General features: G+C 36.6%; 58 protein-coding genes, 1 tRNA gene and 1 riboswitch. Of the genes, 6 read left to right on the top strand and 53 right to left on the bottom strand.

Translation table 11 applies throughout. From position 1 onward, the window contains the following. Window positions 1–30 precede the first annotated feature (30 nt). The 6 genes from EUI_RS0107510 to EUI_RS0107480 form a co-directional block, all read right to left on the bottom strand. Entirely contained in the window at window positions 31–687 is a 657-nt protein-coding gene (locus tag EUI_RS0107510; RefSeq protein WP_010017197.1) for a histidine phosphatase family protein, read from the bottom strand. Between the two features lie 229 nt (window positions 688–916). Next, window positions 917–3,133, bottom strand: a complete 2,217-nt coding sequence (locus EUI_RS0107500) for an alpha-galactosidase (protein ID WP_010017193.1) — start codon at window positions 3,131–3,133, stop codon at window positions 917–919. A gap of 207 nt (window positions 3,134–3,340) precedes the next feature. After that, the gene (locus EUI_RS0107495) at window positions 3,341–4,339 is read right to left on the bottom strand and encodes a LacI family DNA-binding transcriptional regulator (protein WP_010017192.1); all 999 of its coding nucleotides are present in this window, start codon (window positions 4,337–4,339) and stop codon (window positions 3,341–3,343) included. 71 nt (window positions 4,340–4,410) lie between these two features. Next, entirely contained in the window at window positions 4,411–5,658 is a 1,248-nt protein-coding gene (locus EUI_RS0107490; RefSeq protein WP_010017191.1) for a glutamate-5-semialdehyde dehydrogenase, read from the bottom strand. A 1-nt stretch (window position 5,659) separates the two neighbouring features. After that, window positions 5,660–6,475 carry a glutamate 5-kinase gene (gene proB / locus EUI_RS0107485; RefSeq protein WP_010017190.1) on the bottom strand — a complete coding sequence of 272 codons (816 nt, stop codon included), beginning with the start codon at window positions 6,473–6,475 and terminating at the stop codon, window positions 5,660–5,662. A gap of 165 nt (window positions 6,476–6,640) precedes the next feature. Next, a complete protein-coding gene (locus EUI_RS0107480; protein ID WP_010017189.1) occupies window positions 6,641–7,570 on the bottom strand; it encodes an alpha/beta hydrolase in 930 nt (309 codons plus the stop codon). A 154-nt stretch (window positions 7,571–7,724) separates the two neighbouring features. Between EUI_RS0107480 and EUI_RS0107475 the strand changes: the two genes are divergently transcribed. Next, complete coding sequence (locus tag EUI_RS0107475) at window positions 7,725–9,524, top strand: M3 family oligoendopeptidase (protein ID WP_010017188.1); 1,800 nt, start codon at window positions 7,725–7,727, stop codon at window positions 9,522–9,524. Window positions 9,525–9,608: 84 nt separating this feature from the next. On the opposite strand, the gene EUI_RS0107470 is transcribed toward EUI_RS0107475, so the two are convergent. The 11 genes from EUI_RS0107470 to EUI_RS0107420 all read right to left on the bottom strand — a co-directional run bounded on the left by EUI_RS0107470 (window position 9,609) and on the right by EUI_RS0107420 (window position 18,125). Further along, the gene (locus EUI_RS0107470) at window positions 9,609–10,445 is read right to left on the bottom strand and encodes a DUF368 domain-containing protein (RefSeq protein ID WP_010017187.1); all 837 of its coding nucleotides are present in this window, start codon (window positions 10,443–10,445) and stop codon (window positions 9,609–9,611) included. A 187-nt stretch (window positions 10,446–10,632) separates the two neighbouring features. Next, complete coding sequence (locus tag EUI_RS0107465; protein ID WP_010017185.1) at window positions 10,633–11,520, bottom strand: DUF4097 family beta strand repeat-containing protein; 888 nt, start codon at window positions 11,518–11,520, stop codon at window positions 10,633–10,635. Then, window positions 11,510–12,100, bottom strand: coding sequence for a DUF1700 domain-containing protein (locus tag EUI_RS0107460; protein WP_010017183.1), 591 nt, complete (start codon window positions 12,098–12,100; stop codon window positions 11,510–11,512). Before EUI_RS0107460 ends, EUI_RS0107465 begins: the two co-directional genes overlap by 11 nt. Continuing rightward, a complete protein-coding gene (locus EUI_RS0107455) occupies window positions 12,097–12,408 on the bottom strand; it encodes a PadR family transcriptional regulator (RefSeq protein WP_010017182.1) in 312 nt (103 codons plus the stop codon). Before EUI_RS0107455 ends, EUI_RS0107460 begins: the two co-directional genes overlap by 4 nt. An 82-nt stretch (window positions 12,409–12,490) precedes the next feature. Next, window positions 12,491–13,126 carry a thiamine phosphate synthase gene (thiE, locus tag EUI_RS0107450; RefSeq protein ID WP_010017180.1) on the bottom strand — a complete coding sequence of 212 codons (636 nt, stop codon included), beginning with the start codon at window positions 13,124–13,126 and terminating at the stop codon, window positions 12,491–12,493. Continuing rightward, window positions 13,116–13,949, bottom strand: coding sequence for a bifunctional hydroxymethylpyrimidine kinase/phosphomethylpyrimidine kinase (gene thiD / locus EUI_RS0107445; protein ID WP_010017178.1), 834 nt, complete (start codon window positions 13,947–13,949; stop codon window positions 13,116–13,118). Before thiD ends, thiE begins: the two co-directional genes overlap by 11 nt. Next, complete coding sequence (gene thiM / locus EUI_RS0107440; RefSeq protein WP_010017177.1) at window positions 13,942–14,718, bottom strand: hydroxyethylthiazole kinase; 777 nt, start codon at window positions 14,716–14,718, stop codon at window positions 13,942–13,944. The genes thiD and thiM overlap by 8 nt, the downstream gene beginning before the upstream one ends. A gap of 122 nt (window positions 14,719–14,840) precedes the next feature. Next, window positions 14,841–14,929: riboswitch (TPP riboswitch) on the bottom strand. A 53-nt stretch (window positions 14,930–14,982) separates the two neighbouring features. Continuing rightward, the gene (locus tag EUI_RS0107435) at window positions 14,983–15,492 is read right to left on the bottom strand and encodes a hypothetical protein (protein ID WP_010017176.1); all 510 of its coding nucleotides are present in this window, start codon (window positions 15,490–15,492) and stop codon (window positions 14,983–14,985) included. Then, entirely contained in the window at window positions 15,489–15,785 is a 297-nt protein-coding gene (locus EUI_RS0107430; protein ID WP_010017174.1) for a hypothetical protein, read from the bottom strand. Before EUI_RS0107430 ends, EUI_RS0107435 begins: the two co-directional genes overlap by 4 nt. Window positions 15,786–15,819: 34 nt before the next feature. Further along, window positions 15,820–16,974 carry a vWA domain-containing protein gene (locus tag EUI_RS0107425; protein WP_010017173.1) on the bottom strand — a complete coding sequence of 385 codons (1,155 nt, stop codon included), beginning with the start codon at window positions 16,972–16,974 and terminating at the stop codon, window positions 15,820–15,822. Then, the gene (locus EUI_RS0107420; RefSeq protein ID WP_010017171.1) at window positions 16,971–18,125 is read right to left on the bottom strand and encodes an ATP-binding protein; all 1,155 of its coding nucleotides are present in this window, start codon (window positions 18,123–18,125) and stop codon (window positions 16,971–16,973) included. The genes EUI_RS0107425 and EUI_RS0107420 overlap by 4 nt, the downstream gene beginning before the upstream one ends. A gap of 65 nt (window positions 18,126–18,190) precedes the next feature. Here EUI_RS0107420 and EUI_RS0107415 point away from each other — a divergent pair, with 65 nt between their 5' ends. Next, entirely contained in the window at window positions 18,191–18,811 is a 621-nt protein-coding gene (locus EUI_RS0107415) for an NAD(P)H-binding protein (RefSeq protein WP_010017170.1), read from the top strand. A gap of 27 nt (window positions 18,812–18,838) precedes the next feature. On the opposite strand, the gene EUI_RS0107410 is transcribed toward EUI_RS0107415, so the two are convergent. Further along, window positions 18,839–20,893 carry a penicillin-binding transpeptidase domain-containing protein gene (locus EUI_RS0107410; protein WP_029508542.1) on the bottom strand — a complete coding sequence of 685 codons (2,055 nt, stop codon included), beginning with the start codon at window positions 20,891–20,893 and terminating at the stop codon, window positions 18,839–18,841. Between the two features lie 96 nt (window positions 20,894–20,989). Between EUI_RS0107410 and EUI_RS0107405 the strand changes: the two genes are divergently transcribed. Together EUI_RS0107405 and greA are read left to right on the top strand one after the other, a co-directional pair. Further along, window positions 20,990–23,602, top strand: a complete 2,613-nt coding sequence (locus EUI_RS0107405; protein WP_010017168.1) for a YfhO family protein — start codon at window positions 20,990–20,992, stop codon at window positions 23,600–23,602. Window positions 23,603–23,659: 57 nt separating this feature from the next. Beyond that, on the top strand, window positions 23,660–24,142 hold the full coding sequence (gene greA / locus EUI_RS0107400; protein ID WP_010017166.1) for a transcription elongation factor GreA: 483 nt from the start codon (window positions 23,660–23,662) through the stop codon (window positions 24,140–24,142). A gap of 162 nt (window positions 24,143–24,304) precedes the next feature. Here greA and EUI_RS0107395 read toward each other — a convergent pair whose 3' ends face one another. From EUI_RS0107395 to rsmG, 22 genes are all read right to left on the bottom strand, one after another. After that, complete coding sequence (locus tag EUI_RS0107395) at window positions 24,305–25,267, bottom strand: GRP family sugar transporter (RefSeq protein ID WP_010017165.1); 963 nt, start codon at window positions 25,265–25,267, stop codon at window positions 24,305–24,307. Window positions 25,268–25,490: 223 nt separating this feature from the next. Then, the gene (locus EUI_RS0107390; RefSeq protein WP_010017164.1) at window positions 25,491–26,783 is read right to left on the bottom strand and encodes an endolytic transglycosylase MltG; all 1,293 of its coding nucleotides are present in this window, start codon (window positions 26,781–26,783) and stop codon (window positions 25,491–25,493) included. A gap of 106 nt (window positions 26,784–26,889) precedes the next feature. Further along, window positions 26,890–28,140 (bottom strand): acetate/propionate family kinase, encoded by a 1,251-nt coding sequence (locus EUI_RS0107385; RefSeq protein WP_010017163.1) that lies wholly within the window; start codon window positions 28,138–28,140, stop codon window positions 26,890–26,892. A gap of 109 nt (window positions 28,141–28,249) precedes the next feature. After that, window positions 28,250–29,260: a class I SAM-dependent methyltransferase gene (locus EUI_RS0107380; protein WP_010017162.1), complete on the bottom strand. Its 1,011-nt coding sequence runs from the start codon at window positions 29,258–29,260 to the stop codon at window positions 28,250–28,252. A gap of 40 nt (window positions 29,261–29,300) precedes the next feature. Next, on the bottom strand, window positions 29,301–29,588 hold the full coding sequence (locus EUI_RS0107375; protein WP_010017160.1) for a hypothetical protein: 288 nt from the start codon (window positions 29,586–29,588) through the stop codon (window positions 29,301–29,303). Continuing rightward, entirely contained in the window at window positions 29,581–29,931 is a 351-nt protein-coding gene (locus EUI_RS0107370) for a hypothetical protein (protein ID WP_224154412.1), read from the bottom strand. Before EUI_RS0107370 ends, EUI_RS0107375 begins: the two co-directional genes overlap by 8 nt. A 58-nt stretch (window positions 29,932–29,989) precedes the next feature. Then, complete coding sequence (locus EUI_RS0107365; protein ID WP_010017158.1) at window positions 29,990–30,193, bottom strand: hypothetical protein; 204 nt, start codon at window positions 30,191–30,193, stop codon at window positions 29,990–29,992. Continuing rightward, a complete protein-coding gene (locus EUI_RS0107360; RefSeq protein WP_014947691.1) occupies window positions 30,177–30,569 on the bottom strand; it encodes a prepilin-type N-terminal cleavage/methylation domain-containing protein in 393 nt (130 codons plus the stop codon). The genes EUI_RS0107365 and EUI_RS0107360 overlap by 17 nt, the downstream gene beginning before the upstream one ends. Continuing rightward, window positions 30,553–30,864 carry a competence type IV pilus major pilin ComGC gene (gene comGC, locus EUI_RS0107355; RefSeq protein WP_010017156.1) on the bottom strand — a complete coding sequence of 104 codons (312 nt, stop codon included), beginning with the start codon at window positions 30,862–30,864 and terminating at the stop codon, window positions 30,553–30,555. Before comGC ends, EUI_RS0107360 begins: the two co-directional genes overlap by 17 nt. Then, a complete protein-coding gene (locus tag EUI_RS0107350) occupies window positions 30,861–31,895 on the bottom strand; it encodes a type II secretion system F family protein (protein ID WP_010017155.1) in 1,035 nt (344 codons plus the stop codon). Before EUI_RS0107350 ends, comGC begins: the two co-directional genes overlap by 4 nt. Then, window positions 31,846–32,793, bottom strand: coding sequence for a competence type IV pilus ATPase ComGA (comGA, locus tag EUI_RS0107345; RefSeq protein WP_010017153.1), 948 nt, complete (start codon window positions 32,791–32,793; stop codon window positions 31,846–31,848). Before comGA ends, EUI_RS0107350 begins: the two co-directional genes overlap by 50 nt. Window positions 32,794–32,904: 111 nt before the next feature. Next, entirely contained in the window at window positions 32,905–34,257 is a 1,353-nt protein-coding gene (locus tag EUI_RS0107340) for a glucose-6-phosphate isomerase (RefSeq protein WP_010017151.1), read from the bottom strand. An 87-nt stretch (window positions 34,258–34,344) separates the two neighbouring features. Further along, complete coding sequence (locus EUI_RS0107335; protein ID WP_010017150.1) at window positions 34,345–35,046, bottom strand: glucosamine-6-phosphate deaminase; 702 nt, start codon at window positions 35,044–35,046, stop codon at window positions 34,345–34,347. A 116-nt stretch (window positions 35,047–35,162) separates the two neighbouring features. After that, window positions 35,163–36,425, bottom strand: coding sequence for a D-alanyl-D-alanine carboxypeptidase family protein (locus tag EUI_RS0107330; RefSeq protein WP_010017149.1), 1,263 nt, complete (start codon window positions 36,423–36,425; stop codon window positions 35,163–35,165). A gap of 14 nt (window positions 36,426–36,439) precedes the next feature. Next, window positions 36,440–37,525, bottom strand: a complete 1,086-nt coding sequence (locus EUI_RS0107325) for a sensor histidine kinase (protein ID WP_010017148.1) — start codon at window positions 37,523–37,525, stop codon at window positions 36,440–36,442. After that, complete coding sequence (locus EUI_RS0107320) at window positions 37,525–38,214, bottom strand: response regulator transcription factor (protein ID WP_010017147.1); 690 nt, start codon at window positions 38,212–38,214, stop codon at window positions 37,525–37,527. The genes EUI_RS0107325 and EUI_RS0107320 overlap by 1 nt, the downstream gene beginning before the upstream one ends. A 12-nt stretch (window positions 38,215–38,226) precedes the next feature. Beyond that, complete coding sequence (locus tag EUI_RS0107315; protein WP_010017145.1) at window positions 38,227–38,931, bottom strand: DUF1129 domain-containing protein; 705 nt, start codon at window positions 38,929–38,931, stop codon at window positions 38,227–38,229. Window positions 38,932–39,019: 88 nt separating this feature from the next. Next, complete coding sequence (gene ychF, locus EUI_RS0107310; protein WP_010017143.1) at window positions 39,020–40,120, bottom strand: redox-regulated ATPase YchF; 1,101 nt, start codon at window positions 40,118–40,120, stop codon at window positions 39,020–39,022. A 129-nt stretch (window positions 40,121–40,249) separates the two neighbouring features. Next, window positions 40,250–40,453, bottom strand: a complete 204-nt coding sequence (locus EUI_RS0107305) for a DUF951 domain-containing protein (RefSeq protein WP_010017142.1) — start codon at window positions 40,451–40,453, stop codon at window positions 40,250–40,252. 1 nt (window position 40,454) lies between these two features. After that, the gene (locus EUI_RS0107300; protein ID WP_010017141.1) at window positions 40,455–41,354 is read right to left on the bottom strand and encodes a ParB/RepB/Spo0J family partition protein; all 900 of its coding nucleotides are present in this window, start codon (window positions 41,352–41,354) and stop codon (window positions 40,455–40,457) included. Next, window positions 41,344–42,105: a ParA family protein gene (locus EUI_RS0107295; RefSeq protein ID WP_010017140.1), complete on the bottom strand. Its 762-nt coding sequence runs from the start codon at window positions 42,103–42,105 to the stop codon at window positions 41,344–41,346. Before EUI_RS0107295 ends, EUI_RS0107300 begins: the two co-directional genes overlap by 11 nt. 52 nt (window positions 42,106–42,157) lie before the next feature. Then, a complete protein-coding gene (rsmG, locus tag EUI_RS0107290; protein WP_010017139.1) occupies window positions 42,158–42,877 on the bottom strand; it encodes a 16S rRNA (guanine(527)-N(7))-methyltransferase RsmG in 720 nt (239 codons plus the stop codon). A gap of 794 nt (window positions 42,878–43,671) precedes the next feature. Here rsmG and EUI_RS0107285 point away from each other — a divergent pair. Next, window positions 43,672–43,881, top strand: a complete 210-nt coding sequence (locus EUI_RS0107285) for a hypothetical protein (RefSeq protein WP_010017138.1) — start codon at window positions 43,672–43,674, stop codon at window positions 43,879–43,881. Window positions 43,882–44,075: 194 nt separating this feature from the next. Here the strand turns inward: EUI_RS0107285 and EUI_RS0107280 are convergent. The 9 genes from EUI_RS0107280 to EUI_RS0107240 form a co-directional block, all read right to left on the bottom strand. Continuing rightward, window positions 44,076–44,159: transfer RNA gene (locus EUI_RS0107280), tRNA-Leu, on the bottom strand. A gap of 84 nt (window positions 44,160–44,243) precedes the next feature. Next, window positions 44,244–44,546, bottom strand: coding sequence for an ArsR/SmtB family transcription factor (locus EUI_RS0107275; protein ID WP_010017136.1), 303 nt, complete (start codon window positions 44,544–44,546; stop codon window positions 44,244–44,246). A 411-nt stretch (window positions 44,547–44,957) separates the two neighbouring features. Beyond that, window positions 44,958–45,425 (bottom strand): universal stress protein, encoded by a 468-nt coding sequence (locus EUI_RS0107270; protein ID WP_010017135.1) that lies wholly within the window; start codon window positions 45,423–45,425, stop codon window positions 44,958–44,960. Window positions 45,426–45,445: 20 nt separating this feature from the next. Beyond that, window positions 45,446–46,837, bottom strand: coding sequence for an Nramp family divalent metal transporter (locus tag EUI_RS0107265; RefSeq protein ID WP_010017134.1), 1,392 nt, complete (start codon window positions 46,835–46,837; stop codon window positions 45,446–45,448). Between the two features lie 365 nt (window positions 46,838–47,202). Then, complete coding sequence (locus tag EUI_RS0107260; protein WP_010017132.1) at window positions 47,203–48,108, bottom strand: cation diffusion facilitator family transporter; 906 nt, start codon at window positions 48,106–48,108, stop codon at window positions 47,203–47,205. A gap of 469 nt (window positions 48,109–48,577) precedes the next feature. Beyond that, window positions 48,578–49,282, bottom strand: coding sequence for an NAD-dependent protein deacylase (locus tag EUI_RS0107255; protein ID WP_010017131.1), 705 nt, complete (start codon window positions 49,280–49,282; stop codon window positions 48,578–48,580). Window positions 49,283–49,296: 14 nt separating this feature from the next. After that, a complete protein-coding gene (locus EUI_RS0107250; RefSeq protein WP_010017130.1) occupies window positions 49,297–50,238 on the bottom strand; it encodes a patatin-like phospholipase domain-containing protein in 942 nt (313 codons plus the stop codon). After that, window positions 50,235–51,449: a hydroxymethylglutaryl-CoA reductase, degradative gene (locus EUI_RS0107245; protein WP_010017129.1), complete on the bottom strand. Its 1,215-nt coding sequence runs from the start codon at window positions 51,447–51,449 to the stop codon at window positions 50,235–50,237. The genes EUI_RS0107250 and EUI_RS0107245 overlap by 4 nt, the downstream gene beginning before the upstream one ends. Beyond that, window positions 51,442–52,362 carry a Ppx/GppA phosphatase family protein gene (locus EUI_RS0107240; RefSeq protein WP_010017127.1) on the bottom strand — a complete coding sequence of 307 codons (921 nt, stop codon included), beginning with the start codon at window positions 52,360–52,362 and terminating at the stop codon, window positions 51,442–51,444. Before EUI_RS0107240 ends, EUI_RS0107245 begins: the two co-directional genes overlap by 8 nt. A gap of 85 nt (window positions 52,363–52,447) precedes the next feature. Here EUI_RS0107240 and EUI_RS0107235 point away from each other — a divergent pair, with 85 nt between their 5' ends. Continuing rightward, window positions 52,448–52,861, top strand: a complete 414-nt coding sequence (locus EUI_RS0107235; RefSeq protein ID WP_029508541.1) for a YbaN family protein — start codon at window positions 52,448–52,450, stop codon at window positions 52,859–52,861. 21 nt (window positions 52,862–52,882) lie between these two features. On the opposite strand, the gene EUI_RS0107230 is transcribed toward EUI_RS0107235, so the two are convergent. The 4 genes from EUI_RS0107230 to EUI_RS0107215 form a co-directional block, all read right to left on the bottom strand. Beyond that, on the bottom strand, window positions 52,883–53,884 hold the full coding sequence (locus tag EUI_RS0107230) for a phosphatase PAP2 family protein (protein ID WP_010017124.1): 1,002 nt from the start codon (window positions 53,882–53,884) through the stop codon (window positions 52,883–52,885). Between the two features lie 131 nt (window positions 53,885–54,015). Further along, window positions 54,016–55,200, bottom strand: a complete 1,185-nt coding sequence (locus EUI_RS0107225) for an LCP family glycopolymer transferase (protein ID WP_010017123.1) — start codon at window positions 55,198–55,200, stop codon at window positions 54,016–54,018. An 87-nt stretch (window positions 55,201–55,287) separates the two neighbouring features. Then, window positions 55,288–56,541, bottom strand: coding sequence for a peptidoglycan bridge formation glycyltransferase FemA/FemB family protein (locus EUI_RS0107220; protein ID WP_010017122.1), 1,254 nt, complete (start codon window positions 56,539–56,541; stop codon window positions 55,288–55,290). A gap of 66 nt (window positions 56,542–56,607) precedes the next feature. Next, window positions 56,608–57,023: CAP domain-containing protein (locus EUI_RS0107215; protein WP_010017120.1), on the bottom strand; the 416-nt coding region annotated here is incomplete at its 5' end.

Genomic DNA, 57,023 nt, shown 5'->3' with positions numbered 1-57,023 from the left:
TTATTATGTTGTNCATTTTATGATTGTTCTTTAAAAAATTGTTGTCACGTCATTAAAATCGTCAACACTAAAATTACCATCTTTATCCAGGTTAAATACTGCTACTGCACCATTTTTTGGTCGATCAGCTGTTTTTAAATGGCCATATTGTTGTGCCAAGTTCCAAATTAATTGCCCGTGTGTGACTAATAAAACAGTCGCATTTTCATCATAATCTTGTTGTAATTTTGCCAATGATTGTCTCATTCTCTGCCAAAAATCAGTTGCATTTTCACCAAGATGATCCGGATCCACAGCATAAATTGTATCCATAATTTGAGTCATATCAACTTGACGTGCCACGTCATCTGGTGTTTCTGAGTCAATACCCAACGCCTTAGCCGTTGCGCCCCACATGACTGTATTTTTTCCACCTTCAAAACTACCAAAAAAGAATTCACGCCAATCCGGAGTATAGGTCAAATGTGGTTTTTTGTGACTATTTTCAGATAAAATAAACTCCGCAGTATGGATTGCCCGTGATGTGTCTGATGATAGCGCGACATCAAAAGAAATATTTTTTAAACGTTTTCCAGCTGCCGTACCGTCTTGTTCCCCTTTTTTAGTTAACGGGGTATCTGCCCAACCTTGAACCTTATCAAGCATATTAAAAATTGTTTGTCCGTGACGAACTGCATAAATTTTCATGGTTTCTTCTCCCATACTTTAACCAATTGTAACACAACCTGATCATACCTTTTTAAAATTGCAGACCTCCAACTATATAAAAAAATTGCACGTGCTAATGCCCTCCAAAAATAATCTTGGACGAACATGGTCACCTGCAAATTTTATAGTTTAAACATAGTAACGCCGTTCAACTAGCTTACCTAGGACTTGGTTTAAGTACCCATCACGGTGCTTCTTATTAACTTCACTAAATTCTTGTGCACGGTGCAATTGCCTTAAATACAGTCACTTCACTCGTAAAGTCACCCTTTTGCAATGTGTCGTATAGCCCAATGTTCATGAGTTCATCACCACCAAAAACGTCACCAGTTGCGACATCTTCATATTTTTTTTCTGGATCTAAATTAGCCAACTGCGTCGTCGTAAACTCAGGCTGTGCTTCTGCTAAGCCGGCATAACGGAATAGCATGACATCATTTTTATCTTCTGAGGTAAACTGCCACGCTGTGAAGTTACCTTCATATGGACTCTTCAACCGTGTGAAATCACCATACTGTAGCAGTTGACGATGTGCTTTATAAAATTTAATTTGCTCAGTAACTGTTACTTTTTCGTCATCTGTCATTTCAGTCAAGTTCAATTCATAACCGAACACGCCAGCCATTGCGACATCGCCACGCATTTTCAAACTCGTTGACCGGCCAGTTTGATGATTAGGTGCTGCAGAAACATGAGCTGTCATACTTGAAATTGGAAATGCCAAACTTGTACCATATTGAATCTTCAACCGTGCAAAAGCATCTGTGTTATCGGAGGTCCATGATTGTGGCATATAGTACAAGATGCCAGCATCAAATCTACCGCCACCACCTGAACAACCTTCAAATAAAATTTCTGGGTAACGCGTTGTCAAGCGATTCATTAGATTATATAATCCCAAAATATAACGATGTGAAATTTCACCTTGCTGGGCAGCTGGATAAGCAGCTGAATAAATTTCGGTCATGTTACGATTCATGTCCCATTTAATATAATCCACATCAACTTTATCCAAAATTTTCACCATTTGATCGTAAACGTTATCGACTATTTCTTCACGACTAAAATCGAGTACAAATTGGTTACGTGATGGTGTCTTTCCACGATTTGGTACTTGCAACACATAATCAGGGTGTTGACGATATAAGTCTGAATCTTCTGAAATCATTTCCGGTTCAAACCATAAACCAAATTGCATCTTATTATTATGCACACGATTAGCCAAATCATGTAAACCGCCTTTTAGCTTATTAGCATATTCAAACCAATCACCTAAACTTGAATTATCATCATCTCGGTGACCAAACCAGCCATCATCAAGAACAAACATTTCTACACCAAGCGGTGCTGCACTATCAAGAATTGTTTGAATTTTCTTTTCATCGAATTCAAAATATGTTGCTTCCCAATTGTTAATCACAATTGGCCGTTGTGAATATTGATGTTGACCACGTGCAACACGTTCGCGTAATAATTTCGCAAATGTATCAGACATAGCGTTCAAACCATTACTTGAATAGACCATCAAAACTTCTGGTGTTTCAAAAGCTTTTTGTGGCTGTAACTGCCAATCGAAGTTGTACTCATTAATGCCGATAACCACACGTGTTTGATCTTGATAATCACGTTCCAATGTAAATTGATGATTACCAGAATAAACCAATTGTAACCCAATTGCATCGCCTTGAAACTCTGTCGTGTGACTATCGACTAAAGCAATAAATGGATTCATAAAATGTGAGCTTGAACCACGGCGGCTTTCAAATTGTGTTACACCATGTGCCACGCTTTGACGCTCAATTTGACGTTCACGCACATGAGCACCTGGTAAACTAATCACTTCAAGATCTTGTTTTGGTAGGTCCATTTGCATGGAGGCTAACTTTTCGATATTAAAAATGGCTTCTGAGCGATTTATAATACGTGAATGACGAGCAATAACCGGACGGTCTCGATAAATTGTATATGATAATTCAATTTCTGCATTGAGTGTTTCATCAGCCAACGTAATAATTAATGTTTGTGATTCATCATCAGCTAATACATACGCATGTGGTAAATTTTCATCTGCGGGTTTACCCGCAACAATTTTATAATCCACATATCGAAAATCTGTTGTACGCGCACCATTTTCAGATTTCACGATGACTGCTGGCACACGATAATCCCCCGTGTTATTACCAGAAAATTCTTGTGGCAATGTATCTTTCGAATATTCACGATCTAACGATCCAGGTAAATTACCTGAAAAACCACGATCTAAACGAGGGTATTTAAAATAACCAGTATAGTTTTTTACGCTCTTACCAAAATACACATGACTTAAGATCTTACCCTCTTCAATTGCCAAAATATATGATATATCGTTGTTTTTCAGATGAAACGACTGCGTGGTTTCATCAAATATAATGAGTTTCTCAACCATGTTTTCTCCTCTAGTAAAATAATATAAGTAAACTACAAATTAAGTTTACTTCTTTGTTTTTAAAATTGCAAGCGCTTTCATTTATAAACTACATTATCTATATGTCGTGATGCTGACATAAAAAGCCAATCCCCGAAAAACTACCGATGATTGACTATTTTTTGGTTGCTGTTATTTAAAATTACAATTCACTAAATCAAAATTGCCTTAATTAACAAACGTGTCTCTGTAAACAATATAGCTAGGAATAACCAACCATATTGGCCAATTTCGTGTATTTGTGGAACGTTCTACAGCTTGTACTAATGCTGTTTGTCCGATTTCTTCTGCTGGAATATGAACAGTTGTCAGAGATGGTGTCAAGTATTTCCCAATTTCAACGTCATTAAAACTAGCAACCGCAATGTGATCCTCATTTTCTGACAATACTTTCAATACACCAACAGCTAAAGGATCACTGGCAACCAAAATAGCATCTATCTTTTCTTCTGAATTTAACAATTCGTTAGTTGCAGTAACCGCATCTGCTGTCCGCCACCCTGCCAAAACAGCACGCGGCGTTAAATGCTTAGATTGCATCCAACTCATATAAGCCGCATAACGTGTGTCGTCATCAACTGATACATAATGACCACCCAAATCCATCGATTCACGTTTGCCACCGACAAATGCGATATCTCGATATCCAGATGTCCAAAAGGCATTTAATAGCTCAAACACTTTTTCCTTTAAATCAGTGGTTACCGCATCCACACCATCAACATGAACAAGCCGATCATCAATTAAAACTAAGTTTGGATTTTTTAAGTAAAGTTCATGGATAGCATATTTTTCGATTGCACCAACAAAAATAACAGCTGCAAATTTAGAGACATCCAACGGTTCAGATAAATTTTGCAATCGAAAAATGTGACTTACTTTGACACCCTTTTTTTCAGATGCTTCATAAATACCACGCCAAATTTTACGATAGTACTCGTCTACTTGCTCTTGTTCTGCCGATAATGTGGTTACTACTGCAATTGACTTTGTCCACCTGCGATTGGTTTGCAATTTTTCAGCGTTATATGCTAATTCATCAGCAAGTTGAACAACACGTTGTCGCGTTGAAGCTGCCACAGATAGTGTATCATCCTCGTTCAATATGCGGGAAACTGTCCCTGCTGAAACACCAGCCTTTTGAGCAATGTCTCTAATAGTCGTCATATCTTATCTCCCAATTTTATATTAAAAACTGGCACCCTGATATCTGTGGTTTGATGTACCTGTAAAAATTATCATGACCTGATTTGACCGTCACCAAAAACTTCATATTTAATGGTAGTCAACGCTGGTAATCCCATTGGCCCACGTGCATGTAACTTTTGTGTTGAAATACCAATTTCAGCCCCAAATCCAAATTCAAACCCATCTGTGAAACGACTGGATGCATTTTGATAAACAACCGCCGCATCAACATCATTCATAAATTTGACAACATGTTCGGTTGTCTCACTAATAATTGTCTCAGAATGATGTGTGGTATGCGTATTAATCCAATCGATTGCCGCGTCAGTATCTGCAACTATTTTGATACTCATAATGAGATCATTATATTCTGTATCCCAATCCAAGTCTGTAGCAGGTAAAATACGTGGTTCAATCTGGCGACTGGCTTCATCGCCACGCAGTTCAACATGAGAAGCCATTAATTTTGCCCCGATTTTGGGTAAAAATTCCATAGCAATGCTTTCATGGATAAGTAATTTTTCAGCTGAGTTACATACTGAAGGTTTTTGCGTCTTCGCATTATGAATAATACGGATAGCTTCCTCTTGATCCGCAGATGCATCAACAAAAATATGTGTATTTCCTGCACCAGTTTCAATCACTGGTACTGTCGCGTTAGCCACAACAAAATCAATAAACTTGGCCGAACCGCGTGGAATCAAAACATCAATAAACGCTCTCATATGCAGCAAAGTACTAACCGATTCATGAGAAGTATCCGTTATCAGTTGAATAATGTCAGGGTTGAGTTGATTGTCAGTTAAAACTTGTCGTAAAATTTTTGCCAAAATAGCATTACTATGACTTGCTTCTTTGCCACCACGTAAAATAACCGCATTACCTGATTTTAATGTCAATGCTGCCGCATCAACCGTAACATTCGGACGTGCCTCAAACACCATCGCTACAACACCAAGTGGCACAATTTTTTTAATAATTTTCAAATCCACATGCGTGCGCCACTCATCATAAGGCCCAGCTAGTGGATCAGGCAGTTCAGCTACCGCTCGCAAGGAATTTGCAATATCTTGAATGGCATCCGCATCCAACTTCAAACGTTTTTGCATTGGACCACTCAACGTTTGTTCATGTTCTGACAAATCCTTTTGATTCGCTATTATAATATCTTTTTGTTGATTTAATAATGCCTGTGCCATTTCTTGCAATAAGGCATTACGCTTTTCAAGTGATAACATCGCCACTTGACTCGTGACATTTTTCGCGCGTTGGCCCATTTCTTGTACACTTAATACCATATTACACTCCTTTAAATAATGTACCGATTTTTTTGCCAGCTACAACATCTAGAATCGTAGCAGGATTTTTACCATTAATTAATATCATTTGGCGTTGCTTTGAAATCAAATATTCAGCAGCATAAAGTTTTGTCGCCATACCACCGGTTCCTAAATCTGATGAACCACTGGCACTAGCCATTAATTCTGGCGTTACTTGCGTAACAAGTGGTATTTTTTTAGCAGTTGGATTCACATAAGGGTTGTCAGTATATAACGCGTCAATATCACTTAATACAATGAGGCCATCAGCATTTGTTTCATGTGTGACAATAGCTGCTAGGCGATCATTATCACCAAATGAATGTTGATGGTCCAACTCGTCAACTGCAATCACATCATTTTCGTTAATAATTGGAATCACATGTTGTGCTAACATAGCTTCAATCGCATCAATCGTATGTTGTAGCATCTGCTTATTATTAAAAACATCATACGTTAATAATACTTGCCCAACATGCTGTTGATAGAAAGCAAAGCTTTGATTATAAATCGCCATCAAATAACTTTGACCAATAGCTGCTAATGCTTGTTGGGACGGAATATCTGTTGGTCTTTTCAGCATTTTCATTTGTTGCAAAGCGACACCAATTGCCCCTGAAGTGACGAGAATAATGTCATATCCAGATTTTTGTAATTGTGTCAGTGTTTGTGACAAACGATTAATCACTGGATATTTAATCTCACCTGATGCATCAACAATCGTGCTAGTACCAACCTTAATCACTATACGGCGCCAATCATTGGCAGAGCTACTTTTTTCTGACACTACCTGCATAATTTTTTCTTCCAAATTCTCTACGAGATTATGTCAATTATTATTCAAAATACATAACATAAACTGGTGTTTAATGATTCCCTCATTTAATATCCATTATTATATCATGAAAAGCACGCTTACAAGCAAGGGACTATTTCATTTAAATCATTACTGTTATTGCAACTATTTATCATATTGGTTCAAAAAAGATTGAATTTTATGACGGTATTCAATGGGATGATCGTGGAAAGTCTGCACATGTTCTGACCCCTTACCAATCCATAATTGTTTCGGAGCGTTTAAGGCATGGTATAAAGAATAGACCATTTTAGTCGGCACGAAGGTATCTGCGCTACCATGTATAAAGAATGTTGGTCGCGTACTTTTAGCCACTTGTTTTAGCGGACTCGCCTCCCCATAAAAATAACCTGCACGAACTTTTGAAATACCTGAAGTAATATTAACAAGTGGGAACCAAGGTAATTTATACATATTACCTGCTTCATGTTTTGTTTCTTCTAATAGACTGGTATATGACGAGTCGGCAATAACTGCCTTAACTTGTGACGGCAAGTCTGATTCACCTGAAACTGACAAGACAGTCGCAGCACCCATGCTCATACCATACATGATAATATCTGAATTATTACCATTAGTGTCAATAATTTGGTTTAACCATTGACTATAATCACGTCGATCAAGCCAGCCATAACCGATGATTTTTCCCTGTGACTTACCATGTGCGCGATTATCTGGTATGAGAACATTATAGCCAAGATCATGAAAAAGTTCACCATAAATAGCCATAGTTGTTTTATTGTTATGCCAACCATGTGCCAAAATGGCCGTTTTATTTGTTTTCTTGTCAGCGGCCACATACCATGCGTCTAACTTTAACCCATCCTTGGTTGTTTCATGCCACGTTTGTTTGTCTCGTGCTAAAAATTTATGCTCATATTGGTAGAGCGGATTAGTTTTTGTGCGCAAGACGTCTGGTTGATTAGCTTTTGGATCACGTACTTGAGCAACATGAAAAAAATACATGCCTGCCACAAGTAAAATCATAGCAATAACTATAATAAAGCAAATCAACCATTTGACTAAGTTGTGCATATTCATTTACCCCTTAAAATAATAATTTTACACCACCTCAAGAGTTGTAGCAACAAAACCGGCTGTCGGTCATCATTATAAAAATTTCATTTAATTGCAATTGTTAAACCATGAAGAATGGTATACTTAAAAGAAAAATAAAAAAGGATAACTTATGACTTATTCACAAAACTGGGATTTAGATAGTATTTACCCTGGCGGTATCAACTCACCTCAACTGGCACAAAAATATCAGTTAGTTGACGACCAGATTAAAAATTTTGACCAACAAGTTATGTCATCTGAACCAACATCTGAAAAAATTGCTGATTTAGCTGATTTAGCGCAAACTATTGGCTCAGGTTTAGGCACTATAAGTATTTTTATCAACGGTTTAGCATCTGTCGACTATGGTAACAGCATCTATGGCCCGCAGTTTAATAAACTCGGTAAACTATTTGTTGCCTTTTCAGTACCCTTGAATAAATTTCAAAAATTACTCTTGTCCCTAGATGAGTCGTCATTCGCGCAAGCACTCACATCACCTCGTCTTGAACAAATTGCTTTTTACCTCACAGAATTACGAACAGATGCCAAACGACTACGCGATGATGCAACTGAAGCTTTAATTAATCAATTTGACTTAGACGGTCAGCAAGCATGGTCACAACATTATGACACCATTTCCGCCTCTCTATCAATGAATTACACCGATTCTGAAGACAGTAAAACCCGTCATATTTCCGCTGGACAAGCCCTAAATATGCTTGATGGTGAACCCAATAACGACACGCGCGCTAATATCATGAGCAATTATGAAAAAATGTGGGGAAATGCTGAAAATTTAACGGCAGACACCCTCAACCATTTAGCTGGTTTTCGTTTAACAAATCAAAATGCCCATGGTCGGCAATCCCATTTGGAACAACCGCTTGAAATGAATCGTATGTCTCAAGCTACTTTAGACACAATGTGGCGTGTTGTTGACGCTAATAAGTCTATGTTTAAACCTTACTTTGATCGTAAAAAACAGTTACTTGGTTTAAAAGAAATGGGTTGGCAAGATCAGGTTGCTCCGTTAACACATATTGGTGATTATCAACCAAAAGAAGTATCATACGATGATGCCGCAGCCTTCATCATTGAACAATTTGGTAAATTTTCACCAAAAATGGCCAAATTTGCTAGAAAGGCCTTTGAAAATAACTGGATTGAATCAGAAAATCGACCAGGTAAGCAACCTGGTGGTTATATGGAATCTGTCCCTGATTTGCATGAATCTCGTATTTTCTTGACTTACACAGGTTCTGTTAACGACGCTGCGACTATTGCACATGAACTTGGTCACGCTTTCCATTCAGCACAATTAACTGATTTACCACTATGGCGAGACGCTTATGCAATGAACGTTGCGGAAACTGCTTCAACATTTGCCGAACTCATTGTCAATGATGCTAATGTTTCCGGTGCCAAATCTGACGCCGAAAAATTAGTATTGCTTGATGCCAAAATGACAAATCCTATTGCCATGTTTTTAAATATACACGCACGCTTTTTGTTTGAGGATGCTTTTTACAGTGAACGTAAAAATGGTATTGTGACACCACAACGATTAAACGAACTCATGGACGAAGCACAAAAAAATGCGTTTGACGGTATTCTTGATGTGCGTCATCCACATTTTTGGTCCTCTAAACTTCACTTCTTCATTGACTCTGTGCCTTTCTATAACTTTCCATACACATTTGGTTATTTATTTTCAGCGGGCATATATGCCCAAGCACAAAAAGATGGCGCAGGCTTTGAAGATAAATATATTGCTTTGCTTCGCGATACAGCCAATATGAAATCTGAGGCACTGGCTCACAAACATCTCAATGTTGACCTCACGCAACCCGACTTTTGGCAAGCCGGCGCTGATCTCATTCAATCAGATATCAATGAATTTTTAAAGTTATCCGAGCAATTTATTTAATTTTCCAAACACATCATAAAACGAGCTGTACAGTACACAATCATATATTGTGTGTTGCACAGCTCGTTTTTTAAAGTTTATTTTTTATTTATACTTTTGTTCTAAATGACTCATCCAATAACCTAACCACACACCAATTGCAAATAAAAACGTACTAATCAACATGCTCACAATCGTAAAGCCCGAATAGTCAGCCACTGGTGGGATAACAATCAATAGTGTTGATACAACAACAATACCGAGAATGAAATGGTAAACTTTCGCATGAAAATTTTGTAGTAAGTAATGCATAATTTTTGAAAAAAGCACGAGCGTAATTAGGCCACCAATCGCCATTGGTATAAAAACATCGAGATCAGCACTTTTAAATCCTTTAATCATCGGATCAAATAAGCCCAGATAAAGTAATAAATTCGAGGGACTCAACCCAGGTACGATAATACCTAGTGCAATTAAGCCACCCGCCAATAACCATGAGAAAAAATTCACTGGCATCTCCCCAAAAATTGCTGTCATATTATACAAGAACAGGCCACCAAAAACTACCGTACCAGCAAAAATATACCAATCGGATCGTTGACGCCCTTCTTTTGCACTCTCTCTAAATAATGACGGTAATGTACCGACAATTGCACCTGCAAACCCCCACAGTATAATCGCTTTGTAGGTCGTTAATAGATACTCTAATGGATTACTTAATAAAATAATACCTACAATGCCGCCTAATCCTACTGGAACGAAATACCAGAAGTCGCGTTTAAAATTTTGACGGATATGTGCCATAAAATTAAGCATACGTTCATAAAGACCAAGTATGGCTGCTAAAACACCACCGGATACACCAGGTAAAATAAATCCCAAGGCAATAAAAACACCCTTGAAAAAACGCGTCAACCAATTTTTAATACTATCATTTTTCATAATTTCCTACATTCCAATTAGTTCAGGAGCCCAACAGAATTTCTATATAATTATAAACTAATTCTAGCCAAGTTCCAAAATTTTAATACTTAAGCAACTTTTATGCATCCTTAACTGTTGCCCGCGCTTCAGGTTTAGTCACCGATAACTTTTAATTTTTTGATTATACTAGATGACGATTTTGGTATCATTTAATTTCAATATCGCCATGTTGATTCTGAATCACGAAAGTAGGATTCCCCCGCTGTTGCCCAGTTAAAGTAGATGACACTTCAACATCACCATTATTATTGTGCGTTGAAAATGTGGGTAACTGTGTTGTTTCTATTGAGATATCACCATTTTGATTGCGTATGTGCCCGCCAGTTTCAATTTTGCTATGTTCAACATCTGCATCGCCATTTTTCAAATCAGCTTCAAGTATTTTCACAGAACTGCCAGCTAACTTGAAATCATCATTATTTGATTTGACCCGTAACTTATCAATTGTTACATTGTGCAAATTAGCCGCTGCATTTTGCACGTCAACCATCGTGTTTTGTGATGTCACACGAATGAGATTCACATCATCATTATTTGACCTGATATTAATTGTATTAGCATTAACATCTGCCACTGTCACCTCAGAGTTTTCTTGTGTAATACCAATTGTATTAAGGCGTACATGGGTGGGTACAGTAATCGTCAATCTTGGCGAATTGTCATGATACAATTCACGCCAATCAAAGTTCAAAATAGAATGATCCCCTGTTGGCTTTTCTATTTTCAACTCACCATTTGAAAAACTAATTTTTGCTTTATTTTTACTTTCAACATGCGTTTCCGTTATCGAAAATGTTTCCCCCCGCTGAACATAAATATCCGTATCAGTAGCGTCTATCGCAATTTTTTGAATATCTTGTGTATTTCTAGGTAACTGCTGAGATAAATCATAATCTTTAACAGATCCTCTTTTTTGATAAGAGAACCCATTATGCCAAACAACCGTTCCTGGCTTTTCAATCAATGCCGTTGAAGTTGCCATCACAACACCAACTGCCAATAAGGACCAACCAATAATAGTTCTACGCTTCATAATTTGCTCCTTTTTTAATAAATCGCCGACCAATGGCTTTAATTAAGTTGATTAGGCCATTAAAGCACGCACGCATAAATGATATCATCAGTGGACCAATTAATAATAGAACACCAAGTGCAGCTATTCCGACACCCATGAAGAAAATACCACCACTCAGTGAGTTAAACACAACTGCAACGCCGGTAACAATGCTGACCACCGCTATTATGATTATGGCCACTACAATTGAAACAATCGTTACTGCTATACTCAATACAACAGCTAATGCTGAAACTAATAACGCTACCATTATCAAGGCAACCGGTAATATAACTGGTGAAGCCAATAATCCCAAAATGACTACCCAAATCATACGCAATTGTTGTTTTGGCTTAATCTCTGATTCGTCATCAGCATCCATATAAAAATCAGCAATTAAACGACGTGCAAATTGTTTTGGTGTCCCAAATTGTTTACGTGCAGCTGAATTACTTAAATTAGCATCAGTAAAGTATTCATCATAATATGCCATCGTTTCGTCACGTTCATCACGTGGCAATGCATGTAAGTGTGCCTCTAATTCATTTAAGTAACTCATATTTGTTCTCCTAAAATTGCGTTAATCCCTGTTGAAAAATCTTGCCAAGCATCTTTAATCCCACGCAAGTGCTCACGACCATTATCAGTTAATTGATAATATTTTCTCATTCGTCCTTCAAAAGGTTCACTATAGGTGGTTAGCTCACCACCCTTTTCCAGCCGGCGCAAAACAGGATACATCGTTGATTCCGAAACAATCACATGTTGTTTTACTTTTTTAGTCAGTGCATAACCATATAAGTCTTGCCTATCTAAAATAGCCAAAACAGTGCCATCAAGTAGCACTGTTGGTGTTTGTATCATCATATTATAACCTCTTGTATACTATTTTCAATATAGTATATATTATACGGAAAATAGTATTGTTTTTCAACAAAAAAAGCAGCAATTAAAATTGCTGCCAATACTTTAATACGTTTTCAATATCCGGACTGTCACTAATCATACTAATCACAGCAGCACCATCAACATCGGTTGCTAACACTGTCGCTAAATTATCCTGACTAATACCACCAATCGCAACCATTGGCCAGCGACTTTGTGCGACTAATCTCTCAAGTTCTATCAAACCAATTGCTGGTTTAGCATCTGCCTTACTTTTAGTTTCAAACACTGGTCCAATACCAATATTATCAATACCCGACAATAATGAAATGTGTTCATACTCTATTTGATTAGACACTGACACACCAACAAACATGCCATGACTTGCAGCAATATTAGTTGCAATATTACCATCTCCCTGACCAAAGTGCACCCCATCTGCATGCACAATATGTGCTAAATCAATATCATCATCTATGACAAAAGGGACGTGGTAGGCTGAAGTGAGTTCTCGTACTCGTTGTGCCACACGTAATTTATCATCGTCAACCAAGGACCCAAAACCTTTTTCACGATATTGAAACAAGGTAATACCATTACGCAACGCTTCCTCTAACACTTTGTAAAACATGCGTTCATCTGTAACATTTTGTGTGCCTAGTATAAAGTACCGTGCTAACATTGCGCGATTAAATATCATTTATAACCTCCGGTTGATTTTCTTTCGTAATGACAGCCAGATGATTTAATGGTCCATGACCATGGCCCACCTGTATGCCATCTCGAATAGTTGCGTCGACATAAGCTTTGCCTTTTATAATGGCAGTTTTCATATCAAAGCCGAGTGTCAATTGTGCTGCGATAGCGGCCGAAAGTGTATCACCCGTCCCATGAGTTCTTTCAGTGTCAACCCGTTGACTCTTTAACCAAAAATGACTCCCATCAGCAAGTAGCGCAAAATCATACACCGCTATTTCACTACCATGACCACCCTTAAGTAGGACATTTTTAGCACCCAATAATTGTAATTTATATGCTGCTATTTTGACATCTTCATGTGTTTGAATTGTCATTTCTGTTAGCACTTCAGCCTCTGGTATATTTGGTGTCACCATAGTCGCAAGTGGTAATAATTGCGTTTTTAATGCTAAAATCGCCTCATCGCGCAATAGCTTTGCTCCACCTTTGGCGACCATAACAGGATCTAAAATATAGCTGCCAAAATTATAAGTTTGTAGCGCTTTTGCAACAGTGTTCACAGTTTGAGCGTCACCTAACATACCCGTTTTGACTGCAGAAATAGACAAATCATCAGCAATTGACTGTATCTGTTGTGTGATGATTGCAGGCGGTATCATCTGAACTTGCTGAACATCACGCGTATTCTGTGCGGTAACAGATACAATGACATTACCGCCATAGACACCTTGTGCCATAAATGTTTTCAAATCAGCCGAAATGCCAGCGCCACCACTGGAATCTGTTCCAGCAATTGTCAAAGCTTGCGGTGTGTCATTAATCATGAATCCCACCACCATTAATAAATGCATCAAGTTCATTTTCTGATAACAAGTAGAGTTCATCTAATAATTGATTCACAAAAAAACCAGGTGTTTTAACTTTTTTACTTGCTTTTACACCAGCTAGTTTCATTGTTGCCATTGCTCTCATTGTATTCTCAATTGAGATACCATCACTATTATAGGTGCCAATTAAAGCCGAAAGTGCATCACCTGTCCCAACATTTGTTGCCAAAAGTGGCACATCAACGTCGATCGTTCGAGTTGTATGGCCATCACTTATAACATCTTGTTTGCCACTTAAAGCAATAATTGCACCTGTCTTTTTGGCTGCCAATATTGCAATTTCTCTAACATCCCCGTCACCAGTTGCATCAATGCCTTGACTTGAAAAATCAACACCGGCAAACCAAGCAATTTCAGCTGCATTGCCACGAATAATATCAACTTGTGCATCTGCCATAAGTGCTGTCACTGGCAAACTTCGTGAAGGTATACCCACTGCCACTGGATCCAAAACGACAACTTTACCGGCTTGATTTGCTAATTGCGCTAGTTTAATGGTTTCAAGTAATTCCGAACGTCGCCAAGTGCCACTGTTGATGACCACAGCATCACTTGCAGCAACTAAGTCTGGAAATTCTTCTAACTCACGTGCCATGATAGGTGACCCACCAATGACATTGACAACATTAGCCACAAATTGTGGTGTCACATAGTTTGCATAATTGAATACAAGCGGTTTTTTATCTTTTATTTCTGATAACTTCATAAATTTTTCTCCCTATCATGTCTGGTTTCACAATATTAAAGGCAATAGAAAAACCGTTGATTGAATTCACAAAAGGAAATCAATCAACGGCTACAAAAATAGGCACAAAATGCTTAAAATTAGTATTCGAAAATGTATCTCCCTTCGCACGCATTACCGTGATCAGGTTCAATGGGTGTTTCTCAGCCAAATGGCACCCCAGACATATCTATTTAGTTTATGAGCTTATTGTAGCTTAGAATAAGCAATTATGCAAGATAGTAGTCATCCCCACCACATTTTATCATCAAAATCGCGCATTTGATGGGTCAATGATAACTGTTGTGCAGAGTTAACATGAATATAACTGGTTGTATAAGGATTTTTCATGAGCTTTTTCATTTGATTAAATTTATCACTATTTAAAAAAGATCCTAACGCCTTGTGATCAGGCCAAAAACTCCACAACATATAGTCTGATTTGCCATTACTGTTTTGTGCAAGAATGGCATTTTCAGGTACAAGTTGTGCGATTAGTTCATCATTTCTATCCTTAGTTTGAAATGCAATTTGATGAATAACATCACCACTTAAATGACCGACTGTCACTATGCTATTAAATAACATTGGCCGTTTAAAATGGGTCACCATGTCAGGCGCATCAATGATCAATACATTTGTCCCTGCTAATTGTGATTCTTTACCCAAATAGAAGAATTTATCTGGATTTAAAGTCTGTAATGCTAACAATTCTGCAGGTGCTTGTTCAGGTGCTAATATTAAATTAATTTTCATAAGAAAGGCTCCTCTAATAAATTCACAACATCCGGTGATAACCGAGATGAATTATTTCTAATAAATTTTTTGACACCGGCAAACGTTACCAAATCAATCGTTGTTGGTACCGCTTTTACTTGATTTAAGTGTCTTGCAAAAGTAATGTCGGATAACGTCATCATGTTAACACCCCAACCTTCAGGTAATAATAATGATTCCCATTCATCCTTAAGCACTGCTTCTGCACGTTTGAAACGCATATCTTTATTAATAAAACTACGTAGATCATTTGGTTGTAATTTATCATTCATATCAAAATTAATTAACGTACTCCTTTCTAAAGCACTATACAACCACAACCTTACCAAATGGTTGGCTAATACTCAATTTTTTACCTTGTGGTAACAACCAATAAACTTGTTTAAATGCCGTTTGTACCTCATCTTCTTCCCCATCACCATCTGTTAAAATGACCACAATTGTTTGTTTTGGATTAAATTTTTGATCAATTAATGCACTGAAAATACTTTTAAAAGTTGTCCCACCACCAGTATGACGCACCCAATCTTTGATTTTTTTTATAGCATACACTTGTGTATCAAAAGAAAAAACATGCACCTCAGCATCAAACTGTCTCGTTAACTCTATAACATTTGCCACCATCAGACCAGCTTGTTGATCAGAAATTGATGCTGAATTATCAATAAAAACAACCAATTGCGCATTAAAAACACTTATTTCGCCAGTTAGGTCTAATCGATAGGCTTGTCGTCGGTTAAACCTAGCACGTGATTCACGTCTTTTATTTGGCTGTTGGCTTAACCCAGTACGTATAACCGCACGCCAATTTCGATGGGGCGTGATGACTTCATCAATATGCTTACGAACTGCAAGTGATAGTTGTCCGCGACCTGAATGCTTGGCATCCTCAGTTGCTTTTTTAAGAATCATATCAAGCGCTGCTTTAGCTTCATCTAAAGCCCCGTCAGCACTAGACCAACCACTATGACTATCCAACTGATTATCACCACGCGACGGCACTTGATCTAAAAATTTCGACAAGCGCGCAATGTACACTGCTGAATCCTCTTGAGCCGGTAACATTTTACCATACATCTCAAAAATTGTTTGCAACGTCATGGCACCAGGTAATTCACCTAATTGATCTGGCAAATACTGATTGACAGCAAGGTCTGTTCCTAAGTCAATCAGTGAGTCATGTTGTTTGGCATAACGTAATGGATGTTGCCAAATGACATGGAGGGCTTCATGCGCCAAAGCCAACGCAATTTGATTATGATTAGTAAACAAATGCGTTAATATGCTTGGGTTAATCACTAAAAACCATCGGTGGTTGTGCCACTTAAGTGCCAAAGCATGGTCTAAGTTCAGGTCAATTTCACGATCTAAATTCATCACAATGCTGCCATATAATGGTGATTCATCCAACAACGTCTTAATCCCATCAACAATTAAATTGTCTTTTTCATTGTCATTCATCGTGTGGCAATATCCATAATTTGTTGATACAAAACATTAGCATAGTGCGCATCAGAAGCGTATAAATCATCTAAAATGGGTGCGCTAGTCATTTGCTTTACAAGCGCATACTGACCATCTGGTGCCAGCAAATTTAATAACTGACTAAATCGACTAGCATGATTATCCAAGACAATATCAGCCGTTAAAAGTAAGGTTTTCATCACCGTTAATTTTTGAATTTCAGGCATGTCTTGAAATTTTTGACGGATTTCATTTGGTAATTTTGGCCCGTCAGGATGTGTTTCAAACACATCGGCTGCTGTCAAACTCGCCGTTTGTTGCTGCACGTAACTCATGAATTGTGTCGCAACCAATTGACCTAAATCGCCAGCCACTAGGTCAAATAGCAAGTCATTTTGATCTTTAACCGGTAACGACTCCAATTCAAATAAATTATCTGATACGCGTTGCCAAGCACGAGGGGTGGGATTCAAGTCTGTCCCGCGTGTATTTGGATAGAGTAATTCAGCATTTTCAGCAATAAACTGACGTACTATTGTGTGAATATTTTGACGTTTATTATCACTTTGACTTGCCCATGTTAACCAACCACTGACTGACACAGACATCACCAAACGTGTGGTGCGATCTTTGATTGCCGCATCTGATGTTTGCACAGCATAATCTGAATTCTCAAACCCAGACATCGAATCATCTGGATTTTCTGCTAAAATAAGATTCACATTATCTGGTAAAATTAAGTCATTAATTTGACGCTGCAATACTAAATTCATGAGTTCGCCTTGAACTGCTTGTGAACCCCGATTAAATTCATCTAAGAACCAAATAATCGGCTGTTTCGGTGATAACTCTGCTTGTTGAATAATTTGAATCAATGTATGTGTATAGCCAAATTTCACATCGGCTAATCGACCATAATTCTTTGTCATCAAAAAAGCTGAGTCTGTTAGAGGTGGTATTGGGATAGCCAAGTCACCTTTTTCTGACAAAGATACAACCGTTGTAAATAACTTAGCATGTAATTTTTTAGCAACATCACATACCAAAGCTGATTTACCTATACCTGCTTCACCAACAATAGTTGGTACATTTCCCCCACGTAAAACTAATGGTACAGCAGTTAATAATTGTTGATATGATAGTGACATTTATACCCTCTTTTTTTCTTATATCAATTTTACCGCTTCTCAGCGTTTCATGCTAAAATAAAAGTATGACAAAACTACTAATTCTCGGTGCTAACGGTCAGATCGCAAAACTTGTTGTCCCTATGCTAGCTAATACCGATACAGAAATTAAATTAACTTCACTTCATGCGCGTCCCGAAAAAGGTATTAAGAGTCTTGATGCCGTTAACGAAGACGCCATGATCACAGCGCTTAAAGACGTCGATATTGTTTATGCAAATATTGGTGCAGAGGGTCGTCAAAAAACAGCGGCCAATAGTGTTGTCAACGCCATGCATCATGTGGGTGTAAAACGATTAATCTGGGTTGCTACCATTGGCGTTCATAATGAGCTACCTGCTGATAAACGCAGTTTATGGGCCAATATTCTTGGTACGATCGACAATGAAAATACGTATATGGGCGACCAAGCTGCAGCCGTTAAACGTATTGAGCAATCTGCACTAGATTATACTATTGTGCGTCCCAATGAATTAATTGATGATAATACCATGCAATTACTCAATGTCCAAACAACACGTGACGCAGAAATTATTGGTGGACCAATTACACGAACAAGTGTCGCGGCGTTCATGACACAAATTATTTTGCATCCCGAATCTTACATTGGTGACTCTGTTGCCATTTCAGAAAAATTGACTAAATAAAAAAATTCAAACAAATGTTTGAATTTTTTATTTTGAATTTGGTTTTGCTTCCACATATTGCCAATAAGCATCAATAATTTTAGCAGATATTTTCCCGTTGGTACCATCTAAATAATTATTCATACCTGGTATAGCCATGGCTATCGCAAATGGTTGACCTGGTGTATAAGCAACCATTGATTCTGTATACGTTTGGTTCCCATTAGTAACAGTTTCTGCGGTTCCTGTCTTAGCGTGCACTTTTGGCGTTAATTTATGCATATCTGCACCACCCGTATTCCAAGCATCAGATCCATTAGCGACACGATTCATACCATTCTCAATCGTATCCCATTCACCAGCATCTAATTTAACTTGGCCTTGTACCTTTGGCGTTGCAGTCCAAACAGTGTTTTGTTTATCACTATTGGACTGACCTTGTGTAAGAGCACCAACAATATGAGGTGCCACAAGATAACCACCATTAGCAATCACCGACACATAACGTGCTAATTGCAGCGTCGTATATGAATCATATTGTCCAAAGGTTTCATACAGATACTTACCTTGTGCTTCACCAGTTGTTGCCCCACGGTAACCAGCTGTTTCGCCATCAATATCAATGCCAGTTTTTGTACCTAAGCCAAATTGACCTAATCCGTTTCGTAAAGTCTGGAAAGCATCCGAACGCAATCCTAATGCTGATCCAGGACTATAAGTTTGCCCACCAATCTTCATACCTAACTGTACAAAGTACGTGTTTGACGATCGTTCCAATGCTGTTTCCGCGTCAATTGGTGTTGGTGTACCCGCTTGGTTCCAATAAGATGTAATTGACGGCGTGCCCTGAATTTTGATTGCCTGATCATTTAGCACTGTATTATTTTGTGAAATAACACCTTTTTGAAAGCCCGTTGCCAATACTGCCGGTTTGATAACTGATCCCATGACAATTGCATGATTAATGTTACCTAATGGGTTAGCAGTCTTTTGTCCAGTTTCATGATTACGATCGACACCAGCCATCGCGTAGATACCGCCAGTGTATGGATTAATAACAGTAGCGTATGCCCCCTCAACATCACCACCCGGTAAATTATCTTCAAGTATCTTTTGAACAGCGCTTTGAAAGCGTGCATTGATCGTTAACTTAACATTATCCCCAGCCTGTCCATTATATTTAATTTGAGAAGATTTAATTTGACCACCGCTGCCTGTTGTAACAAGCGTTTGTGAAGCTGATCCTTTCAAAATTGACTCGTAATCTTTTTCTAGACTTGAATTACCAACCGGTTCATTTTGTGAATACCCCTGCGCAAGCAGTGTATGCAACCGATCTTCTGGCAGTCCGGTGGCTTCATTAGTCACAGTGCCGACAAGCGTTTTAAATTCATTACCTTCTGGATACTGTCGTGACCAACTCGTGCCAAGTTTAATGCCTGGAAATTCACTTAACCGCTCACCAATTTCAGCTAACTCAGTATTGGTCACATCTGACTCTTTAATGAATGTTGTGGACAATGTGTACGCACCACTCATACGTTGAAATATCATAGCGGCATTTTGATCGACATCTTTTGCTAAATCATGTTTTTGTACATATCTAACTTCATACATATTAATTTGTTCGGTAGTTAATGATAATTTATCATTTTTATATTTTTTTGTAATAATTTTAGTTATTTTTTCATTATTTGACTTATTTGCTAAGTAGAAGTCAACTTTCGAACGTTCACTGAGCCGTTTAGTATCAATTGTCATAAACTTACTTAATTTAGTAGCTATTTCACGCATAGTTGATGACGTCACTGACGTACCACGTGTAAACGTGACTGCAGCTTGCGCCTTGTTACCAACAATAACACGCCCAGTCGCATCATAAAACATACCACGTGGCGTATTACCTTTTCCAATTGTTTCATCATTACGATTAACCTCGCTTTGATAATAAGCACCTTGCTTGATCGTCAAAAAAGCTAATTGAACAATAAGTGCAATCATTAATGTCAATGCAATGCCAAGCAGGATATTTAAACGCGCAGGCAGATTGGCACTCGCGTTATTTTTTTTGTCACGATCTTCTAAGTAAGGATTACGTTGCATGTTTGACCCCATTTTCATCAATAAACTACCTATCTAGATTACCACAAATCTCATTTTATCGCTAAAAATACCCCAAAAATTTGTTATATTAGTAATATGAATAAAAAAAATATTTTTACATCACCATTAGCACTAAGCTTTTGGTTACCATTATTGATCATGCTCAGTTATTTCATATATCGTGGTATGTCCCCATTTGGCACAAGTTCCGTTCTCACAGTCGATTTAGGTCAACAATATATTGATCAATTTGCTGCTTTCAAACACACTTTGATATCTCATCCAAGTAGTTTCTTCTACTCTTTTAGTAATGCTTTAGGCGGTGATATGATCAGTGAATGGGCATATTATTTAATGAGCCCATTTAATTTAATTTATTTATTTGTTCCACTAATGCAACTACCAGCAGCTATTTTAATAGTCACTGTTTTAAAATTTGGCACGGCTGGTTTATCAATGGCTTATCTTTTAAAAAGTTTAAGACTGCAAAAAAATTACTATGTTTCATTATTCGCAATTAATTATGCCCTTTCCGGCTGGTTTATTGCCAACGATCTAAATTTACTGTGGCTCGATGCAGCAATTTTGTTACCACTTCTTATTTTGCAACTTGAACAACTTTTTAATCGTCCCACTTATTGGCGTTATGCGCTTATTCTTGGTTTAACCATTATTAGTAACTATTACATTGCCTACATGATTATTATTTTTATAACAATTTATTTTATATGGCGTATGACATGGCCCAATCAAATACAGCCTCGTTGGCAAACTTTAAAACACTTTGTAGTTGGAAGCCTTGTTGGTGGTGCCTTGAGCGCCTGGTTAATATTACCAACTTACTATCAACTCAAACTAGGTAAGGCACAATACAGTTCCGATTGGTCCTTGAAATTCGATAACAATCCACTGAAACTCCTATTCAAACTTGTTCCTGGTAGTTTTGATTTTAACCAAATGCAAACGGGGCAAGCAAATTTCTATGTTTCTGCATTTATATTAATTGTATTACTAACTTTTTTTACCACCAAAACATTAAATTGGACAGTTAAATTAGGTGGTGCTACTATTCTCATTTTGTTATTTTTGGCTACAACGTGGGCACCGTTAACTTTAATATTCCATGGCTTTCAATACCCTGTTTGGTATCCTTACCGATTCAGTTTTATTATTAGTTTTTTCATGATCTACTTGGCTGCGCTCTCTTGGCAGCCCAATTGGCGCCCAAATTCAAGTACCATTATCATCATTTTATTGATGTTAGTTGCCTTTATCGCTTATGCACTCACAATGAATCATCAAATTGCATATATCAGTCACCAAAGTGTGGCTATTTTTGTCAGTCTTTTTCTACTGACATTAGCACTGATGCTTTTTAAACAGCATCAACGATTATGGCTACCAATTCTCTTCTTTATAACAACAATATCATTGGCTTCAAATGTTATATTATCTCTCAATCGTTTCTCTTATCTCACAAATACAGAATACCAAACCAGCGTCAAATCTCTCAATATAGCTGATAAGACCCTTAAAAAAGATAACTCATGGTATCGTGTGGCACAAACATTTCAACGAACACGTGGGGATGCCATGATGTTTGATTATTACAGTGGTTCACACTTTAGTTCTGCTCTACCAAAAACAACACCCAATTTTTTTGGTGATTTTGGGCAACCTGATGGGGATAATTACGTTGTCTATAGCAATGGTAGCATTTTGTCAGATGCCTTACTCGGAATGAAATATGTCCTTACACCAAATAGCCAAGACCATGGACGTGCTGGTGAGCCTAGCACGCATCTAATTGGATACCGCCCGGATACAATCAAATATACCTTACAGTCAAGCAAGGGTACAAGTAACGTTCTAAACAACCCCTATGCATTACCTATTGCTTTTTCGGCTAATTCAAAGGCTCTAAAGACCCCTATGTTATATAATAATCCCTTACAAAACCAAGGTAATCTTTGGCAAGACTTATCTGGTGATGCAACTTCCCCTATTCATGTCGCAAATTTTCAGCAAGCCATCGGACATAATGTTAACGCGCCGACCGCCATTACAGGTGCCATATTAACAAAAGTAAACAAAGCACAACCTGCTAAATTAAATTTACAGTTCACTCCAGAAACAAATGATAGTTACTACCTCACACTCGGTTCAGGATTGCCCATCAAGGAATTTGACCTATTGATCAATAATAAAGTCATTACACAGTTTAGCTCCTATCGTCACACTGTTCTAGTTAATTTAGTGACAAAGGCAAAAAACAAACCTCAGACAGTTACCATTCGTTTTAAAAATACACAATCGCTTGTTTTGAACAATTTCACACTTTATCGTGTCGATAATAATCAGTTCCAGAAAAACAATCAACAGTTAAAGCAACATCCAATTAAAATCACTAAGCGAAATGAACGTTTAATAACAGGCGAAATCACCACAACTAAACAACAACCATTAATCATGACAACAATTCCAGATGCACCGGGTTGGCATATTACCCTAGACGGAAGAGCGGTATCGCCAGACAAAGTTGCAAACTATTTTATTGCTGTTAACACAATGCCTGGTAAACATACTATTCAGTTTAAATATACGCCGCCACTGTTCTGGTCAGGATTATTTATGTCACTATTCGCCCTTCTAGTTTTAATACTAGGTCTGATACTTAAAAAAACACTTGCAAGAAAACGTTCCACATGATATGCTCTTTTTGCTTATTATTTGCAATAAAATTGCAAAATTGAAAGGAATTTTTTTATGTCAGAAGAAAAAGTATTTCCAATGACAGCTGAAGGACGCAACAAACTACAAGCTGAATTGGAAGATCTCATTACAAACCAACGCCCAGAAATTACTAAAAGAATTCAAATTGCACGTTCATATGGTGATTTATCAGAAAACTCAGAGTATCAATCTGCAAAAGATGAACAAGCTTTCGTTGAAGGCCGCATTCAAACTTTGAAAAAAATGATTGAAAATGCTGAAATTATTGATCCAAATGCAACCGCTGCTGATGAAGTTTCACTTGGTAAAACTGTAACGTTTAAAGAATTACCAAATGAAGAGGCTGAAACATATGCTATTGTTGGATCAACTGAATCTGATCCTGTAGCAGGTAAAATTTCAAACGAATCAGCAATGGCTGTTGCTCTACTTGGTAAAAAAGTTGGTGACAAAGTCAACGTGCCGTTACCTAGTGGAGATAACATTAGTGTTGAGATTTTAAAAGTTGAAAAATAGTAGCTAAAAAGACTTACATTAGCAGGAAGCTAATACCTCTAGAAAAATAAATTCTAAGATATTAGTTCCCTGCACAATTGTAAGTCTTTTTTTGATGCTGTGTTTTATTAATTTAAACTATCATGAATACGTGTTTAACGTTAAAAAACCAAGCCCGCTACATTATACAAATTTATTGATGCTACCAATAATAATAGCCCCAATCACCACTAAAATTGTCCCAACAGTAATTAGTCTCATTTGATAGTTAGATTTCTTTTCACCTAACAAGTAAATACCACCAAATGTCGCTACAATAATACCAAGTTGTGAAAATGTTGTGGCGATAGTTTGGCCAACAGCGGGATTTGCGGCTGAAATAAACATAAAAATATTACCAATCGCCCAAACTAGACCTGTCAAAATATTTTTCCAAGTTGGCTTGCCAAACATTTTATCTGCTTCTTTTAACACGAAAATAACAATCAAAAATGCACCAACAACTTGCCCAATAGCTTGCGGACCAACGATAGCAGTCATATAATCGACGCCATTACTTTTATTCTTAATATCATCTGAAATATAATTAATTTTATTCAAAAAATTTGGTAACACAAAGTAAATCATAAATCCTGCAGTTGAAATGACTAAATACAGTAAACCTTTAGTCATACTTTTGGCCTGTACCTGATCACTAATACCAGAATTCAGTGCCCTATCACGCGCAGAAATCAAGGTTGCACCAATCACCACAGCAATAATTGAAATGATTCCAATAAGCCACATCTTACCAGTTTTCCAATCACCCAAAACAACAGCGGCCATCAAAGCATTTGTAACTATTTGACCAGCTGTTGATAATGGAATAGCAAGTGACACCCCTAGATCTTTGATTGCCAAGAACTGACCAGCTGTTCCTATTGCCCAAACTAGACCTGAAGCAATACCAACAATCCATATTTCTGGCCCTAAATATGCATGATTTGGTATAACATACAAAAACATTGTACCTAAACCAAATATTAATGCCCCAAATGTCATTCCCAAAGTTTGCTGACCAGCTGTCCCACCCATTTTTGTATTAACGAGCCCCACAGACCCCCACGCTAACGCTGGAACCAATGCCAGAAGAATTGCTACGTTCATTATTTTACGACTCCTTATCCTGATCATGCTATTTTACATGATTTATTAACAAGACTATTGTACCTGAATGAAAACGTTTACACAATCTTTTCTAAGAAATTGTAAACGTTTTCATAAATTATGATAAATAACCCTACTTAAAACATAATTCAATATAGCTAAACATAGAAAAAACCATCAAGAAATTTACTTTCTCGATGGTTTTTTCTATTAAAACAATTAGTTATTTATCATAACGTTGCATATTCCAAGTCTCAATGACATTAACTAATAACTTCGTATAATTAACATCAGTTGCATAATGATTATCATAAAGCGCTTTAGCTGCCTGCTTGTAATTTTTTGCAGCAATAACATCCTTGAATTGATTTGGATTCCACGTATTACCATTTACAATGGTTTCAGCATGTTCGCGCATACTATCTTTCCAACTGTCATACACTGCAAAACGTGCCTGTTGTGTTTCTGGCTTACCATCAACATATTCCGTTGTATCTAATACGACAGATTTACCCGGCGTTTCATCTTGTGTTTTGACACCATAGAAATTATTATACTTTGAAGACAATTTAGAATTATCCCAATTTGATTCATGTGCTGCTTGCGCAATAGATACTGACGCCAACAAGCCATACTTTTTCGATAATTCTTGCGCATAGGGAGCCACTTTGTGTACAAATACTAGGCGCCGCTCAAATTCGGATTTTCCAGAAGTAGCTAGTAAGGCCATAATATTTGGTGTTGGCAAACCATTTTCTTTAAGCGTGCCATAATATGGTTGCATCGTTTTATTAGATACCTCTAACAAGTTAGAAATAACTGCATTCGCTGTTTTATCTTTACTCAAATCAAATGCTTGCGGATAAACATAATCTAATAATTTACCTGTTTTCGTATTTGATTGATCCACGCCACGTAATAAATCAGGATATTTTTTTTGCATTTGATTAATTAGCGCTTTACTATCTAATGCTGTTAGAATGTCCTGTTCAGATAGACCTTGGACTTCATCAGCAATATGTTGCGCAACTTGATCGGCTGTTTGACCAACAGAAACTAATACATAACCTTTAGGTAATTTTGGTGCCGCACCTGGTCCACTCGTCATCTGTTCAAAAATTAACTGTGTTGTTTGTGAAGGTGACAGTTGGTAAGTGCCTGCTTGTAATTTTTCAGCCCCTTGAGACATGGCATATTTGTAAAAGTTTTTACTGTTTTTGATTATTTTTTTGTTTTGTAACGTTTGCCCCATTTGTGAAGCTGTTGAACCAGTTGGTATAGTAACAGTTTTAAAAGTTGTATCTTGTGGATTCAATGCCGCATTCTTATCTGTCAATAATGTTTTTGCCATAAATGCAATTCCTACAATAACAAAGATTGCTAAAACCACTGCAATTATACGATTTCGTGTACCATGTATTTTTCTTTGTTTACCATTTGATAGTTTATTTTGTGCTGCATCTAGCGACTCGGCAGCTTTAATTTCATGTTGATGTCTTTTTTTTCTAGATTCCATAATTCACCTTCTAAAATTGCGTTATATAGTAAAGCGGCTAGCATATTTCATACTAGCCGCCTTGTTACATTTTATCATATTTGTTAACGCAAAAGATTAAAAAATTTTACTTCAATGATTCTACATCACGGGCAATCATTAATTCCTCATTTGTTGGAATTAATAAAGCTTTCACACGTGATGATTTAGTCGAAATTTCTACTTCTTTTCCACGAATCTTGTTAGCTTCAACATCTAATGACACATCAAAATACTCTAATTTATCAATAATTGCTTGTCTAACTGGTATCGAATTTTCCCCAATACCTGCTGTAAATACAATTGCATCAACACCACCCATTTCGGCGATGTATTGACCAATATATTTTATAATACGATTAATAAAAATGTTAACTGCTAATCTAGCATGATCATTTGTATCTTGCACATCCAATAAATCACGCATATCAGAAGAAATAGTTGATAAACCAAGTAAACCTGATTTCTTATTCAATATATTCAGCATGTCATCATTAGATAAACCTTCGCGCTCTTGAATATAGTATACAAGTGAGGGATCAACATCACCCGAACGTGTAGCCATTGTGACACCTGCTAGTGGTGAAAAGCCCATTGATGTATCAAGTGACTTACCATCCTTAATAGCTGTAATTGAAGCGCCTGCACCTAAATGGAGTGTAATTAACTTCAATGATTTCAAGTCTTTGCCAAGCATTTCTGCTGCCCGCATCGCAACGTAACGGTGTGACGTCCCATGAGCACCATATTTACGTGCCCCATAACGCGTGTAGTATTCATATGGTAACGAATATAGATAGTTTTCTTCAGGCATTGATTGATGAAAAGACGTATCAAATACGGCAACCGACAAAGCATCTGGCAATAATTTTTGGAAAGCGCGGATTCCCATGGCATTGGCAGGATTATGTAATGGTGCATAGTCTGCTAACCGATCAATTTTTTCTAGAACTGAATCATTCACAACAACCGAATGATTAAACCATTCACCACCAGCAACGACACGATGTCCAACACCTGTAATTTCATTAAAGTCTTCGATAATGCCAAGATCTGTTAATTTTTGTAACATAAAATTAATGGCTTGTTGATGATCTTTAATTGCAAGCACATTTTCATATTTTTTGTCCTTGCCATTTTTAGAAAGGGTGATATGATCCTCATCTTCGGAGTCATCAATCAAGCGTTCCACTTCAGAACCATACTTGATTGTTACAATAGCATCATCCATACCTATTCGTTCAATAACACCCTGCGCAATTACTTGTTCTGCTGGCATTTCCAATAATTGGAATTTTAATGATGAACTACCCGCATTAACAGCCATTGTCTTAGCCATGATTTGATTTTTACCTGTCTTTCTTGAATGTGTTCTGATCTATGACGTTTTAATACATAGGATTCTTCCATAAAAAAATATTGTTTAGCACTTTATATTTTATGACATACTATATACTATCCTGTTCTTTATCAAGTTTAACCCAAGCAGCAATTTCTTGCAAAAATTTTTTCAAAGCAACAATATCTTTTAAAGTTGGATACTGCCCCATTAACACCTCTGTTTTTGTTCCGACATCTTTTTTTTGCAAGACAAGTATGGCTTTAGCTGCACGTTGATCCTTAAAGAATTCATTTGGTAATTGCAAGAAAGCCTTAAGTTGTGCTTTATTAGCCACAAGTTTTAATAAGCTTTTAGCATTGTCTCCGTTTAAAATATTGGCTGGTACAATTAAATAAATCCAACCATCTTCAGTCACAAATTCCAAACTTTTTTCAATCAACAGATGATGCACAAATGATCGCCCCTCTGTCGCACGCGTATCATAGTCCTCTCCTGGTTGTATTGGGTAATAACCTATTGGCAAATCTGCAATAACTGCTTTAGATTTAGGAACATCTTTTGTTGAAATTACGTCTTCTTGGTAAAATTCGGTTGTTCCTTGGTTAAGTAACTCATCAACAGCTGATGCTAAAGCTAATTGCGTGTCGTCGTTATCAATCCCTATTCGTTTGATTTTCACATTGTTCATTATTAATACATCGTTAATTGTATTAAGTAAATTACCAGTTCCTACTGTAAGATCTATGATCGTGTCACCATCTGATAAATTTGCTGTTTGTGACAAAAAATCTGCCAACAAATAACCGATTCCATCTGGTGTTAATTGATAATTAGTAGGCGTTTTATCGTCTCGATTAGCTTTCAAAATAACTAACTGCAGTACTTTTCTTAAGTCTGCTTGTGTCATGTTTTGCCAATCAAAATCAGTGATCAAACTTTGTATTTTATCGATTGTCTCCGCTGTTGGGATATTTAATTCATGTTGAATATTACCAGCATGAATATCTTCTAGTACCTCAATTAACGCATCGATCATGCTAATATCTGCATCTCGTGCCAATGCTTGTGTGCTGGTTGTTAGTGCCTCAAAATATGTTGCTATTTTTTCTTGTGTCATAGACTTATTTTAGCTTCTTTTCACATTATTTTCAAGACGTTTACACAAGTAGCTCTCTCGTGTATATCGTATGTCCTAGTTCAATGACAATATTGTCTTTCACCACAGTTGTTTTAACATTTCCAAATTTTCGATTTTGATGGTTACTTTTATGATACGCTAAACTTGCCTGTAGCTGTATTTGATCAAGTTTTGTTAAAATAATCATTTGAGATCTTGATTTTAACTGCGCATTAAAAGCTATATTTTGTAAAACCATCACACCACCAAGTAAACCCAAGAGTATTAATGAGGACACTAAAATTGATGCTTGCCTTTTTTTAAACACGATTCCCCCCTTTTTTAAGATAAAGTAAGCCACTTGCTTTTTGACCTTGACAATTGACTACTTCCAGCTCTAAATAAGTTGTTCGGTCAAAAATCGTTAACTGACTAATATTTTGTGCCATAATAATTTGACCAGCACCTACAGCCGATATTTGTAACCTATTTTTGTAAACGGTTAACTTCATTAATTTTTCTTCATTATTTTTTAAAATTACATGGTCTGTATGTGCCGATACCAAAATATATTTTTGAACCTCGATTTGGTGTGTCACAGCACGCAATGTTATGTCTAATGGTGTTTGTACCTGCGGTTTTAACAAAGAGAGACTAAATTGTATTGTCATGAACACCAATCCCGTAATTATTACCGCGATCAGTGACTCCAATAAGGTAAATGCAGCACTAATATTTTTCAACATAATCATGCCATGACTTTATTGCGGTAGCTCGTTGCGCCGAAACATTTTGATATTCTATTTTTAAACGTGTATCTTGTTGTTTAAAATTTCTAACCTGTTCATATTCAAACGTTATTGCAGTACTTATCAGTAAGAGAGATATTAAAGCTTCTGCCAACACAAAACCTGATTTACGTCTTTTCAACACGATATTCGCCACCTCCTAAACTAAAAATAATTTTAATTGTCTGTTTACCAGTTGTTAACACAATTGTTGTCGGCGCAACGTAGCCCGTTTTCAATATTTTTATCTGTGTGCATACCTGATTGCTATAACCTTTTGGATACTTAAAACTATCAGGACCAAACATCACCACATCTCTATCAAATGTCACAGTAACATTTTTTTGTGTTTGCTGTGCAGTCAATCTAGTCTGATGCCATTGAGATTTAAACGCTGGCTCCCATTGTGCCATTTGTTGATAATGTGGTTTTATTGTACAACTAATCAATAACATGCTCGCCACGATACTAAGTACAATTAAAGATTCTAATAAAGTGAATCCGCTATTTGTGCGCTTCATTATTTGCAACTGTAATATTTAAATCTTTGACTTTTTGAGCCTGCTTTGCCGTTAAATAGCCTTCTGCCACCAAATTATTCATCGTTATTGAACCGTTTTCAGGATGTTCATTTGCATACAAATCTATTTGTGTTTGTACAGTAGACACCATTGCCGTTGCATGTGTTTCAACTGCTTTTTGACGCTGTGAGCCGAGATTAGGCAAAATAAGGAGCATCAATAAACTAATAATGAAAAGCACAATTGCTGCTTCAATCAGAGTAAATGCTTGTCGACTTTTTTTAAAAATTTTCATTGATATAAACCTCCAATAGAGTGGTACATAGGTAATAACATCGACATGTATAATCCAACAATTGCCACACCAATCACACCAAAAAATAAAGGTTGCAGTGTGCCAATCAAACGATCTGTTTGTTGCATCAGTAATTGAAATTGCGTCTTAGCATAATAAGATAGATAATCAGCCAACACTTTGGGCTCATGTCCTCGAGAGAAATAACCTGCTAACGAACGATTAAAATAAGGTTGCTTTAAAATGTAACTTTCAATTGTATACCCTTTTTGAAAATGTTGACGTGCATGATTCGCTAAACTGACCGTCATATGATTACTTTTTTCGTCACCTTGACTAATTTCATCTAAAATTTCTGGTATGGTTAAACCGCTTGAGAGAAGTGTCGCCAACTGTTGCGTCACCTGATAAGTGACAATTGTTTTGACAATACTACCAACAATTGGCATATACGATAATAAAATAAGCTTTTGACGTGGATTTTTTCTATGATAAGAGGCAATTGTCACTAGTAAAAATAAAATAATCATACCAGAAGTGAGGTATAAATAAATGTGACTTTCCTTAGTCCCCATCGTCGATGTATCTTGCCATTGATTTAAAATAGGATACAAAAAATATTTTAACCCAACAAACATCATGCCAAGAAGGCCTAATAAAATGATTGGATAACGCATGACTTGCGTCACTTTATTTTGTTGCTGCTGAAGTTTTGCCAGATTTTCGCCAATCGCTACCAACGTCTCGGTTAAATTACCATGTTGATCTGCCAATTTTAGTTGCAATAATATTTGATTACTCACATCTTTTCTCAAAATAATATGTAGTGCAAATCCTTGATTTAAATCTTTTATAACACGTCTCAGCCAATGCTGCCACTTCGTATGAGCACTAGCTAGTATGTCCAAACTTTGTGAAATGCTATAACCAGATTGTAACAACTCGCCTAGTTCTTGAAAAAACAATACTTGTTCACTTGTTTTAAAGTGCTTGATACGTTGCTTTTGAAATTTTGTTAATTTTAATCGCATGATGCAAAACCTCCTGCCAGTTTTTTGAGAACTTTGGAACTTGTTCTCCGTCTAATACACGTTTAATTTCTGTAGCCTGTAACATATCTATAATCGCTGCTTGTTGATTATCACATGTGGGTAATAAGCGCTGATACACAACCCCAGACAACGCGACAGCCAACTTATTCTTCTCCACACCAAGATCTCGTAATCTCAAAATAACATCACGTGCAGACATTGCATGTACTGTACTCAATACTAAATGTCCACTTAAGGCTGCCTGTACTGCAGCCTTTGCTGTTGTGCCATCTCTAATTTCACCCACTAATAAGACTTCGGGTCGATGTCGTAAAGCCACTTTAATTAAATCGTCATAGTAAATACTCGCATCTTCATTAACTTGAAGTTGTACAAATTTAGGTTGTTGTATTTCTACTGGATCTTCTATTGTCAACACTAATTTATCATCTGATACCTTATCTAATAATCGGTATAATGTGGTTGTTTTCCCTGATCCTGTTGGTCCAGAAATCACAAACAAACCTGAATTCGGCAAGGCTGCCTCTATTTGTTGAAATTGCTGAAAATCTAACCATTGCTGTTTTTGTTGCTGTTGGTAAATCATACGTAGCACAACTGTTTCGCGGTTTAAGAAATCACCTACTGTGGACACTCTAATCCAAATATCATCAAATTGAAATCGACCTAACTGCGGTCGACGTCGTTCAGAAATGTTCATTTTTGCACGATATTTAATTGCAGAAACCATCAGTTGCGCATCTTCTTCACTGATGTCTTTAAATGCATAAGATTGACCGTCCACATGAAATTTAATCACATATTTCGCCTTGTCAATTGGCAATATATAAATATCATTGGCTTGTTGTGTTATTGCTTCCTCTAAAATTCCATTCATATTGACACCTTTCTGAATCATATAACATCATACGGCCGCGATAGTTTTTTCTCACAAAAAAAACTCAGATTTCTCTGAGCATTTTTTAAATATATATTGTCTAACCTATGTTCACTTATCTAAACGTGCACGAAATGCTTTAGTTGCTTCTTCGTATCCAGGCTTACCCAATAAAGCAAACATCGCTGTTTTATAGGCTTCAACGCCTGGCTGGTTGAACGGATTAATACCGAATGTATAACCAGATGCACCAACAGCCATTTCAAAGAAATAAATCAAATATCCCAATGAATAAGCATCTTGTGTTGGCATGTGCACTGCTAAGTTAGGCACACCACCATCAATATGTGCTAATGTTACACCTTGAGATGCTTTTGTGTTAACTTCATCAATCGTGATACCTTCTAAATACTTCAATCCGTCATTATTACCAGCTTCATGTGGTAAGTCTAAATTTGATACCGGATTATCAAGCTTAACAACTGTTTCAAACAAATCACGACGTCCTTCTTGAATATATTGACCAAGAGAATGTAAATCTGTTGAAAAGTTAGCTGATGAAGGATAAATACCTTTTTGGTTTTTTCCTTCAGATTCACCCATTAATTGTTTCCACCATTCGGACAAATATTGCATTGATGGTTCCCAATTAATCAGTAATTCTGTTGTATAACCCTTATCGTACAATATACGACGAGCTGCAGCATATTTATAAGCTTCATTTTTGGTAATATCGTCATCTGAATATTCAATCTGTGCATCTTTTGCACCTGTCATTAATGCTTGAATATCAGCACCTGACGCAGCAATTGGTAACAAGCCAACAGCCGTTAAGACTGAGAAACGTCCACCGACGCCATCAGGGATTGCAAATGTTTCATACCCTGCTGAAGCAGCTTCATCATGTAATGCACCACGGTTAGCATCAGTTGTTGCAAAGATACGTTTTTTAGCCGCATCTGCGCCATATTTTTTTTCAAGTAATTGTTTGAAAACACGGAAAGCAATTGAGGGTTCTGTTGTTGTCCCAGACTTTGAAATGACATTTACTGAAAAGTCTTGATCGCCAATGACACGTACTAAGTCATTCAAATATGATGCAGAAGTTGAATTTCCAGCAAAATAAATTTTGACTCCTTGACGTTGGTCATCAGGCAATTCATTATTGAACACTGGGTTTAGAAAATCAACGGCCATTTTAGCACCAAGATATGATCCGCCGATACCAATAACAACCAAAATTTTTGAATTAGATTTGATCTTTTTAGCTGCCAATTGTATGCGACTAAATTCTTCTTGATCATAATCTGTTGGTAATGTTACCCAATCAGAATACTCTGCCCCAGCCCCTGTACGATTTCGCAGTTGTTGATCCGCCATTGTAATTAATGGTTGCATTTCAGAAAATTCGTGATCCGCCACGAAATTTTCGATGTTCTTTGTATCAAATGTGATATGTGCCATAGTATTACCCGCAATTTCGCCTGTGTAAGTTTCACAGGTGAATGCTTTCCTCCTTAATATATGTTAAGCGCTTACAAGATTATTCTATCACAATTTTGTCGCCGCTGCTTCATCAATAATAATTGTAACATTTTTGTGATTTTGTAAAATGGAGGCTGGCACTTTCTCTGTTACAGGACCATTGACCATAGCTGCAATTGCATCTGCTTTATCAGCACCATAGGCCATTAACAAAATTTCTTTTGCAGACATAACCGATGCAATTCCCATAGAAATTGCCTGAGTTGGTACATCCATCGAATTATCGAAAAAGCGTGCATTTGCGTCAATTGTTGATTGTGTCAAATCAACAATATGTGTTGTTGAATCAAATGCCGTTCCAGGTTCGTTAAAACCAATATGCCCATTTAGGCCAATGCCTAATAACTGCAAATCAATAGGATGCTCTGAAATGATCTTATCATATTGCTCAGCTGCTGCTTCGTGGTCTTCACTAATGCCATCCGGTACATATGATTTTTTGAAGGGCTTCTTATTAAAGAGATGTTGATTCATAAAATAGCGATAGCTTTGTTCATTATCGCCATCTAAGCCTAAATATTCATCTAAATTAATCGATGTTATATTTGAAAAATTTAAATCACTATCTGTCAACTCTTTATATAAGGCAATCGGTGTTGATCCAGTTGCTAAGCCAAGTACCTTAACACCACTACTTAATGCTGCTTGATATATATCAAACGCTTTTCGGGCACCTTCAGTTGAATTTTTAACTTTAATAATTTTCATAATTTTCTCCAATTTTAATCGGTCTATACCAATTTGGTCTATACCAATATAATAACACATTCTAATCATTTTGAAAAGTTAAAAAAAACAACTTTTTAAAGTTGTCAAAAATACTATTAGTGCACAATTGCCCGCCATGCACGAATGATAAAATTAGTTTGTCTTGTCTTTTGTGTGGCAACCAACTGCACTGATTTATCAGAATCATCACTGGTTGGCAAATATTGTGCCCCACTTAAATTAAACTTAATATCCCCAATTTTTTGGCCTTTTTGCACTAATTTGCCTTTGACATCAAGCACCGTCATTTTTGGAGATAAATTAGATGACTTATTGATCCAAATTGTCCTTGTCTGCGCAACTACCACTGGCATATGATACTGTTTCATACGCAACAAATTAACTTGTTTAGCGTATGGCAACACGTGCCCTTTTTTAAAAGTGGTGGCTTTCTGAGCATTTAAGACTTCATTAACAATATTCAACGTTTTTTGATACCTTTGAACTTCATCCATATAGCTAGCTGCGCCATTAACAACAGTTATAAACTCATGTCCATTACTATCTTTAATAATGCCAGTAAAAGCTGCCCCTGATTCTGGCGTAGATCCTGTTTTTAACCCTTCAATAGTGAGGTGATTTGGATTAATTAAGTACGGCCAATTTTTTGTCATTTCCGTTGGTTCATTGACAATATAATTATTTGTTAAATGGTATGAAACATGAGTATTTGTTGCTAATTCACGAATATTTGGATCTAACTTAACTATTTCTCTTGCAATGATTGCAACATGTTTTGGGCTCGCCAAATTTACCGCATCATCTGGTGCATTTTTGACTTTATTCTCAAACGCATCTTGGTTGACTTGCCCAGCAGAATTATACCATTGTGATTGGGTCAACTGTAATTCTTTAGCCCACAACTGTAAGGCCTGTACAGTGGTCAAGTTTTTTGGTGTCATATATTCTGCAAGTGCAAATGCGGCATCGTTAGCTGACAAAGTAATCATGGTATTATACAATTCACGTACAGTTAATCGATCCCCCACTTTGACAGCCAAATGAGAAAACATATGACTATCTTGTTTAGATAAATCAGCTTTTTTAGAAATAGTAACTTTATTTGACCATTTTATTTTTCCTGAATCAATTGCCTTAAGGACAGCATAAGCTGTTAACAATTTAGACTGTGATGCAATTGGCCCCAATTTATCGGCATTTTTTACTGCTAATATCTGCCCAGTACTGGCATCAATAACAATAGCTGAACTGACATCCTGCTTTATCTCTAGTGGTTTAGCTATAGCATTTGCCGAAACCGCTGTTGCCGTCAAAAAAAGTATGGCAAAAATCATCCCAATAACTTTAATATGTTTCATTATCCCTCTTCTCCCTAATGTTGCTTTAACGGTATTGTTACAATAAATGATGTTAGTTCATCATCTGATGACGCAGATACTGATCCCTGATGTTGCTCAATAATCCCCTTAACGATTGCCAATCCCAAACCAGTGCCACCTGTTTTACTATTACGTGAGCTTTCAACACGATAAAATCGCCCAAAAATGTCGACAATGTCCTTATTTGGAATTTTAACACCGTCATTAATAACACGAATTTCCACATCGGTCTTCTTGACTTGCGCAGTTAATTTTATAAAAGTCTCTCTTTTGCCATATTTCATTGCATTTGTAATTAAATTCATTAAAACTCTGGCTAATTTATCTGAGTCAGCTTCCAACATAATTATTTCTGGGTTCGTAATTTGTGTTAGTTCAATATGCTTTTCTTGTGCTTCAATTTCATAACTTGCAATTAACTGAGCAAATAAATCGCCGAGACTTAATGTTGATATATTAAGCACTGCATCATGTGCCTGTGTTTGCGAGAAGGCAAATAAATCCTCGACCAAAACCTTCATCTGATTAGATCTATCGTATGCTGTATGAATATATTTCGCTTTTTCCGCTGCACTCAATGTATCCGCATTCATTTCAACTAATCCGAGATAACCAATAATCGCAGTTAAAGGTGTTCGTAAATCATGGGAAATATTAGTAATCATTTCATCTTTTGATCGCTCACTCTCACGTTCTTCTTCTCGAATTTGACGCGTATTTTTAGCAATTTGATTTGACACGTCAATTAAAGCTTGCGTTTTAGGTGCATATGCAGCATGCCATTCAATCATGCTATCAGAATTTTCACGTGCTATACGGTTCATATCGTGAATGAAATGACTTAAGCTTTCCGCTTGTCGCCACCGAACAAACTGCCAAATGAGGATCGTTGTACTACCAACGCTAACTAGTATTATCAGTAACCATTGACTCATAACCGGTGTTAACTGGCGATATAATTGTAACCTAGTGACTCCTGTTTTAATGGACCAACTAAAAAAAAGCAGCAACAAAAATGTCACTACCGCATAATAAATTTTTGTGCGATTGTGCTTAAGAAACAACGCAAAATTTTTCATTAATTGACTTCGATCTTGTAACCAACGCCCCAAACAGTTTGAATCACTTGATCACCATTTGTTGCTTCTTCAATTTTGTCACGTAAATGAGAAACATGAACCATCACCGTTTTAGCCGATACAACTGATTCTTGCTGCCAAACACGCTCAAAAATATCATCAGCTGAAAAAACACGATTAGGATGAGAGGCTAGTAAGTAAAAAATACCAAATTCTAAAGCTGTTAAATTAACTAAATCGCCTTCAGCAGTCTTTACTTCATGGCTATCCTTATTAATAACCAATGAGCCTATATCCAAAACATCTGGCGTTTTATCTTGAACTGAATTTTCTGCACGCCGTAATAGTGACCGAACACGTGCCATAACTTCGAGTGGATTAAAAGGTTTCGTCACATAATCATCCGCACCAGTTATTAGTCCTTGAATTTTATCCATATCACCAGATTTTGCTGACAGCATTAATATCGGGATACGGCTATCTTTTCGAACAATTTTAACAACTTCTAGACCATTCATATTTGGCATCATGACGTCCAAAACCATGAGCGCAATATCTGGATTTGTATTTAACTTAGAAATGGCTTCTTTTCCATCACCTGCCATAACAGGTTCATAGCCTTCATTTTTAAGATAAATCTCAAGTAATTCAGCAATTTCAATATCATCGTCGACAACTAAAATTTTCATTTTCAGCTCCTTCTACTTTTTGGCCTGTGCTGCTTCCAAACGTGCTTGTTGTGATAATTGACTAATGGCTAAAAATCCACCTTTCAAACCAGAATATTGGCGATTCCATCGGAACGCACCATATGCCGCAATAGCTAAAACAATATAAGCTACTGGTGGCAAAGTTGGATTAATAACTTGTGGCAATAATCCAAGAACAATGAAACCAATAATCCATGCCGCAACGGCACCAATTAAATATAACCACCGATAATTTTTTTGCCCGTTATTTTTTATTTTCTTTGGATCAGGTGTTAATTTCAAAATCACCGCTGTATAAATCGAACCACCAAGAATTGCAATCAAAAATAGAGAAACAATACCAGCACCTTGATTAGTAGTATTTTTTGAAAAGAATAAAGACAAACCAAATACGGCACAAAATAACATTAAAATTGCTAATGATGTATCCGCTGCTAAGTTCCAAAATTTATAATCATGCAACTTTTTTGCCAATTTTCTAGGATCTAAAAATTGTTGTACAGCTTGGGTTGGTGTGCCATACAATTGTGCTGCTGTTTGACCAGTTCCTTGTGCTTCAATTAGCTTTTGCTCAACTTCATTTGTGACTTCCGCTATTTTGTCAGCAGATAATTGGCTATTTTGAAGCATTAATTTTTTAAAACGAAAAATAAAATCTTCATTTTTTTTCGTTAATTGCTCTCTTTTTTCTGACATTATGATTCCTCCGAAGTTATGTACACAGAGTTTAGTCTGCTTAACTGTTTTTTAGCACGTCGACATTTATTCTTAATCAACAAGTGATCTAAACATTAAATCTGAATTCAATGATGTCACCATCATTGACAACATACTCTTTTCCTTCTGAACGTAACTTTCCCGCCTCTTTAACTGCTTTAACGGATCCAAACGTATTCAAATCATCAAAAGCAATCGTTTCTGCACGAATGAAACCACGTTCGAAATCAGAATGAATTACGCCTGCTGTCTGTGGCGCTTTCATACCAGATTTAAAGGTCCAAGCACGTGTCTCTTTCCCACCAGCCGTGAAAAAAGTCCTTAGATCAAGTAGATGATATGCCGCACGAATTAATTTATTTAATCCTGGTTCTGCTACGCCAGCCATTTCCAAGAATTCTGCTTTATCTTCTTCTGCCAGCTGGGCAATATCTTCCTCAGCACTAGCAGACAAACCAATGACATCTGCTTTTTCAGTTGCAGCAAAAGCCTTTATGTCGTTGAAATATCGTGATGATTCAGGATCAGCCATGTCATCCTCTGCCAAATTAGCAACATAAAGCACTGGCTTACTCGTTAACAAAAATAATCCCTTAACTACTTTTTGTTCTTCATCAGTGAAATTAATCGACCGGACAGACTGACCTGCTTCTAATGTGGGCTTTATTTTATCTAATACGAGTAACTCTGCTTTAGCTAATTTATCTGAACCTCTAGCTGCACGTACTACTTTAGCGTATCGTTTATCCACTGTCTCAAGATCAGCTAAGATCAATTCAGTATTAATCGTATCAATATCATCTAATGGATCTACAACGCCATTAACATGAATAATATCATCTCCGTCAAAAGCGCGCACAACATGGATAATAGCATTTACTTGGCGAATATTTTCCAAAAATTTATTGCCAAGTCCCTCTCCCTGCGAAGCACCTTTTACAATACCAGCAATATCAGTAAATTCAAATGTCGTTGGTATAATTTTGTCTGCCGGCTCTATTTCTTGAATACGCGCTAAACGATCGTCTGGCACCTCAACCATGCCAACGTTGGGTTCAATTGTGGCAAACGGGTAATTAGCCATCTCTGCGCCCGCTTTGGTTATTGCATTAAATAATGTTGACTTGCCGACGTTTGGCAGACCAACGATTCCAGCTGTAAGTGCCATATTTTAAATTATGTGACAAATAGTTTTAAATCCGTAACTTATTATTTTTCACAGACCATTTTATGATCAAAAATAGGTTTACGACATTAATACGATTTAAATCACGTTTCCTTTCCTAGTTAAAAGAGATTACTCAGCCTCAGCTGATACTAAAATTTTCTTTAATCGTTTATTGAAATCAAAACGCGACATCATAATGCCACGACCGCACTTCGTGCAAATCAATTTAATATCTGCACCGACACGTGTTACTCTCCATGCATTAGTACCGCAAGCATGAGGTTTTTTCATCTCAACAATATCATTTAATTTATAAATTAATGGTTCCACCATATTAGTCAACCTCAATATCAAGCAAATTTAAAATACGACTCAAATCATCATTTGACATATAATTAATCTCTATTTTACCATTGCCCTTGTTGCCAGCATTAACTTTGACTTTTGTGCCAAATTTTTCTTCAAGTTGGGTTGCTACTGACATAGCAAATGGTGAGACTATTTTAACTGTCTTGTCTGTCGAACCATCATTCATATTTCTAACCAGTGATTCAACTTGACGGACATTCAAACCTTGCGTAACAATCGATTGTGCTATTTTTTCTATTTGTGTTTTATCTTTTAAACCCAGTAATGCACGGGCGTGTCCCATTGAAAGATCACCAGCTTCCACTAATGTTTGTACAGTTTGTGGCAGTTTTAAAAGACGCAAGGCGTTTGTTACAGTCGTACGATCTTTCCCAATTTTTTCAGCTACTTGTGTTTGGGTCAACTGTAGCTGCTTCATTAAGCCGTCATAAGCCTGCGCCTCTTCAATAGCATCTAAATCATCACGTTGCAAATTTTCAATTAAAGCAACAGCAGCCATCGTGTCATCATCAACATTTCGTATAATAGCGCTAATGTGTACTAGATCGGCCAACTTTGATGCACGTACGCGACGTTCGCCAGCAATAATTTGATACTTGTTGTTGTAACGACGTACAATGATTGGTGTTAACACACCATTTTCTTTGATAGACTGTGCTAATTCTTGCAGCTTGTCATCATTAAAATGATGACGTGGTTGAAACGGGTTAGCTTCAATATCTGGCAGCTCAATCAGCACAATACTTTCACCGTCTGTCACTTTTTTTGTAACTGACTTTGTATGTTCTAGGGCTTCTTCAGTCACATTATTTGCATTAAACAACCCGCCTAAGCCCTTTCCAAGGCCACCTTTTTTAATTGCCATATTGTTTTAAGACCTCCTGTGCGAGCTCACTATAGACTTTTGATCCAATTGAGCGTGGATCAAAATCAATAATGGCCTGTCCATATGAGGGGGCTTCGCTCAAACGTACAGAACGCGGAATAACGGTCGTGTAAACCTTATCACCGAAATAATTACGTACTTCCTCAGAAACTTGTTTAGCCAAATTTGTGCGGCCATCGTACATGGTCAGTAAAATACCTGAAATATCCAAGTCAGCGTTAAACTGCTGACGAACAAGTTCAATCGTATTTAGCAACTGTCCCAATCCTTCTAACGCATAGAATTCGGTTTGAACAGGAATAAGAATAGCATCAGAAGCTGTAAAAGCATTAACAGTCAATAAACCTAAAGCCGGTGGATTATCTATCAAAATAAAATCGTAATCATCGTTCACCTCTGATAACGCTTTTTTTAAGCGATATTCACGTTTTTCTTGACTTGCCAGCTCAATTTCTGCCCCAGATAACTGGATTGTAGCCGGTACTAAATCATAATTATCTGTTGGCACAATAACTTCTCTTATTGGTACACGATCAACCATAACATCATAGCTATCACGTTCCAATTCAGACTTGTCGACACCAGAGCCACTTGTCGCATTTCCCTGCGCGTCTATATCTACCAGTAATACACGTTTACCAGCTTGTGCCAATGCTGCGCCTAAATTAACACTTGTCGTTGTTTTTCCGACGCCACCTTTTTGGTTGGCTAATGCAATTATTTGTGCCATGTGATTTTGACGTCCTTTCTATCAACATGTTCACTCATCATGTACATGTTTGTTATCCGATTGGTTTCTTACTAGGCGTTCCCGCCTGCCTTGGATATTGTTTTGGTGTTTTCTTATTTTTATTCACAATTTGAATATATCGCACATCACCATTAGGCAATGAAAATTCAAATTCATCATGCAAAACCCCACCTAGTGTGGCTAAGGCCTGTTTACCGTCTGCTAATTCTTGCTGTGCAGCGGCACCCTTCATAACGATGAACTTGCCACCTTTTTTAACAAATGGTAATGTATACTCAGCCAATACACTTGTCCGAGCTACAGCACGTGCCGTAGCATAATCAAATGCTTCACGATACCTTAAGTTTTGACCAATGTCTTCAGCACGGCCGTGAATTATTTCAACACCAGATAAATCAAGAGTAGTAACTACTTCTTGTAAAAAATTGATGCGTTTTTGAAGTGAATCAACCATTGTTATCTTTAACTGTGGAAAAACAATTTTTAGTGGTAAGGATGGAAAACCTGCCCCTGTTCCAATATCAATTAATGTTTTTTCAGCTGTCTGCAGATCTTGTTCATAAAATGAAATCGTTAGTGAATCATAAAAATGTTTAAGATAAACATCATTCTTTTCGGTAATAGCCGTTAAATTAACATGTTCATTAGTGGCTATTAACATGTTAAAATAATCTTCAAACTGCTGTATTTGATGTTTTGTTAAAGTAATACCAGCGTTTTTAACTGCTAAAATAAACTCTTCGACTGTCAATTTTTTGCTCCGTTTCAAGTTTGTTCAGCACAAAAAGCGCCAATTACAACTAATACTAGAATACCTGAAAAAAGCCTAATTTTCAAGCTTCAACGCTTTAATTATATCATTATTTGTTTTGATAATTATTCTAAAAATATGCTCTTGGTATCATTTACCCCTTAGAGGTGTTTTTTGACACGTTATCATCAAAATCAGTAAGCATTTTTATTTTAAAATTTCAAATCTAGGCGTTTCATATATCTTTAATTGTTTAGAAACATATATATTGATTTTTAACATTTGTGGTTATATAATGTAGTTAATCTAGGAAAGGGGGTCATAACTTTTGAATTATTCTATTGAATCAAATTCGATCGTTTTGGCCGCTTAACGGAAAAGCGGTCATTGCGATTGCATCGGCCACGATACAAGTCGTATCGTGGTTTTTCATATTTGATTTTTAACAATGACTAGATCACAAAACAGCATCTCACTTAATTTATTGTTGTTCACTTATAATAAAATATTGCCACCTAATATTTTTTCATTATCTCACTCCTATTAAACAGTTTATTTTAAGCCCATTTATCTCTCATTAAAAAATAATATACCTTTTTAAATATTACACTGATTATTTTTTGATAATACTGTTCCATAGCTATTTCATTCTCAATCGACTGAACCACGCATTATAATTTATTTTACAAACACTCATTTTTTATTTTTAGATAGCTAATATATATGCGAATATTGAATTATGTGTTATATTATATGTCTAACTAAAATTTTATCATTGAAGGTAGATAATTATCATGAACGGATTAGAATATAATATTATTTCAGAATGGCGTCGTGAAGTTTACGGCCAAACTACTGGTGATATAGAACTTACACACGTTCCTAAACGTGTACAACAGTTATGGGATGATTTTCAGACCGCTCATCAATTGGATAATGATATGAAAATCCAAGAGTTTGATCGTATTTTAACCGATTTCCAAACACATGGTTGGTTAGCTTAATTAACCCGCTATATTAAAAAATGCACTTGCAATGTAAGCGCGTTTTTATCACAATAAATTGATAGACGTTAATCAGTTGTTTATGTCACTTATTTACCTTCAATCAAATTGTTTTAAATACAACATTATTTCTAATCAACAAAAAACACTATGACTTCAGTTCTCAAACTGAAGTCATAGTGTTTTTGAATTAATGCCGTCGGTGGGAGTCGAACCCACACGGTGTTGCCACCACTGGATTTTGAGTCCAGCGCGTCTGCCAATTCCGCCACAACGGCAATCACTTACCTGTTGTTTTATTATATTTAAACAACTACATAAGAATACCAAAAATATGAAATAGCGTCAACCTTTTTATTCTTCTAATTGGTCTCATGTTGAAAAGCGTGTGCCACATGCTTTAATGCGTTGTCTAATAATATTAAGATATGGGAATCACTCAAACAATACAGGATTTCACGTCCCTTTCTGGTCGTCTGAACAAGTTTTGCCTCACGTAATACTTTTAATTGATGTGAAACGGCAGATTGCTCCATACCTAAACGCACAATGATTTCAGATACAGTATAAGGGCGATCTCGTAATAATTCGAGAATTGTTAAACGTTGTTTATTTCCTAACACTTTAAAAATTTGTTCTAACTCAATGATAACTTCTTTTTTCATAATTCTATTATAACAGTTAGAACAGTTAGAACACTGAATATATCGTATCCATTTTCAGATCGCTATTTGTTATATTTTATATTTTATATTTTATATTTTATATTTTATATTTTATATTTTATATTTTATACAAATTTAATCTTTGAAGGTTATATTAGTACCAACAATAAAACAAGTCATCTCAAACAACGACAAGTTTTAGAAAGGCAGGTACTAATCTATGATTCTTATTTGCAGATGAATCAGTTCTGCACACGAAACCCAACGGGTAACATTTCTCTTTTTAAATCTTTAAAACTCCCTCCTAAACTCTCACTAAAAACACCCTGATGGTTCAATATAACCATCAGGGTTTCGTGTTTTCATATAAAAAAGTCGTCAACAGACGACTTTTAATAAATTACCAATATATTATTTACTGCTACGAGCAACCATCGATGAGATCTTAGCATGACGTGCAATATACGCTGCTTGTGATCCTAGTGAGTCCCAGAAACCATCACGTGAATGTGCACCAACAATGATTAAATCAGCATCAACTTTTGGGACAACTTCTTGTAATAATGCTTCACCCGCCTTGGCACCATCAGCAAAAATTGTTGTGACATTTGTAATGCCCTTTGACTCTGCATAAGCCTTATATTTAGCCAAATTTGCTTCAACTTCAGCACGTTTTTCTTTAATGACATCTAAATGTAAGGCATCAATTGTAGATAAATCTCCCATTTCCAAAACAGAAGCAATGATTAGCTTCGCATCATCTTCATGTGCTTGATGTATCGCATTTGCCAAAGCAAAGTATCCTTGTTTCGATTCATCCACACCAACAACAATATTCTTAAATTGCATTGGTTCAATGTTTAAATTTAATTCACTCATGATTAATCTCCTTTAATTTATTATCCTAGCCAGCCTGTTACCATATCAACAATCAATTTAATGTTTAATCCTGTTAGCACAATAAACGTCAACCAACCTAAAATGATCATCCATTTTGGATTGACAAATTCGCCCATAATCTTTTTTGAAGAGGTAAACATAATTAATGGTGCCATTGCAAATGGCAATGCAACAGATAAGAACACCTGTGAATTAAGTAATAATTTATCTAATTCACCTTCTTGACCGCCATAGTAGAGCGTAAACCCTATAACTGGAATCAAAGCCAAACCACGTGTCACAACTCGACGTAACCACATTGGAATACGCATGTGAAGGAAACCTTCCATGATAATTTCACCAGTCAACGTACCTGTAATAGTTGAATTTTGACCAGAAGCTAGCAACGCAACAGCAAACAACGTAGATAATACTGGCGAAGCAATTGCCCCAGCAATACTAGTATTACCTAATGCATTGTACATGTCTCCGAAAGTACCAACAGAATCAGCTTGGCCAAAGAATAGTGACGCACCCAAAATCAACAAAAACGAGTTAATAACAAACGCGAGAGATAATTGGATATTAGAATCCCACGTCATGAAACGCACTGCCTCTTTGACAGCACCTTTGTCTTTGCGGTCAACTTTACGTGTTTGTGAAATTGATGAATGTAAGTATAGGTTATGTGGCATAACCGTTGCACCAATAATACCTAATGACATCAACAACGGTGAATCAACACCCTTTGGCCCATGTGTTGAAACTGCCTGAAGTTGAGGAAGATAGCCACCAAACAAATCAACCAAATTAGGATTTGATAAGATAACCAAATAACCAAAAATAACTAAAATCGTAATAATTAATGTCATCACAATTGCTTCAATCTTACGAAAACCAAATTTCATTAAAATCAAAAGCAAAACAACATCAAACGCAGTTGTCAAAACAGAGGCAATCATCGACCAACCAAATAACAAATGCAAAGCAATTGCACCACCGATAACTTCAGCAATATCTGTTGCCATCAACGCTAATTCAGTCATAATCCACAATGCAATACCACCGGGCTTATTTGTACGGTCACGGGTTGCCTGAGCTAAATCCTCTTGTCTGACAATACCTAACTTCCCTGCCATATACTGCAGCATCATCGCAACTAGGCTTGATATCAAAACAATTGATAACATAACATAGTGGTACTGAGCACCACCACCCACGGAAGTTACCCAATTACCTGGATCCATATAACCGACCGCAACTAGAGCCCCAGGGCCTGAAAAAGCCAACAATTTACGCCAGAAGGAACCATCCTTTGGTGCTTCGATTGAGCCGTTGACATCGCTCAAACTTAAAGTATCAGTCGCATCTTGAACGATGTGATGATCTTGTGTTTTTTTAGAATTATCCATTCTAAGTCTCCTTTAAATTTCTCCTCAAGACAAAAACAAACGAATTTTGACTAAAATACGCATTTACTTATCACTTTTAAGCTACTTAACGGTGAGCTAAAACACGTATTAAAGTGCTAAATAATTTTCATAAAGAATTTCATTCAACTTAGTTGTTGAAAGCTTATGAAAGGTATCTAACTCGGCTATCTCTGCCCTAATACATAATATATGTTACACTTTTTTAAAAATTCGTCAACAAAAAAAATGCTAGTCAATTATTATTTCATTATAATGACTGTCCTTTTTGTCATTAAATGACAAAAAAAATTGTTTCATTAGTACTTGTAAGCCTTTTCATGAGAATATTACATTTTCATTACGCGTTAAATTAAATTACATGGTTGTGATGAAACCGACGTTTCAATTTGAATGGTAACATGGTTGATATTAAAATTTTGGCGTAATACTTGTGATACATCATCAAGTATTTCTTGTGGTTCTGCCCCATCTTTAACAGTTAAATGCACCGTTAAGGCTGCCTCTGTAGTTGACAGTGGCCAAATATGTAAATCATGTAAGTGAACAATATTTTTATTAGTGTTTAAATACTCTAAAATGCCGTCTGCGTCAACTTTATCTGGTACGCCATTAATTGCCAAATTAAATGTCGATGCCATAACCGACCAAGAGGTAACGATAATAATAATTCCAATAATCATGGATATAATCGCATCAATCATTGGCCATTTAGTCAGCTGAATTAATAAACCGCCAACAATAACACCAACGGACACCCCTGCATCTGCTAACAAATGAATATAAGCTGTTTTAGAATTAAGGTCTTGTTCGTGATGATGACCATGTTCATCTGGTGCCCCACTTGCTTTAAAAAGCATAGCGGTGAAAAAATTAATTCCGATACCAATAGCAGCAACAATCATCACAGTCTTACCATTTGTAGCTACTGTTGGCGGATCAATTAAGTCAGAAATACCTTCATAAAAAATAATAAGCACGGCGCCTATCAATAAAAATGTGTTAAAAAGGCTAGCTAGTATTGACAAATTATGCCAACCGTAAGTATGTTTTTTAGTGGCTTTTAAACCAAATACAATAACAGCTAACCAAGCAATAACAAGTGCTAATACATCACTCAAATTATGAAAAGCATCAGCAAATAGAGCTGTCGAATGCGCCAACTGCGAAAATAACAACTCTGTCAGCACAAAAATTAAGTTTAAAGAAATACCAATAATATATGGTGTTTGTTTCATTTTCATTTGCGTCATAGTATTCCTCACAATATTTTATATCTATATTTAATATACCACTTTTAAATGAAATATGTTTCATATATAGTTATAAAAAAAATCATCACCTATTTGACGACTTCTTTTGTTTTTATCTTACTGACCCTTCAGCAATTTTATCTAAATGTCATTTCATCAATACCATGGTATATATCACCTTCCTTACCTTTTTTGCAAGTGTTGTTCGTTGCCCCACGTAAGCAATATTTGCGAATTCTTTGCTTACTGTTTTAGCATTCAAAGACGGCGCATTTAAAATTTATAATCAAAATACGTGCGTCGTAATTTTTTAATCGATGAATTATCATCTGGTTGCTTCTTGGCTAACACAATTAGATGATAATGTTCAGTCTAATATCATGCTATCATACCCATTAATAAATGGTTATGATATTTAATCAAATTAGCACAATTCTACTTTTAAAATTAAAAAACCAGCTTGCGCTGGTTAAATTTCTAATTCATCGAAAAAATCTGTCGCATCCCCAATAATTTGATCAACATTAAAAGATGTCTCTATGTGCTCAAGATTAATCGACATTATCGTTGCCTTTGTATTAGCATAATTTAATAGGCCTGCAAATGGATAAACACGAAAACTTGTGCCGACAACAACAATTAAATCTGCTGATTGAACCCACAATACGGATTTATCAACATCAAATGGCATTTCTTCATAAAAAGTGATGTTTGGACGTAAAATAGCACCGTCTAACCGTGTCATTGACTTTAAGTATGCCATCACATCCGTTTTTTTACCATCAATTGGTGCATAGATATCATATAAAGAACCATGAAAACGTACTAAATTCTCTGGTTTGCTGTTAGCTTTAACATGTAAATCATCCACATTTTGTGTAATAATTTTAGCTTGGTTGTGCTGAGTTAATTCAGCCATTTTGTCATGAATAATATTAGGTTTTGCCATCGGAAAATACATATTATCAATCATAAACTGATACTGTTTTTCTGGTTCGTTACGAAAAGCCGTTTTAGATAATAAATATTCTGGTCGTAAGTCGACACCATTATAAATACCATTCTTAGACCGATAATCCGGAATACCTGAGGCGGTTGATACACCTGCACCCGTCATAAAAACAATCTGTTTTGCTGAATCAAAGCGTTCTTGTATTTTTGGTGTGACTAACATATTTTCCTTCTAATCTATTTTCTATTAATATATGGCAATGCTAATTGTTTAAACAGATCACCAACTTTCATTTTATAAAGTGCCTTAAAAAAATCTGCTGAATCCTGATTATCTGGTTTTGTAATCACAAAACTATTTTGCGAATCTACTTGATTTAAACCAACATAAGCTGTTTTTTTCGTTTGAAAATCAGTCATCTCAGAATGGAAAATTGTAAATACTTGACTCACCGGCAACTCTAATTGACGCTGTGACAGTACGCTTGTTACTGTCACATACTCTTTTGCATTAACTGTGGGTTTCCCCCACTCTGTCAACGTGTTATCCACACTAGCAAACAGCTGTGTCGTTTGTCGACGAATATGACGAGATTGCTTGAGATCAGCTGTTAGAATTGGTGACACAAGCTTTGTTGCTGCTGTGTAAGCTAAGGGGTACATGTCTGCCAGTTCAGAGAAATCTGCCCCACTCGCATCAGCAAATACTAGTGCATCTAACAACGTCAATAAACGCCAAAGACTCTCATCATCTAATTCGCCATTTTCAACCGTTAATTCTGACTGTACACCTGCTAAATAGGATACTGCCGTTTCAGTAGTTAAAACGCCTTGCTTTTTAAGTTCACGATATGTAATTGTATGAACAACAGTACGGTGCATACGCGTTGCAATTTGAATTAATTGTTGATCAAGTGTATCATCTTGAAAAGTTAGCGCAAAAAATATTTGCGGTATCACACCGTTTAAAGTGAGTAACATTTTTAATAATTCATTACCAAATAAAAAATCAGATTGCGTTCCTTCTGCTAATTCTATTAATAATCTGTCACCTAATATTTCTTGACTCACACGATCAATATGTAACTCGTCCGTTTTTTCACCGGACACACGTGTCATGACTTTTCCTGGATATATTTCATTCACTGCATTTAATAATGTTTCAATTTTAGGACTCATTTTCTCATCTCCATTAATATTTCAGTGGCTCTGGCTTCATCCACTTGTGCTAATGTGTTTAATTTTGACACTAGTATTGGTACTTCTTGTGGTAACGCACCCACCTGTACAGCCAGTGCTCGATATTGCATTCGCATATGACCTCGTTGTATACCGCCGTCTGCAATGGCTTTTAAAGCCGCAAGATTCTGTGCTAACCCCACGGCTAAAATAATACCGCGTAATTCATCTGCGGATTTTGCATGAATAATATCAAGTACGTTTTTTGCCTGATTCATCGCTGATATCACACCACCGACTGTACCCACTGATATTGGCAGCGTCAATTCACCATGCAACTGTTCATCGATAATTGTCCAATGTGTTAGTGATCGATAATGGCCATTTTGACTAGCATAAGCATGTCCACTAGCTTCTACAGCGCGCCAATCATTGCCAGTAGCTAATACAACGGCCCCTATCCCATTAAATAATCCCTTATTCTCAGTTACTGCACGATAAGAATCATTTTTAGAAAATCGATTCAACGCCACAATTTTTTCAGCTATTTCTCGACCACCTACTGCTTCGAAAGTGACATTCCCGATGACTGTCACCAATTGTGCCATCGCATAATTCGTGAGAATCGCGCCTAGAATATGTTTGTCAAATTCTGAAAATAGACTGATTTCTGCTTCTAGTATTGTATTAACAATATTTGCACCCATGGCATCTTTTGTATCAATTTTGAAATCAACACTCATTTCATCATCAGAAATTTGGCGTATATTAATTGCCACTAAACCGCCACCACGTTTATAAATGGACGGTTTAGTACGTTTAGCTATGTCGAATATTTCTTCTTGATGTGTTTTCACAAACTGATTAAGTGTATGAAAATTAACACCATGAAATAATATTTGTCCAATCATTGCAGTACGTTCTGGCATCTTGACTACAACACCACCGCCACTATTTAAAAGTTTAGCCCCATTATTTGCTGCTGCAATGACACTTGGTTCTTCGATTGCCATAGGCACATTAACTGAATGCGCATCAATGATAATATCTTTTAACAAACCCATAGGCACACGAAAATCACTAATATAATTTTCAATAATTTGTGCGTTGTTGTCACTTTGATTAGCTTGTAACTCTGCGTTTACATGATCACTTAAATTCAAAAACGCCAAACGTTCATCCGGCGTCAACTCATAATATTTTTTAGCCATTATTTTTTATTGTTTCGGCAATTAAGCCTTCACGTACGCCACTTTCTGAAAAAATTACTTTTGGTGCATTAATAGTATACATCAAATTCAATAATGGTAACAAACCGCTAACAATAATATCAGCCCTTGTTACTTCCAGACCAGCAATATGTTCCCGTTGAGATCTTGTCATGTATCGAATCTCCTCAAAAATAGTTGCTACCTGCTCAACTGTCATACTAAATCCATGAAAATTATTCACCGACATGGTACCTAACGCAATACTTCCCATACGTGCTAACGAACGATTAGCTCCGCCTAACAAAATCACCGGTTTATGCTGATTTTTAGATAACCACGGTAACGTGCCATACTGTTCTAAAATACTATCACAGGCTAATTGAATATCAGATTGATTAATATCATTTGCTAAATTAAATTGTTCCGACAAAGAAACTGCACCAAAAGGCAAGCTCACATCAGCAATATTTTTACCATTTGAAACAGCAATTATTTCCACTGACGCACCTCCGGTATCTAATATAACAGCTTCATCGACTGTTAAGGTAGACATCACGCCAAGATAGTCATAATGTGCCTCTTCTTCACCTGTTAACACTTGAAATTCAATACCAGTCTCAAATTTTACACGCGCCAAAAATTCGGCCTGATTCACAGCCATTCTGACCGCGGCCGTTGTAATTGCTCGCACTTCTGGTTTAAAGCTAGCATACTTCGTTTGAAAATATTTCAATGCCAAAATTGTGCGAGCAATAGGTAATTCTTTTAAAATGAGATCATGTCCCATATTTTGCGCAATACGTGTATCCTGTTTTTCACGGATTAATTCCGTGTATGTGCCGTCATCATGTAGTTCTTCAACTACCATACGAGCTGAATTACTCCCAAGATCGACAATTGCTAAATAGCTCATATTGGCATCCTAGATGTTATTTATTACTTACTAGTATATCAAAAAAGACGTCAACACGGGGATTTAAACATGTTACAATATGATTATGAAAATAATTTATATTGGCCTCGGCATCATTAGCTTTGCAATTGGCACCATTGCAATTTGGATCCCAGGTTTACCGACCACAGGTTTTTATGTTTTAACTGCCATTTTATGGTCCAAATCTTCCCCACGCTTGGAAACTTGGTTGCACAATAACCGTTACTACATTAAGTATGTCGATGAGGCTGTTTTTGGCCGTAAATTACCTTTAAAGGGTCGCATTATTATTTATCTCATTACTGCTTCAATGATGGCTATCCCGTTTTTCACTACTGATATGTTATGGTTAAAATTTATTTTGCCGCTTACCTCACTCACACAAATAATTTCTATGGAAAGTTATTATCGTGGTTACTTATGGCGAGATGGTATCCCTTTCACACAAAACATGAAACGAGCGCACTCAGAAAAATGAGTGCGCTCGTTTTTTAAATATTTATAATGACATGTCGTTATTTTCTACAAAATGTGCACCTATTAGCCTACTGGCAGCAAATATTAACAAACCAACTAGTATACTTGACACTGTCACATCACTCAACCAATGTGCGCCTATTCTCACACGACTCATAGCCGTCAAAATTCCCATTGCTAAACCGAAAACGACCATTCTCTTTTGCATAGATATATTATCACGTGGTACAAAGAAAGCCAAATATAAGAATAACCAACCTGACATCGTATGACCTGAAGGAAAAGAGTTATGACCATTTATACCATTCATATGATACCAAGGTGTAAACTCACTCATTGTTTGCCCTGAAACTGTTGTCATTTCATAAGGCCTAAAACGACCCCACAAAGTTTTCATGTCACCTATCGTTGTTTGAGCAATGAAGACAACTGCAATACCAACTACTGCAACAACGATAAGATAATTCAGATCGACATCTGATTTTTTATTTAACCAATTAGCAAATAACCACGATAAAATAAGCCATGAAATAATTGCGAGTGACCAACGCAACATTTCCGGATAATTTTGAACAGTTGATGTATTATTTGCCACACCCATTGGTATACCCTTAGCTATGTTGTTTAACATTGAAAATGTATAACTTAGCGCATCCTGCAACAATGCTAGTAGTTGATTTAATGCCAGTAGCAGCATGCCTCCTGTCATAATGTACTTAATCAAATGCTCATTCAATCGACGCCAAATATACCAAGCAATAACTTCTGCCGATACAAACGTCACAACTTGTGCACCCTGATCAGCGTAGTTTTGAAAAACATTACCAAAAATTGAATTTTGATTCATTACCGTCTGCGTTACATTCCTATCAAAAAATGTTGCAATCAATAATGATAGGATTCCTATTCCTAATAAAACTAAGACAACTTGTTTTTCACGATCAGTTGTCCTAAAATCATTGTTCTTATTCTCAACCCCAGTTTCGTATTTTTTTTGGCGAACATCGTTGTTTGTTAATTGCATAATCACTACACCATTTCCCTTCCAATAATACCATTCTATCGATAAAATATTTAAATTGTGTCAGTATTTTATCTAGATCACGTAAAAAAGAATCGATTACCTTGTAATCGATTCTTTAGTCTATCAAAAACTTATTTTTGTGAATCTAGTGTCTCATTAATTGTATTCAAATTTGTTTCCGCTACGCCATAAGATAGCGGTGGCACTGTACTACCAAACTGTGTCCCTGTCTTTTTCTCAGGTAAGGATAGTGATTGACGTAATTTATTTGTTACACGCTGCTTTTCTGACTCTGGTACCATTTGATAACTGACACCATCATACATGTCACCGACACCGTGTAAGTAGTCAGAACTTTGATTTTTTGTAGCAGGCATATATTTCTTTACAGCATTCAACATTTCATTATAGTTCATATCTGTCTCAACGTTTTTTGAGATAGAAGCCATAAACTTTGAATTGAACAACGTTGAAGGGCTAGCCGACTTTTTTAGCATCGCTTTCAATACTAATCTTTGACGTAACTGTCGACCATAATCACCCTGTGGATCATCATATCGCATGCGTGAAAATGACAATGCTGCATTACCATTCATAGTTGCAAAGGATTTGAAATTTTTACCATCTTTTGCATATTGAAATTGTTCTTGTCCCTTAACAAATTTATAAGTTTCCGGCGTTGTATCCGCTTCCGGTGTATAGGTGAAAGTCAATGGTGAAGCGACTTTTACTCCGCCCACTTGATCTATCATTTTTTCTAATCCACCCATATTAGCTAAAACGTAAAAATCAATTGGCACATTAAGATAATTCTGCAAGGTCATCATTGCTGATCCTACACCAGCAATTGGAAAAGCAGCATTTAACTTTTGCGGAAAAGTATTCTCTGCACCAGAAATAGCCATCATGATATCGCGTGGTATTGACATCATCGTTGTTGTTTTGGTTTTCGGGTTAATAGTAACTAACATCATCGAATCTGTTAGTCCCGTACGATCTCGTTGCAATGCACCAGTATCTGTTCCTAAAACCAACACTGAAAACGGCTTACCATCTTTAATAACTTGTTTAACATCACGTGCTTTAGTGATATTTGCACTTCGTTGCATGCTATCCACTGACTTATGAATATTATGCAACGCTCTCGCAAACACAATCCCACCAACAACAGACATTATAAGAATAATTATCAGTATCCAGCGCCAAATTTTCTTGCGTTTGCGTGGTGGCTTCGGCGGTTTTGGGACTCGTGCTGGTTTTTGATTACTATCATTTTGTTCACGTCGCGCAGCGCGACTCAGATTTTGGTTATCCATAGTTCCCCCAGTCAATAATAAATATTATACCATTAAAAATTAAGTGGTTCTCTATATATTAACAAAAATCCATTACATCTCAATAAATTATTGCCTACCTGTTATTTTTTTCAAAAGTCGATAAATTTTATATTTGATCGGTTGAACAGGTAATACAAAACTACCCACTAGTTGCCGTGCCTCGCCATCAAAAGCTGTTTTAAAGCCTAACACCCCATCTGAGCCATCAAATCTACCAGATATACCGTAAAAATTATAATTTTTTATGCCATTAGCAACCGCTCTTTGAATTAATTTATCCTGAATTTGATAAGGGCCATAATAGTCTTTATATGCTTCATAAGTGCCAGAATACAAATATGTCATTTCTTGTGGTTGCTGAATAAATAATGCACCAGCCACTACAACCAATGATTTACCAGCCGCCTGCATTTGCTGGGTTGCCCTTTCAACGCGTTTGATATGATGTTGCTTTTGGTCATCAAACTCGTTATATTGTCTCCTAAATTTATCTTGAGTTGGATACTTATCAATTTTCATCTGTAATTTATCTAACTTTTGATTTAAAATAATAATTTTTTGATTTTCCTCAGCAATATAGGTTTCAAAGTTCAATTCTGCAAAAATAAATATTGCATCATCAGCGTATGTATCATAAACCATTTCATAAAAAGATAGATCTTTGTCATGATATTGTAGCCGATCAGCCGTTTTCTGCGTTAATAATTTAAATTCTGGTAAATCTTCACGTGATAATTCACGTAGTTTAATGCCAAAATGTTGATTTTTTTTGAGATAATACTGCACATTTTTACCATAAGACTTGCTAATCGATTTGCTGTCAGACAAATGAGACAAATCTTTAACATATTCCCAAGTCGGTGAGCCAGTTGTCGACATACCAAATTCAAATGGTTGATGTTCAAATCCTCGTTGAGACATTAATTTTAAAAACATGTCGTTTGGCGTTTCAATTAAATTACCTTTATTATCAGTATTTGCATATGTAACATTAGGCTCCCATTGTATATAGAGTATACCAAGTTTTTTTGCAAATTGACGTGCTTCACGGACAAAGAAGACCAATAAATTTGTATCATTAAAATCTAACAGCGGCCCACGATCAAATAAAAAAGCAGACCCAAATCGTGTTGATTCAGTCATTACCAATGCGGCAGCAACTACTCGACCATCGTTTTTGACACCTAATAAACGTGGTTTGTGTCCACGTTGGATAAGCAATTTGTATTGTGCAATTGATTGTGTATATGTTCCTAAAGGGTGCTGATTCTCAAAACTATTATATTCATTTGGTGATAATTCAGTAAAATGTAACGTCATAACATTATTATCCTCTATATAGTATTATACAAAATAAAAAACGCCTTGCGGGCGTTTTAGAGATTATTAGTATTGTCCGACATTTGATTCAGCAACAATTGTGTCGCCAACGATACCAAATCCTACAGAAGTTGCGCGTGCGTTAGCAACCCACATGCGGTGACCAGGTGTACCGTTAGTTACCATGTTAGTTTCGTTATACCATGCATCAATAACAGTCCCAGTACTCCAACCAATTGCAACTACTTCACCGTTAGTAGCAAAATGATTACTTGGCAAACCACCATTGGCTACAGCATTTTGAGCACGTGATTGAGCACGCGCTGACAAACCGGCATCCAATGATACAGGTGCTAATCCTAATGAAGCACGTTTTGCGTTCAAGGAGTTCACCAATGTCTGTGCTGTTGAATCTGCAACAGGTGTTGGTGTTGGTGCAACAGGCGCTGGTGTTGGTGCAACAGGCGCTGGTGTTGGTGCAA

The sequence above is a fragment of the Leuconostoc gelidum subsp. gelidum KCTC 3527 genome (genome assembly GCF_000166715.1).
Classification (GTDB): Bacteria; Bacillota; Bacilli; order Lactobacillales; family Lactobacillaceae; genus Leuconostoc; species Leuconostoc gelidum.
Note: the sequence above shows the minus strand (reverse complement) of the source record. Positions and strands in the feature narration are given on the sequence as shown.

Coding starts and splice junctions, on each gene's coding strand:
- thiE (WP_010017180.1), bottom strand. CDS start 13,126: ATGATATTTAATCGCGCAATGTTAGCACGGTACTTTATACTAGGCACA.
- EUI_RS0107330 (WP_010017149.1), bottom strand. CDS start 36,425: ATGAAACATATTAAAGTTATTGGGATGATTTTTGCCATACTTTTTTTG.
- EUI_RS0107435 (WP_010017176.1), bottom strand. CDS start 15,492: ATGAAAATTAATTTAATATTAGCACCTGAACAAGCACCTGCAGAATTG.
- EUI_RS0107275 (WP_010017136.1), bottom strand. CDS start 44,546: ATGAAAAAAGAAGTTATCATTGAGTTAGAACAAATTTTTAAAGTGTTA.
- EUI_RS0107315 (WP_010017145.1), bottom strand. CDS start 38,931: ATGTCAGAAAAAAGAGAGCAATTAACGAAAAAAAATGAAGATTTTATT.
- EUI_RS0107240 (WP_010017127.1), bottom strand. CDS start 52,362: ATGAGCTATTTAGCAATTGTCGATCTTGGGAGTAATTCAGCTCGTATG.
- EUI_RS0107360 (WP_014947691.1), bottom strand. CDS start 30,569: ATGAAGCGCACAAATAGCGGATTCACTTTATTAGAATCTTTAATTGTA.
- greA (WP_010017166.1), top strand. CDS start 23,660: ATGTCAGAAGAAAAAGTATTTCCAATGACAGCTGAAGGACGCAACAAA.
- EUI_RS0107295 (WP_010017140.1), bottom strand. CDS start 42,105: ATGGCACAAATAATTGCATTAGCCAACCAAAAAGGTGGCGTCGGAAAA.
- EUI_RS0107455 (WP_010017182.1), bottom strand. CDS start 12,408: ATGATGATACAAACACCAACAGTGCTACTTGATGGCACTGTTTTGGCT.
- ychF (WP_010017143.1), bottom strand. CDS start 40,120: ATGGCACTTACAGCTGGAATCGTTGGTCTGCCAAACGTCGGCAAGTCA.
- thiM (WP_010017177.1), bottom strand. CDS start 14,718: ATGAAGTTATCAGAAATAAAAGATAAAAAACCGCTTGTATTCAATTAT.
- EUI_RS0107460 (WP_010017183.1), bottom strand. CDS start 12,100: ATGAGTTACTTAAATGAATTAGAGGCACACTTACATGCATTGCCACGT.
- EUI_RS0107410 (WP_029508542.1), bottom strand. CDS start 20,893: ATGCAACGTAATCCTTACTTAGAAGATCGTGACAAAAAAAATAACGCG.
- EUI_RS0107260 (WP_010017132.1), bottom strand. CDS start 48,108: ATGACGCAAATGAAAATGAAACAAACACCATATATTATTGGTATTTCT.
- EUI_RS0107390 (WP_010017164.1), bottom strand. CDS start 26,783: ATGGAATCTAGAAAAAAAAGACATCAACATGAAATTAAAGCTGCCGAG.
- EUI_RS0107470 (WP_010017187.1), bottom strand. CDS start 10,445: ATGAAAAATGATAGTATTAAAAATTGGTTGACGCGTTTTTTCAAGGGT.
- EUI_RS0107430 (WP_010017174.1), bottom strand. CDS start 15,785: ATGAATGATAAATTACAACCAAATGATCTACGTAGTTTTATTAATAAA.
- EUI_RS0107255 (WP_010017131.1), bottom strand. CDS start 49,282: ATGTTAGTCACACCAAAAATACAAGAACGCTTTGATTCAGCAAAACAG.
- comGC (WP_010017156.1), bottom strand. CDS start 30,864: ATGAAAATTTTTAAAAAAAGTCGACAAGCATTTACTCTGATTGAAGCA.
- EUI_RS0107425 (WP_010017173.1), bottom strand. CDS start 16,974: ATGAATGACAATGAAAAAGACAATTTAATTGTTGATGGGATTAAGACG.
- EUI_RS0107265 (WP_010017134.1), bottom strand. CDS start 46,837: ATGGATAATTCTAAAAAAACACAAGATCATCACATCGTTCAAGATGCG.
- EUI_RS0107230 (WP_010017124.1), bottom strand. CDS start 53,884: ATGCAATTAACAAACAACGATGTTCGCCAAAAAAAATACGAAACTGGG.
- EUI_RS0107380 (WP_010017162.1), bottom strand. CDS start 29,260: ATGACACAAGAAAAAATAGCAACATATTTTGAGGCACTAACAACCAGC.
- proB (WP_010017190.1), bottom strand. CDS start 6,475: ATGCAGGTAGTGTCAGAAAAAAGTAGCTCTGCCAATGATTGGCGCCGT.
- EUI_RS0107415 (WP_010017170.1), top strand. CDS start 18,191: ATGACAAAACTACTAATTCTCGGTGCTAACGGTCAGATCGCAAAACTT.
- EUI_RS0107370 (WP_224154412.1), bottom strand. CDS start 29,931: ATGACAATACAATTTAGTCTCTCTTTGTTAAAACCGCAGGTACAAACA.
- thiD (WP_010017178.1), bottom strand. CDS start 13,949: ATGATTAATGACACACCGCAAGCTTTGACAATTGCTGGAACAGATTCC.
- EUI_RS0107325 (WP_010017148.1), bottom strand. CDS start 37,525: ATGAAAAATTTTGCGTTGTTTCTTAAGCACAATCGCACAAAAATTTAT.
- EUI_RS0107405 (WP_010017168.1), top strand. CDS start 20,990: ATGAATAAAAAAAATATTTTTACATCACCATTAGCACTAAGCTTTTGG.
- EUI_RS0107340 (WP_010017151.1), bottom strand. CDS start 34,257: ATGGCACATATCACATTTGATACAAAGAACATCGAAAATTTCGTGGCG.
- comGA (WP_010017153.1), bottom strand. CDS start 32,793: ATGAATGGAATTTTAGAGGAAGCAATAACACAACAAGCCAATGATATT.
- EUI_RS0107270 (WP_010017135.1), bottom strand. CDS start 45,425: ATGAGTGAATTAAATTTAAACATTGAACCAATGCAATTTAAGAATATT.
- EUI_RS0107235 (WP_029508541.1), top strand. CDS start 52,448: ATGAAAATAATTTATATTGGCCTCGGCATCATTAGCTTTGCAATTGGC.
- EUI_RS0107500 (WP_010017193.1), bottom strand. CDS start 3,133: ATGGTTGAGAAACTCATTATATTTGATGAAACCACGCAGTCGTTTCAT.
- EUI_RS0107225 (WP_010017123.1), bottom strand. CDS start 55,200: ATGGATAACCAAAATCTGAGTCGCGCTGCGCGACGTGAACAAAATGAT.
- EUI_RS0107245 (WP_010017129.1), bottom strand. CDS start 51,449: ATGGCTAAAAAATATTATGAGTTGACGCCGGATGAACGTTTGGCGTTT.
- EUI_RS0107335 (WP_010017150.1), bottom strand. CDS start 35,046: ATGAAAATTATTAAAGTTAAAAATTCAACTGAAGGTGCCCGAAAAGCG.
- EUI_RS0107480 (WP_010017189.1), bottom strand. CDS start 7,570: ATGCACAACTTAGTCAAATGGTTGATTTGCTTTATTATAGTTATTGCT.
- EUI_RS0107490 (WP_010017191.1), bottom strand. CDS start 5,658: ATGGTATTAAGTGTACAAGAAATGGGCCAACGCGCGAAAAATGTCACG.
- EUI_RS0107300 (WP_010017141.1), bottom strand. CDS start 41,354: ATGGCAATTAAAAAAGGTGGCCTTGGAAAGGGCTTAGGCGGGTTGTTT.
- EUI_RS0107385 (WP_010017163.1), bottom strand. CDS start 28,140: ATGGCTAAGACAATGGCTGTTAATGCGGGTAGTTCATCATTAAAATTC.
- EUI_RS0107320 (WP_010017147.1), bottom strand. CDS start 38,214: ATGAAAATTTTAGTTGTCGACGATGATATTGAAATTGCTGAATTACTT.
- EUI_RS0107285 (WP_010017138.1), top strand. CDS start 43,672: ATGAACGGATTAGAATATAATATTATTTCAGAATGGCGTCGTGAAGTT.
- EUI_RS0107420 (WP_010017171.1), bottom strand. CDS start 18,125: ATGTCACTATCATATCAACAATTATTAACTGCTGTACCATTAGTTTTA.
- EUI_RS0107350 (WP_010017155.1), bottom strand. CDS start 31,895: ATGCGATTAAAATTAACAAAATTTCAAAAGCAACGTATCAAGCACTTT.
- EUI_RS0107395 (WP_010017165.1), bottom strand. CDS start 25,267: ATGAACGTAGCAATTCTTCTGGCATTGGTTCCAGCGTTAGCGTGGGGG.
- EUI_RS0107220 (WP_010017122.1), bottom strand. CDS start 56,541: ATGACGTTACATTTTACTGAATTATCACCAAATGAATATAATAGTTTT.
- EUI_RS0107510 (WP_010017197.1), bottom strand. CDS start 687: ATGAAAATTTATGCAGTTCGTCACGGACAAACAATTTTTAATATGCTT.
- EUI_RS0107250 (WP_010017130.1), bottom strand. CDS start 50,238: ATGAGTCCTAAAATTGAAACATTATTAAATGCAGTGAATGAAATATAT.
- EUI_RS0107475 (WP_010017188.1), top strand. CDS start 7,725: ATGACTTATTCACAAAACTGGGATTTAGATAGTATTTACCCTGGCGGT.
- EUI_RS0107465 (WP_010017185.1), bottom strand. CDS start 11,520: ATGAAGCGTAGAACTATTATTGGTTGGTCCTTATTGGCAGTTGGTGTT.
- EUI_RS0107495 (WP_010017192.1), bottom strand. CDS start 4,339: ATGACGACTATTAGAGACATTGCTCAAAAGGCTGGTGTTTCAGCAGGG.
- EUI_RS0107305 (WP_010017142.1), bottom strand. CDS start 40,453: ATGGTGGAACCATTAATTTATAAATTAAATGATATTGTTGAGATGAAA.